This window comes from Devosia sp. CN2-171 (assembly GCF_049354815.1).
In the GTDB taxonomy this organism is placed as follows: domain Bacteria; phylum Pseudomonadota; class Alphaproteobacteria; order Rhizobiales; family Devosiaceae; genus Devosia_A.
The window spans coordinates 4,457,698-4,512,730 of sequence record NZ_CP186479.1 but is presented as its reverse complement, the minus strand read 5'-3'; the positions used below and the strand labels follow the sequence as shown (position 1 = coordinate 4,512,730).

The 55,033-nt window shown below is 64.8% G+C and carries 56 protein-coding genes (1 of these 56 cut by a window edge); 30 read left to right on the top strand and 26 right to left on the bottom strand.

The annotated features are described in order from the left end of the window. Positions 1–135 precede the first annotated feature (135 nt). Together ACOYW5_RS22255 and ACOYW5_RS22250 are read right to left on the bottom strand one after the other, a co-directional pair. A complete protein-coding gene (locus tag ACOYW5_RS22255; RefSeq protein ID WP_423067063.1) occupies positions 136–1,293 on the bottom strand; it encodes an ABC transporter substrate-binding protein in 1,158 nt (385 codons plus the stop codon). 528 nt (positions 1,294–1,821) lie between these two features. Beyond that, positions 1,822–2,745: a LysR substrate-binding domain-containing protein gene (locus tag ACOYW5_RS22250; RefSeq protein ID WP_423067062.1), complete on the bottom strand. Its 924-nt coding sequence runs from the start codon at positions 2,743–2,745 to the stop codon at positions 1,822–1,824. Positions 2,746–2,808: 63 nt separating this feature from the next. Here ACOYW5_RS22250 and ACOYW5_RS22245 point away from each other — a divergent pair, with 63 nt between their 5' ends. Continuing rightward, positions 2,809–3,078 carry a hypothetical protein gene (locus tag ACOYW5_RS22245; protein ID WP_423067061.1) on the top strand — a complete coding sequence of 90 codons (270 nt, stop codon included), beginning with the start codon at positions 2,809–2,811 and terminating at the stop codon, positions 3,076–3,078. Here the strand turns inward: ACOYW5_RS22245 and ACOYW5_RS22240 are convergent. After that, entirely contained in the window at positions 3,075–3,596 is a 522-nt protein-coding gene (locus ACOYW5_RS22240; RefSeq protein WP_423067060.1) for a hypothetical protein, read from the bottom strand. The two genes, ACOYW5_RS22245 and ACOYW5_RS22240, sit on opposite strands and share 4 nt — an antisense overlap. 101 nt (positions 3,597–3,697) lie before the next feature. On the opposite strand from ACOYW5_RS22240, the gene ACOYW5_RS22235 reads away from it, so the two are divergent. The 8 genes from ACOYW5_RS22235 (at position 3,698) to ACOYW5_RS22200 (ending at position 12,261) form a co-directional block, all read left to right on the top strand. Then, positions 3,698–7,036 (top strand): DUF2126 domain-containing protein, encoded by a 3,339-nt coding sequence (locus ACOYW5_RS22235; protein WP_423067059.1) that lies wholly within the window; start codon positions 3,698–3,700, stop codon positions 7,034–7,036. A gap of 86 nt (positions 7,037–7,122) precedes the next feature. Then, positions 7,123–9,531 carry a circularly permuted type 2 ATP-grasp protein gene (locus ACOYW5_RS22230; RefSeq protein ID WP_423067058.1) on the top strand — a complete coding sequence of 803 codons (2,409 nt, stop codon included), beginning with the start codon at positions 7,123–7,125 and terminating at the stop codon, positions 9,529–9,531. 11 nt (positions 9,532–9,542) lie between these two features. Continuing rightward, a complete protein-coding gene (locus ACOYW5_RS22225) occupies positions 9,543–10,421 on the top strand; it encodes a transglutaminase family protein (protein WP_423067057.1) in 879 nt (292 codons plus the stop codon). A gap of 109 nt (positions 10,422–10,530) precedes the next feature. Further along, positions 10,531–10,698 (top strand): hypothetical protein, encoded by a 168-nt coding sequence (locus ACOYW5_RS22220; protein WP_423067056.1) that lies wholly within the window; start codon positions 10,531–10,533, stop codon positions 10,696–10,698. Positions 10,699–10,710: 12 nt separating this feature from the next. Next, positions 10,711–10,869: a DUF3309 family protein gene (locus ACOYW5_RS22215; RefSeq protein WP_082434138.1), complete on the top strand. Its 159-nt coding sequence runs from the start codon at positions 10,711–10,713 to the stop codon at positions 10,867–10,869. Positions 10,870–11,051: 182 nt separating this feature from the next. Beyond that, positions 11,052–11,459, top strand: a complete 408-nt coding sequence (locus tag ACOYW5_RS22210; RefSeq protein WP_423067055.1) for a DUF883 family protein — start codon at positions 11,052–11,054, stop codon at positions 11,457–11,459. Between the two features lie 4 nt (positions 11,460–11,463). Next, a complete protein-coding gene (locus ACOYW5_RS22205) occupies positions 11,464–11,928 on the top strand; it encodes a hypothetical protein (RefSeq protein WP_423067054.1) in 465 nt (154 codons plus the stop codon). A 99-nt stretch (positions 11,929–12,027) separates the two neighbouring features. After that, the gene (locus ACOYW5_RS22200; RefSeq protein WP_423067053.1) at positions 12,028–12,261 is read left to right on the top strand and encodes a hypothetical protein; all 234 of its coding nucleotides are present in this window, start codon (positions 12,028–12,030) and stop codon (positions 12,259–12,261) included. Between the two features lie 51 nt (positions 12,262–12,312). On the opposite strand, the gene ACOYW5_RS22195 is transcribed toward ACOYW5_RS22200, so the two are convergent. Both ACOYW5_RS22195 and ACOYW5_RS22190 read right to left on the bottom strand, forming a co-directional pair. Beyond that, positions 12,313–13,254 (bottom strand): diacylglycerol/lipid kinase family protein, encoded by a 942-nt coding sequence (locus ACOYW5_RS22195; RefSeq protein ID WP_423067052.1) that lies wholly within the window; start codon positions 13,252–13,254, stop codon positions 12,313–12,315. Between the two features lie 61 nt (positions 13,255–13,315). Then, a complete protein-coding gene (locus ACOYW5_RS22190; protein WP_423069530.1) occupies positions 13,316–14,062 on the bottom strand; it encodes a Crp/Fnr family transcriptional regulator in 747 nt (248 codons plus the stop codon). Between the two features lie 158 nt (positions 14,063–14,220). Here ACOYW5_RS22190 and ACOYW5_RS22185 point away from each other — a divergent pair, with 158 nt between their 5' ends. Continuing rightward, entirely contained in the window at positions 14,221–14,583 is a 363-nt protein-coding gene (locus ACOYW5_RS22185) for a hypothetical protein (protein WP_423067051.1), read from the top strand. On the opposite strand, the gene ACOYW5_RS22180 is transcribed toward ACOYW5_RS22185, so the two are convergent. Together ACOYW5_RS22180 and ACOYW5_RS22175 are read right to left on the bottom strand one after the other, a co-directional pair. After that, entirely contained in the window at positions 14,574–15,128 is a 555-nt protein-coding gene (locus tag ACOYW5_RS22180; RefSeq protein ID WP_423067050.1) for an RNA polymerase sigma factor, read from the bottom strand. The two genes, ACOYW5_RS22185 and ACOYW5_RS22180, sit on opposite strands and share 10 nt — an antisense overlap. Before the next feature lie 4 nt (positions 15,129–15,132). Then, the gene (locus ACOYW5_RS22175) at positions 15,133–15,318 is read right to left on the bottom strand and encodes a NepR family anti-sigma factor (RefSeq protein ID WP_423067049.1); all 186 of its coding nucleotides are present in this window, start codon (positions 15,316–15,318) and stop codon (positions 15,133–15,135) included. A 180-nt stretch (positions 15,319–15,498) separates the two neighbouring features. On the opposite strand from ACOYW5_RS22175, the gene ACOYW5_RS22170 reads away from it, so the two are divergent. Beyond that, positions 15,499–16,293, top strand: a complete 795-nt coding sequence (locus ACOYW5_RS22170) for a response regulator (protein ID WP_423067048.1) — start codon at positions 15,499–15,501, stop codon at positions 16,291–16,293. A 119-nt stretch (positions 16,294–16,412) separates the two neighbouring features. Further along, positions 16,413–16,580: a DUF1328 domain-containing protein gene (locus tag ACOYW5_RS22165; RefSeq protein WP_423067047.1), complete on the top strand. Its 168-nt coding sequence runs from the start codon at positions 16,413–16,415 to the stop codon at positions 16,578–16,580. 146 nt (positions 16,581–16,726) lie between these two features. Here ACOYW5_RS22165 and ACOYW5_RS22160 read toward each other — a convergent pair whose 3' ends face one another. Continuing rightward, positions 16,727–16,927: a CsbD family protein gene (locus ACOYW5_RS22160; RefSeq protein ID WP_423067046.1), complete on the bottom strand. Its 201-nt coding sequence runs from the start codon at positions 16,925–16,927 to the stop codon at positions 16,727–16,729. A gap of 130 nt (positions 16,928–17,057) precedes the next feature. Between ACOYW5_RS22160 and ACOYW5_RS22155 the strand changes: the two genes are divergently transcribed. The 5 genes from ACOYW5_RS22155 (at position 17,058) to ACOYW5_RS22135 (ending at position 21,566) form a co-directional block, all read left to right on the top strand. After that, positions 17,058–17,840, top strand: coding sequence for an ABC transporter ATP-binding protein (locus ACOYW5_RS22155; RefSeq protein ID WP_423067045.1), 783 nt, complete (start codon positions 17,058–17,060; stop codon positions 17,838–17,840). Between the two features lie 172 nt (positions 17,841–18,012). Then, the gene (locus ACOYW5_RS22150) at positions 18,013–18,774 is read left to right on the top strand and encodes a transporter substrate-binding domain-containing protein (RefSeq protein WP_423067044.1); all 762 of its coding nucleotides are present in this window, start codon (positions 18,013–18,015) and stop codon (positions 18,772–18,774) included. A gap of 57 nt (positions 18,775–18,831) precedes the next feature. Further along, entirely contained in the window at positions 18,832–19,674 is an 843-nt protein-coding gene (locus tag ACOYW5_RS22145; protein ID WP_423067043.1) for an ABC transporter permease subunit, read from the top strand. Next, positions 19,674–20,420, top strand: a complete 747-nt coding sequence (locus tag ACOYW5_RS22140) for an ABC transporter permease subunit (protein ID WP_423067042.1) — start codon at positions 19,674–19,676, stop codon at positions 20,418–20,420. The genes ACOYW5_RS22145 and ACOYW5_RS22140 overlap by 1 nt, the downstream gene beginning before the upstream one ends. Before the next feature lie 3 nt (positions 20,421–20,423). Further along, the gene (locus ACOYW5_RS22135) at positions 20,424–21,566 is read left to right on the top strand and encodes a succinylglutamate desuccinylase/aspartoacylase family protein (protein WP_423067041.1); all 1,143 of its coding nucleotides are present in this window, start codon (positions 20,424–20,426) and stop codon (positions 21,564–21,566) included. Positions 21,567–21,607: 41 nt separating this feature from the next. Here the strand turns inward: ACOYW5_RS22135 and uxuA are convergent, their stop codons facing one another. Continuing rightward, entirely contained in the window at positions 21,608–22,822 is a 1,215-nt protein-coding gene (uxuA, locus tag ACOYW5_RS22130) for a mannonate dehydratase (RefSeq protein ID WP_423067040.1), read from the bottom strand. A gap of 70 nt (positions 22,823–22,892) precedes the next feature. On the opposite strand from uxuA, the gene ACOYW5_RS22125 reads away from it, so the two are divergent. Further along, positions 22,893–23,600 carry a GntR family transcriptional regulator gene (locus ACOYW5_RS22125; protein WP_423067039.1) on the top strand — a complete coding sequence of 236 codons (708 nt, stop codon included), beginning with the start codon at positions 22,893–22,895 and terminating at the stop codon, positions 23,598–23,600. A 42-nt stretch (positions 23,601–23,642) separates the two neighbouring features. On the opposite strand, the gene ACOYW5_RS22120 is transcribed toward ACOYW5_RS22125, so the two are convergent. The 4 genes from ACOYW5_RS22120 to ACOYW5_RS22105 are packed head-to-tail and all read right to left on the bottom strand — an operon-like array spanning position 23,643 to position 26,292. Continuing rightward, positions 23,643–24,770: an iron-containing alcohol dehydrogenase gene (locus ACOYW5_RS22120; protein WP_423067038.1), complete on the bottom strand. Its 1,128-nt coding sequence runs from the start codon at positions 24,768–24,770 to the stop codon at positions 23,643–23,645. A 3-nt stretch (positions 24,771–24,773) separates the two neighbouring features. Continuing rightward, the gene (locus ACOYW5_RS22115) at positions 24,774–25,151 is read right to left on the bottom strand and encodes a DUF4326 domain-containing protein (RefSeq protein WP_423067037.1); all 378 of its coding nucleotides are present in this window, start codon (positions 25,149–25,151) and stop codon (positions 24,774–24,776) included. Continuing rightward, positions 25,151–25,768: a trimeric intracellular cation channel family protein gene (locus tag ACOYW5_RS22110; RefSeq protein ID WP_423067036.1), complete on the bottom strand. Its 618-nt coding sequence runs from the start codon at positions 25,766–25,768 to the stop codon at positions 25,151–25,153. Before ACOYW5_RS22110 ends, ACOYW5_RS22115 begins: the two co-directional genes overlap by 1 nt. Positions 25,769–25,824: 56 nt before the next feature. Beyond that, positions 25,825–26,292, bottom strand: a complete 468-nt coding sequence (locus ACOYW5_RS22105) for a hypothetical protein (RefSeq protein ID WP_423067035.1) — start codon at positions 26,290–26,292, stop codon at positions 25,825–25,827. Positions 26,293–26,373: 81 nt separating this feature from the next. On the opposite strand from ACOYW5_RS22105, the gene ACOYW5_RS22100 reads away from it, so the two are divergent. The 3 genes from ACOYW5_RS22100 (at position 26,374) to ACOYW5_RS22090 (ending at position 28,455) form a co-directional block, all read left to right on the top strand. Continuing rightward, entirely contained in the window at positions 26,374–27,009 is a 636-nt protein-coding gene (locus ACOYW5_RS22100) for a hypothetical protein (protein ID WP_423067034.1), read from the top strand. A 51-nt stretch (positions 27,010–27,060) separates the two neighbouring features. After that, positions 27,061–27,972 (top strand): acetamidase/formamidase family protein, encoded by a 912-nt coding sequence (locus tag ACOYW5_RS22095; RefSeq protein ID WP_423067033.1) that lies wholly within the window; start codon positions 27,061–27,063, stop codon positions 27,970–27,972. 165 nt (positions 27,973–28,137) lie between these two features. Then, positions 28,138–28,455: a hypothetical protein gene (locus tag ACOYW5_RS22090; protein ID WP_423067032.1), complete on the top strand. Its 318-nt coding sequence runs from the start codon at positions 28,138–28,140 to the stop codon at positions 28,453–28,455. 9 nt (positions 28,456–28,464) lie between these two features. Here ACOYW5_RS22090 and denD read toward each other — a convergent pair whose 3' ends face one another. The 4 genes from denD to ACOYW5_RS22070 form a co-directional block, all read right to left on the bottom strand. Beyond that, positions 28,465–29,451: a D-erythronate dehydrogenase gene (gene denD, locus ACOYW5_RS22085; protein WP_423067031.1), complete on the bottom strand. Its 987-nt coding sequence runs from the start codon at positions 29,449–29,451 to the stop codon at positions 28,465–28,467. 81 nt (positions 29,452–29,532) lie between these two features. Further along, entirely contained in the window at positions 29,533–30,357 is an 825-nt protein-coding gene (locus ACOYW5_RS22080) for a sugar phosphate isomerase/epimerase family protein (RefSeq protein WP_423067030.1), read from the bottom strand. 141 nt (positions 30,358–30,498) lie between these two features. Then, positions 30,499–31,662, bottom strand: a complete 1,164-nt coding sequence (locus tag ACOYW5_RS22075) for a dihydrodipicolinate synthase family protein (protein ID WP_423067029.1) — start codon at positions 31,660–31,662, stop codon at positions 30,499–30,501. Between the two features lies 1 nt (position 31,663). Further along, on the bottom strand, positions 31,664–32,818 hold the full coding sequence (locus ACOYW5_RS22070; protein WP_423067028.1) for a Gfo/Idh/MocA family protein: 1,155 nt from the start codon (positions 32,816–32,818) through the stop codon (positions 31,664–31,666). A 198-nt stretch (positions 32,819–33,016) separates the two neighbouring features. Between ACOYW5_RS22070 and ACOYW5_RS22065 the strand changes: the two genes are divergently transcribed. From ACOYW5_RS22065 to ACOYW5_RS22030, 8 genes are all read left to right on the top strand, one after another. Continuing rightward, positions 33,017–33,709 (top strand): TetR/AcrR family transcriptional regulator, encoded by a 693-nt coding sequence (locus ACOYW5_RS22065; protein ID WP_423067027.1) that lies wholly within the window; start codon positions 33,017–33,019, stop codon positions 33,707–33,709. 280 nt (positions 33,710–33,989) lie between these two features. Beyond that, a complete protein-coding gene (locus ACOYW5_RS22060) occupies positions 33,990–35,282 on the top strand; it encodes an ABC transporter substrate-binding protein (RefSeq protein ID WP_423067026.1) in 1,293 nt (430 codons plus the stop codon). Positions 35,283–35,292: 10 nt separating this feature from the next. After that, entirely contained in the window at positions 35,293–36,237 is a 945-nt protein-coding gene (locus ACOYW5_RS22055) for a carbohydrate ABC transporter permease (RefSeq protein ID WP_423067025.1), read from the top strand. A gap of 183 nt (positions 36,238–36,420) precedes the next feature. After that, a complete protein-coding gene (locus ACOYW5_RS22050) occupies positions 36,421–37,194 on the top strand; it encodes a carbohydrate ABC transporter permease (RefSeq protein WP_423069529.1) in 774 nt (257 codons plus the stop codon). Between the two features lie 184 nt (positions 37,195–37,378). Continuing rightward, positions 37,379–37,810, top strand: a complete 432-nt coding sequence (locus tag ACOYW5_RS22045; protein WP_423067024.1) for an endonuclease domain-containing protein — start codon at positions 37,379–37,381, stop codon at positions 37,808–37,810. Continuing rightward, the gene (locus tag ACOYW5_RS22040; RefSeq protein WP_423067023.1) at positions 37,811–38,830 is read left to right on the top strand and encodes a Gfo/Idh/MocA family protein; all 1,020 of its coding nucleotides are present in this window, start codon (positions 37,811–37,813) and stop codon (positions 38,828–38,830) included. Then, complete coding sequence (locus ACOYW5_RS22035; protein WP_423067022.1) at positions 38,827–39,906, top strand: Gfo/Idh/MocA family protein; 1,080 nt, start codon at positions 38,827–38,829, stop codon at positions 39,904–39,906. The genes ACOYW5_RS22040 and ACOYW5_RS22035 overlap by 4 nt, the downstream gene beginning before the upstream one ends. Beyond that, on the top strand, positions 39,906–40,979 hold the full coding sequence (locus ACOYW5_RS22030; RefSeq protein ID WP_423067021.1) for an ABC transporter ATP-binding protein: 1,074 nt from the start codon (positions 39,906–39,908) through the stop codon (positions 40,977–40,979). Before ACOYW5_RS22035 ends, ACOYW5_RS22030 begins: the two co-directional genes overlap by 1 nt. Positions 40,980–41,106: 127 nt before the next feature. On the opposite strand, the gene putA is transcribed toward ACOYW5_RS22030, so the two are convergent. The 5 genes from putA to ACOYW5_RS22005 all read right to left on the bottom strand — a co-directional run bounded on the left by putA (position 41,107) and on the right by ACOYW5_RS22005 (position 50,080). After that, entirely contained in the window at positions 41,107–44,655 is a 3,549-nt protein-coding gene (putA, locus tag ACOYW5_RS22025; protein WP_423067020.1) for a bifunctional proline dehydrogenase/L-glutamate gamma-semialdehyde dehydrogenase PutA, read from the bottom strand. Between the two features lie 159 nt (positions 44,656–44,814). After that, positions 44,815–45,231: an OsmC family protein gene (locus tag ACOYW5_RS22020; RefSeq protein ID WP_423067019.1), complete on the bottom strand. Its 417-nt coding sequence runs from the start codon at positions 45,229–45,231 to the stop codon at positions 44,815–44,817. Between the two features lie 124 nt (positions 45,232–45,355). Next, positions 45,356–46,195 (bottom strand): aldo/keto reductase, encoded by an 840-nt coding sequence (locus tag ACOYW5_RS22015; protein ID WP_423067018.1) that lies wholly within the window; start codon positions 46,193–46,195, stop codon positions 45,356–45,358. A 130-nt stretch (positions 46,196–46,325) separates the two neighbouring features. Then, positions 46,326–48,233, bottom strand: coding sequence for an ABC transporter ATP-binding protein (locus ACOYW5_RS22010; protein WP_423067017.1), 1,908 nt, complete (start codon positions 48,231–48,233; stop codon positions 46,326–46,328). Then, entirely contained in the window at positions 48,230–50,080 is a 1,851-nt protein-coding gene (locus tag ACOYW5_RS22005) for an ABC transporter ATP-binding protein (RefSeq protein WP_423067016.1), read from the bottom strand. The genes ACOYW5_RS22010 and ACOYW5_RS22005 overlap by 4 nt, the downstream gene beginning before the upstream one ends. A 235-nt stretch (positions 50,081–50,315) precedes the next feature. Here ACOYW5_RS22005 and ACOYW5_RS22000 point away from each other — a divergent pair, with 235 nt between their 5' ends. Then, a complete protein-coding gene (locus ACOYW5_RS22000; protein ID WP_423067015.1) occupies positions 50,316–50,510 on the top strand; it encodes a DUF2934 domain-containing protein in 195 nt (64 codons plus the stop codon). A 43-nt stretch (positions 50,511–50,553) separates the two neighbouring features. On the opposite strand, the gene ACOYW5_RS21995 is transcribed toward ACOYW5_RS22000, so the two are convergent. The 4 genes from ACOYW5_RS21995 to ACOYW5_RS21980 form a co-directional block, all read right to left on the bottom strand. Continuing rightward, positions 50,554–50,922 (bottom strand): VanZ family protein, encoded by a 369-nt coding sequence (locus tag ACOYW5_RS21995; RefSeq protein WP_423067014.1) that lies wholly within the window; start codon positions 50,920–50,922, stop codon positions 50,554–50,556. Positions 50,923–50,936: 14 nt separating this feature from the next. Further along, positions 50,937–52,394 carry an exopolysaccharide biosynthesis polyprenyl glycosylphosphotransferase gene (locus tag ACOYW5_RS21990; RefSeq protein ID WP_423067013.1) on the bottom strand — a complete coding sequence of 486 codons (1,458 nt, stop codon included), beginning with the start codon at positions 52,392–52,394 and terminating at the stop codon, positions 50,937–50,939. A 139-nt stretch (positions 52,395–52,533) separates the two neighbouring features. Continuing rightward, the gene (locus ACOYW5_RS21985; RefSeq protein ID WP_423067012.1) at positions 52,534–53,646 is read right to left on the bottom strand and encodes a glycosyltransferase; all 1,113 of its coding nucleotides are present in this window, start codon (positions 53,644–53,646) and stop codon (positions 52,534–52,536) included. 10 nt (positions 53,647–53,656) lie between these two features. Next, on the bottom strand, positions 53,657–55,033 hold the 3' portion of the coding sequence (locus ACOYW5_RS21980; RefSeq protein WP_423067011.1) for a GumC family protein. Its footprint extends 171 nt past the window's final position; 1,377 of the gene's 1,548 nt are visible here — the last part of the coding sequence; the start codon falls outside the window, past its right edge; the stop codon is at positions 53,657–53,659.

Genomic DNA, 55,033 nt, shown 5'->3' with positions numbered 1-55,033 from the left:
TGCTGTATGTCCACGGGCACCCCCGCGAAGCTGCGGCGAGTCATCCGAGCCCACCACGTGCGTAGCCTCCGCGCTTCGCGGGAGTGACACCGGGGACGGAAGCGGGACAGGCCAAGCCGCCCCGCCCCTTTCGCATCAGCGTCCGCCGATCACTCCGACATAGTCGGAGACCCAGCGATAATAGGGCACGCATTCGCCCGCCTCGCACTTGGCCGTCGGGGTACGCCAGAACCGGATCTTGTCGAAGTTGTCGTAGCCATTGGCCGAGCAGCCTTCGTCGGTCAGCAACTCATTGCCCTTGCAGGCCGCGGGAACGGATGGAACCGTGCCGAACCAGGCCGACACATCGCCCTGCACCTTGGGTGAGAGCGAGTGCTCCATCCACATATAGGCGCAGTTCGGATGCGCGCTCTCGGCATGCAGCATGGTCGTATCGGCCCAGCCGGTGATGCCTTCCTCGGGGAAGGTGGACTCCACTTTCGCGCCTTCGGCCTTCAAGACGTTGACCATGAACGGCCAGGACGAAGAGGCGACGACGCCCTCGTTCTTGAAATCGTCCATCTGGATGAAGGCGTCATGCCAGTAGCGGCCGACCAGCGTGCGCTGCACGCGGAGCAGATCGAGCGCCGCCTTGTACTGATCCTCGTTGAGCGCATAGGGGTCGGTGATCCCCAGCTCGGGCTTGTGCGCCATCAGGTAGAGGGCGGCGTCGGCCACGTAGATCGGGCCGTCATAGGCCTGGACGCGCCCCTTGTTGGACTTGCCGTCGGGGAGAGTCGTCTCCTCGAACACCACGTTCCAGCTGGTCGGCGGCTTATCGCCAAACACGTCGGTGTTGTACATCAGGACGTTGGCGCCCCAGACGTACGGCGTGCCGTAGTGGTTGCCGTCGACCGTGTGCCAGGCGGCATTTTGCAGCCGCTCGTCGATGGTCGACCATGACGGGATCAGCGCCGTGTTGATCGGTTGAACGCGCTTGCCGGCAATGAGGCGGAGCGAGGCGTCGCCCGAGGCGGTGACGAGGTCGAAGCCGCCTTCGTTCATCAGCGCCACCATTTCGTCCGAGGTGTTGGCGGTCTTGACGGTGACCTTGCAGCCGCTGTCGGCTTCGAACTTGGTCACCCAGTCATAGGCCGGATCGGTCTCGCCGCGTTCGATATAGCCTGCCCAGGCGACGATCGAGACTTCGCCCTCACCGGCGCCAAGTGTCTGCAGCATTTCCTGTGCAGCCACCTGACCCGTGAAGGTCGCAACCATGGTCAAGGCCGTGCATGTCTTGAGGATGGATTTCATCGGATTCTCCCTGATCAGGCCGCGCTCCCAAATGCGCATCCGGCCCTTGCATGGGACGTTATCGAACGGGGTAACATTCGCAAATTCATTCGACCGTGGGGAGATATCGGAGTTTCCGATACCATAGTGTCGCAGAGTGACAAGTTCGGTATCGCTCGATCGATCGCGAACTAGAAATCTTATCCCCGCACGTTCCAACCGGCTATATCGTCAACCCGTCCTCGCACTGGGCGGCGTTCGCGACGAACGAACGGTGCGCGGGTATCGGAAGTCACGACAGTCGTGTCGTGACGGGTTTGTGGGACCGACAACCAACCACCCATTCAGGCTCCGACACAGTAATGTGGACGAGAGGAGAGATGGGGGCATGCTCCTTGGATCCCCCAGATCTAACGCATTTCCGATCCAGACCGGCGCGGCGACGGCCGTTTCATTTGCGGACTAACCGCGTGGCCTGAAACCGCGCCGGTCACCGTCCTGCTCTTTGACATCCTCCGAGGCCCGTGGCCGCCGGATGCATCAGTGTGCTCACCGTTCCGCCGGAGCACGTGTGCGCGAAAGATGCTGCTGTTGCGCCAGCCCGATGAAGTCGCGGGCCGCCTGCGTCAGCTGGCTGCCGCGACGCCAGACCATGCCCACCTGCACCACCGGTAGGGCGCCGGACACATCACGGCTCTCGATCCGGTCGCCTTCGAGCGACCACGGCCGGTACACGAGGTCGGGCAATAGCGAAATGCCGGCGCCTGTGGCGACGAGACTGCGGACGGCCTCGACCGAACGGGTGCGAAAGGCCACATGCGGCCGGACGCTGAAGGCGGCGAGCAGTTTCCCGGTATTCTCCTCCGTCTCGTCGACCGTGAGCATGATCAGCGGCTCGGTCACGATATCGGAGACGGCGATGATGTCGGCGCTGGCGAGGCGATGCCCGAGTGGCAGCCACAACCGGTAGGGCGAGGTCTCGAAAATCTCCGCCTGCAGCGCAACGCGGTCGCGGAGGTTCGAGATCACCATCACCGCGACGTCCAGTTCGCCGCCAATCAGCAGGTGCTCGAGATAGTCGCCATTATCCTCGATGGCCGAGACGTTGACGTGCGGATAGGCGCGGCGGTAGCGGGCGAGGAGGTCCGACAGCACATAGCCGGCAACGAGCGAGGTCACGCCAAGCTGGAGCTTCCCCTGTTCCGGCTCATCGTCCTGCGCAAAGGTCCGCCGCGCATCGGAGACCCCAGCGAGGATGCGGGTGGCGTGGCGGTAGAACTGGTGGCCCTTGTGGGTGATGGTCAGCCCGCGCCGGTGCCGCTCGAACAGAGTGACGCCGAGATCGCTCTCGAGATCCTTGATCGCATCGGTCACGGCTGATTGGCTGATCGACAGCGACTGTGCCGCCCCGGAGACCGTTCCCTCCTCGGCAACCGAAATGAAATACTGCAGCTGCCGCAAGGTGAACGCCATGGCGCACTTAAGCATTGGCAGCGGGCCTGCTCAATCGCTATGGGAGGATGAAAGGAGCCCATCATGTCGAGCCGCGCACATACCCTCGCTGCCATGGAACGCCGCGTCCGCCGGCTGGGCCGCCCCTTCGGCGTGAGCCTGCTGGTGGCGCAGAAGCGCAACCCCAAGATCGAGGCGCATGGCGGCTACATGGTCCGCGACGACGAGACATCCGCGATCGTCTTCGGCAACGCCGGCTATGACTTCTCGGCATCCCTCGAGGAGGTCGAGGCCTTCCTCGAGGAATCACGCGAGGCGATGCACGCCGAGCGGAAGAAGAAGAAAAAGGGCTAGCGGGCCAACACGCGCCGGAACCACGCGCGCAAGCCACGCGCCCATTGCGATGCAGAGCGCCACGCCGCCGTTGCCTTCACCATCTCGATCGCGCGGTCACGAATGGCGAACAGCCAGCCAAGCAGCTTGGCGAACCATTCGATCCGCATCAGCGGTTGATACACGGCATGAAAGATGCGCTCGACCACCAGCAGCGACAGAATGTGCGCCATCAGAAGGGCGATGGTGCCAGAAATGATATGCCCCGTCCCTGCCCACCAGATGGCGACGACCTTCATAGGTTCGATGATGACGAACGGGATGCCCAGCGCCACCAGCGCGGCATAGGACGGCAGGCGGCCCAGCCATTCGCCGATGCGCTGGAACAGGCGCAGTCCTGTGAGCCAACGGATCAGCGGGTGGAACAGCGGGAACAGCAACTCGTCGAGCACGGTGTAGCCGACGACCGCGACGGCCACGATGAACCGCCCGACCACCCGGATTGCGCGCGTGAACAGGGCTTTGACTCGTCCGCTCATAGCTGCCCCTCACCCGATCCACGATGGCTAGCGGCACGACGCGTATGCCGCTATCGTCGCTTCGGGAAGTTTCTGTGCCTCAGTAGCGAGCGTCTGACCGTATGTCGATCAAAGCCGCGATCTATCACCTGACGCACTACAAATACGATCGCCCCGTCGTCCTCCAGCCCCAGATCATCCGCCTGCAGCCGGCGCCGCAGAGCAAGACCAAGGTGCTGAGCCATTCCCTGCGGGTCACGCCCGCCAAGCACTTCGTCAACCTGCAGCAGGACCCATACGGCAACTACCTGAGCCGCCACGTCTTCCCGGACCCGGTGACCGAGCTGAAGATCGAAGTCGATCTCGTCGCCGACATGACGGTCTACAACCCGTTCGATTTCTTCGTCGAGGAGAGTGCGGAAACCTGGCCGTTCGAATACCCGGCCGATCTCAAGGAAGACCTCTCGATCTACATGAAGCCGCAGCCGGTCGGCCCGATGCTGCAGCAATTTATGGACACCATCGATCGCACGCCGATGAACACGGTGAACTTCATCACCGCGCTCAACGCCCACGTGCAGCAGCGCATCGGCTACATCGTCCGGCTCGAGACCGGAGTGTTCGAGCCCGACGAGACGCTGACGCGCGGCCAGGGCTCGTGCCGCGACTCGAGCTGGCTGCTGGTGCAGGTGCTACGCAACCTCGGTTTCGCCGCGCGCTTCGTCTCGGGCTACCTGATCCAGCTGAAACCCGACCTTATCTCGCTCGATGGACCGCCCGGCACCGATCATGATTTTACCGACCTGCACGCCTGGTGCGAAGTCTACCTGCCCGGCGCCGGGTGGGTCGGCCTCGATCCGACTTCAGGCCTCCTGACCGGCGAGAGCCACATTCCGCTGGCCGCCACCCCGCACTATCGCAACGCGGCGCCGATCTCGGGCTACACCAGCTTCGCCAATGTCGAATTCGCCTTCGACATGAGGGTGAACCGCGTCGCCGAGCACCCGCGCATCACCAAGCCGTTCTCCGACGAGAGCTGGGATCGGCTGAATGCGCTGGGCCGCAAGGTCGACGAGGAGCTGGTCAAGCACGATGTGCGCCTCACCATGGGCGGCGAGCCAACCTTCGTTTCGATCGACGACTTCGAGGCCGGCGAGTGGAACGCCGATGCGGTCGGACCGACCAAGCGGGCCAAAGCCGATGACCTGATCCGGCGACTGCGCCAGCGCTTCGCTCCCGGAGGGCTGCTGCATTACGGCCAGGGCAAGTGGTATCCCGGCGAAACCCTGCCGCGCTGGACCTTCTCGCTCTACTGGCGCCGCGACGGCAAGCCGGTGTGGCAGAACGAGAAGTATTTCGCCCATGAGGGCGTGCCCACCGATGCCGAGGCCGGCGATGACCAGCGCCTCCTCACCGAAATCGCGGCCAATCTCGGTATCGGGACCGAGACTATCGACGCTGCTTACGAGGATCCGGGCGATTGGCTGGTGAAGGAAGCCCGGCTGCCCGAGAATGTCGATCCGGCCAACCCCGAGCTTGCCGACCCCGAAGCCCGGGCCCGCATGGCCAAGGTGTTCGACCACGGCCTGAACAACGCCACTGGCTACGTGCTGCCGGTGCAGCGCTGGAACGCACAGGCCACCGGGCAGCGCTGGATCACCGAGAAGTGGAAGACGCGGCGCGGCAAGCTATTCCTCGCGGCGGGCGACTCTCCGGTGGGTTACCGGCTACCGCTTAGCTCGCTGAAGCACGTGTCGCCCACGGCCTACCCCCACGTCGTACCGCGCGATCCGCTGATCGCCGTATCGGACCTTCCCGAGGTCGAGGAACTGCTGCAGCAGAAGGTCGAGGTCCGCGTCGGCCACCACGCCCAGCCATCAACCTTCACCGCCGACCCAACCGCGAACCAGCAGATCAACGAGCAGGTGCTGGACGAGATCGACAGCGTCGTCCGCACCGCCATCACGGTGGAACTGCGCGAAGGCCGGCTCTGTGTGTTCCTGCCGCCGGTTTCGACGGTGGAGGACTATCTCGAGCTGATCGCGGCGGCCGAGAAAGCGGCAGAGACCATCGACCTGCCCATCCATGTCGAAGGCTATGCCCCGCCCTATGATCCGCGGCTCAACGTCATTCGCGTCGCGCCCGATCCTGGCGTGATCGAGGTCAACATCCACCCCGCTTCGAGCTGGGAGGAATGCGTCGCGACGACGACGGCGGTCTATGAGGAGGCGCGCGCCTCCCGGCTTGGTGCCGACAAGTTCATGATCGACGGCAAGCATACCGGTACCGGCGGTGGTAACCACGTCGTCGTCGGCGGCTCGACTCCGTCGGACTCGCCGTTCCTCCGTCGGCCCGACCTGCTCAAGAGCCTGATCCTCCAGTGGCAGCAGCATCCGTCGCTGAGCTACCTGTTTTCGGGGCTGTTCATCGGACCGACCTCGCAGGCGCCGCGCTTCGACGAGGCGCGCCATGACAGCCTCTACGAACTCGAGATCGCCATGAAGCAGGTGCCGCCGCCCGGCGAGGGCGAAGCACCCCTGCCCTGGCTGGTCGACCGGCTGTTCCGCAACCTCCTCGTCGACGTCACCGGCAATACGCACCGCTCGGAAATCTGCATCGACAAGCTCTACTCGCCGGACGGCCCGACCGGCCGGCTGGGTCTTGTCGAGTTCCGTGGCTTCGAGATGCCGCCCAACGCGCGGATGAACCTCGCCCAGCAACTGCTGGTGCGGGCGCTGATTGCCCGATTCTGGAAGTCGCCCAAGCAGGGCAAGCTCGTCCGCTGGGGCACGACGCTGCACGATCGGTTCATGCTGCCGCAATATGTCTGGGCCGACTTCCTCGACGTGCTCAGCGATCTCAGGGAAAACGGCTTCGACCTCGATCCGGAGTGGTTCGCGGCGCAACTCGAATTCCGCTTCCCGTTCTGCGGCGAGGTCGAGGTCGAGGGCATGAAGCTTACCCTCAACCAGGCGCTCGAGCCCTGGCACGTGATGGGCGAAACCGGCGCCATTGGCGGTACTGTGCGGTTCGTTGATTCATCGGTTGAACGACTTCAAGTGAAACTTGAGGGGCTCAATCCCGGCCGCTACGCCGTGACCTGCAACGGGCGGCTGGCACCGCTGACTGCAACCGGTGAGGGCGGCGTTGCTGTTGCCGGCGTGCGCTACAAGGCGTGGCAGCCCGCCTCGGGCATGCACCCCAAACTGCCGGTCAACGCGCCGCTCCATTTCGATATCTACGACACCTGGTCGGGGCGCTCGATTGGCGGCTGCACCTACCACACCGCCCACCCGGGCGGACGCAACTACGAGACCTTCCCGGTCAACGGCAACGAGGCCGAAGCGCGCCGGCTGTCCCGGTTCGAGCCGCGCGGCCACACGCCAGGTGCCTTCGTGCCGCCAACCGAGGAGCGCTCGGCCGAATTCCCGCTGACGCTGGACCTGCGTGTGCCGCTATAGTCGCCGAATGGCCTTTGCAGCGGCATTTTTGACCAGCCGGTCGGAATCTCCTTGCGATTCCGGCCGCTTCGGCTAGCGATTTTGTCATGAAGACACGGAATCAACGGCAGGCGAGCAAGCGCGGGGCATCACGCCTCGTGACGGGCTACAGCTCCCTGCCCGGCGTTCCGGACGAAATGCTCGACGCCGCCGGCAACCTGCGGCCCGGCTGGGCCCAACTGATCGGCGCACTCGACGATCTCGGCCCTACCGAGCTTGCCTCGCGTTTCGAGCGTGCGGACCAGTATTTGCGCGATTCCGGCGTCTACTACCGCAAGTACGACGGCGCCGACAGCAAGGAACGCGGCTGGCCGCTGGCGCATGTGCCGCTGCTGATCGACGAGGCCGAGTGGGCGACCATCACCCGCGGCCTGACCCAGCGCGCCGAACTGCTCGAGACCATCGTCGCCGATATTTATGGCGACAACGAACTCGTGCAGCGCGGCCTGCTCCCGGCGGAGCTGGTTGCGCGGAACAGCGAATTCCTGCGCCCGATGGTCGGGATCCGGCCGGCGAGCGGACACTTCCTCCACTTCTGCGCCTTCGAGCTCGGACGTGGGCCGGACGGAAACTGGTGGGTGCTCGGCGACCGCACGCAGGCCCCTTCGGGCGCTGGCTTCGCGCTCGAAAACCGCGTCGCAACCACCCGCGCGCTGTCCGACATCTACGGCAAGATGCACGTCCACCGACTGGCGGGCTTCTTCCGCGGCTTCCGGGATGAGCTAAACAGCATCGCCGGCGATAGCGACGGCCGCGTCGGTATCCTGACGCCGGGGCAGCACAACGAGACCTATTTCGAACACGCATATATCGCCCGCTACCTGGGTTTCGCCCTGCTCGAAGGCGAGGATCTGGTGGTGGACCGCGGCCGGGTGATGGTGCGGACCGTCTCGGGGCTGAAGCCGATCAGCGTACTGTGGCGCCGCATGGATGCGAGCTTCGCCGATCCGCTCGAGCTCCGTTACGACAGCCATATCGGCACCCCCGGCCTGACCGAGGCCGTGCGGCAGGGGACCATCTCCATGGTCAACGCGCTCGGCTCGGGTATCCTCGAGACGCGCGCATTCGCCGCCTTCATGCCAAATCTCTGTCGCGCCCTGACCGGCAGCGAACTCGAACTGCCGACGATTGCCACCTGGTGGTGCGGCGGCGACACCGAGCGGCGGCACGTCATCGACAATATCGATACCATGATGGTCGGCTCAGCCTTCGCCACGGGCCTTGCCATCGAGGACACCAAGGGCACGGTCGTCGCCGGCAGCCTTGATGCCGAGGAGCGGGCGGCGCTGCTGTCGCGTCTCGAAGCCGAGGGTGGCGCTTTCGTCGGCCAGGAGCAGGTGCACCTCTCGACCGCGCCGCTTTACGAGGGCGGCAAGCTCGAACCGCGGCCGATGACGCTGCGCGTCTATGCTGCACGTACGCGCGACGGCTGGACGATCATGCCCGGCGGCTTTGCCCGCATCGGTTCCACGGCGGACTCCTCGGCCATCGCCATGCAGCGCGGCGGCCAGGCGGCAGACGTCTGGGTGGTGAGCAGTCAGCCGGTCGAGCGCGTCACGCTGCTGCCGCGAGATGACGAAAAGCTGGTGCGCGTTTCGGCCGGCAGTCTGCCGAGCCGCGCCGCCGACAATCTCATCTGGCTGGGCCGCTACGCCGAGCGCTGCGAGGCGACTATCCGTATCCTCCGCGCCTACAACGCCCGGCTGGCCGAGAGCTCCAACCCGAGTCTGCCGATCCTCAAGGATACCCGCGCCTATCTCGATGGGCTCGGCGTCGACGCATCCAAGCCCCTGCCGGCCGGCCTGCTCGCGGCGATCGACAGTGCGGTGCACAGCGCCAGCCAGATCCGCGACCGCTTCTCGCCCGATGGTTGGCTCGCCCTGGCAGACCTGCGCAAGACCGCCCGTGCCTTCGCCACCCGCGTACAGCCCGGCGATGACGCGACCCGCGCCATGACGGTGCTGCTGCGCAAGCTCGCCGGCTTCTCGGGTCTCGTGCACGAAAACATGTACCGCTTCGCCGGCTGGCGCTTCCTCGAGATCGGTCGTCGCCTCGAACGCGGCATCCAGATTTCAGGCGCCGTCGCCTGGCTGACGCGCAAGGGGGCGCCGGAGGGGGCACTCGACCTCCTGCTCGAGGCCGGCGACAGCGTGATGACGCATCGCCGCCGCTATGCCGTAAGCGCTGGCGTCAACTCCTACATCGACCTCCTGGTTCTCGATCCGCTCAACCCGCGCTCGGTGCGCTTCCAGATCGCCGAGCTCCACAAGCAGCTGGAGCGGCTCCCCGGTGGTGTCGAGGATGGGCATTTGTCGATGGCGGCAAAGGCGGCCCTGTCGCTCGATACTGACCTGCGGGTGAGCGAACCCGAGGACCTGACGACCCCGAGACTCAACCGGCTTGGCATCGATATCGGCAATCTCGCCGGCCTCATCGCCGACGCGTATTTCGTCTGAGGGAGCGGGCCGTGCTTTACGACGTCCGGCTCGAACTGCACTACGACTATAAGGCCTCGGTCCATGGCGACCGGCACCTTGTGCGCGTAAGCCCGGTCTCGATCCCCCGGGTGCAGCGCGTCATTGCTGCGTCGCTGTCGTTCGAGCCGCGCCCTGAGCAGGAAACATCCTTCACTGACTACTTTGGCAATCTCGTCACCACGATCGCCTATTCCGGCTACCACGATCATCTCGACGTGCGGCTCTCGGCGCGGGTGCAGGTCGAGGATTTCATCGGCCCGGCCGATCTGTCGCCCAGCGTTGCCGGGCTGAAAGACGAGCTGCGGGCGCTGTGGTCGGTCGCCCCGGATTCGCCGCAGCACTTCCTCGCCGCTTCGCCCCGCGTGCCGCTCGACCCGGCGATTGCCGCCTATGCGCAGGTCTCTATCGCCGACACGCCCTCGGTGCGCGCCGCGGCTATGGACCTTGCGCTGAGGATTCACCGGGATTTCAGCTACGACAAGGAAGCCACCAAGGTCGACACCGGACCGGTCGAGGCCTTCGCGCTGAAGCGTGGTGTGTGCCAGGACTTCGCCCATGTGATGATCGCCGGGCTGCGTGGCGCCGGCATCCCCGCCGCCTATGTCTCGGGGTTCCTGCGCACGATTCCGCCCAAGGGCCAGCCGCGGCTCGAAGGCTCGGATGCGATGCATGCCTGGGTGCGCGTCTGGTGCGGCCAGCATGCCGGCTGGGTCGAGTTCGACCCGACCAATGCCATGATGGCCGGCCCCGACCACATCACCATCGGGCACGGTCGGGACTATTCGGACGTGTCGCCGATCGTCGGCGTGCTCCGCACTAGCGGCGGGCACTCGGCCAAGCAGTCAGTCGACGTAGTTCGCGTCGAATAGACTGAAAATCCTCGCTGTCGCCGGAACCAAATAAGGCAGCCTCCGTTGTTGTGCCAAACGCGCTTACGCGTGTCCCACCGGTCCCCTGGTCGAACGACAGGAGCAAGCGATGACGTCGAGCGAAATCGCCAGCCTCGAAAATGCCAGCCGCTCGGCCCTCGCCTGGGTCCCGGAAGGTTATCACGGCAGCAACAATTTCGGCGTGCTGTTGGCCGCAGTTGTGCCGGCCGTCAGTATTCTTGCAGTAGCAGCGACGCTCCTGCTGTCCATCATCTAGGAGCGCCCGACCATGACCTTAAGCACGATCATCATCATTCTGCTGATCCTGCTGTTGATCGGCGCCATACCGGCCTGGCCCTACTCCCGCTCCTGGGGAGCTTACCCCTCCGGTATTCTCGGCGTCGTGCTCGTCATCGTCATCATCCTCGTGTTGATGCGCGTATTCTGACGAGCACCCCAGCGAGCCAAGGTCGCCCCCCTTTCGGCTCGCATTAGGCACCCCGGTTCGCGCCCGAACCGGGGTGCACTTCATTTGACTTAGCGCAAGCGGCCAGTCTTTCGGCGGCGCTACGCTGGAACCCAACACCTGCCGGACGCGTTGCAATTCCATACTTACGAGGAGACTGGAACATGGCTTCCACGACCGATATGGCTCCCACTCGGAGCACGACCGCGACCCCTGCCCGCCGCGCCGCCAATGGCCCGCGCCGCGCTGCGGCTCGCACTACTGCCGCGGCTCGCGCCGCAGCCTCCCGCGAGGATGATCTTTCTGCCCAGGTGCAGCAGCTGCAGGACGACCTGAAGTCCATCGCATCGACGCTCGCGAGCCTTGCCGAAGGCAAGGTCAACGATGCCCAGTCGATGGCCAAGCGCGAGGTCAAAAACGTCGCCAAGGCCGGCCAGCATGTGCTGGAAGACGCCCAGGACGAGTTCGGCCAGCTCGAAAAGCAGATCAAGGACACCATCCGCGAGAAGCCGCTGACGGCCGTCGCCGGCGCCATCGCGCTGGGCTTCGTGCTCGCGGTCGTCTCGAGGTAGGCCGATGCATCTGCTCGCTCTCGCCGCCTCGGTCCTCGGGATCGAGGTCGACGAACTCCTCGAGCACTTCAAGCGAAACGCCATGGCTTGGTCGGCCGTGGCGTTGTTCGCGCTTGTCGGCGTGGCATTCCTTCTCGTGGCGCTGAATGCCTGGCTTACTTTGCTATGGGGGCCGATCGTCGCCCCGCTCGTGATCGGTGCGGCAGCCACGATGATTGCCATCGCCATCTGGGCGGCTGTCACGATCTCCGACAATATCGCCCGCCGGCAGGCCGCCCAACGACGGAACAGCGCCGAGAAGACCGCGCTCGTCACGACTGCGGCGCTCACGGCGCTGCCATTGGTGCTGAAGTCGGACCTCATGCGGAAAGTGGGCATTCCGATCGGTGGTGCATTGGCCGCCGCTTACCTGCTCGCCAAACCCACCGGCTCGCACGATCGGCGCGCGAACGGTCACGATACCGATTGATTTAAGGGAACCGCGGGAGCGGCCTTGCGTTACCTAGAGCACCGCCACCATGAGGAGGCGGAGAGGCCAAGGAACGAAGAATTTCCAGGAGTGTGAGCTATGACCCACATCAAGCGGAAGATCGTTACCATACTGACCAACGAGCACATTCCCGATGGTGAGAAGATCACCATGCTTCGCGAACTCGAAGCCGACTCCTTGTCAAAGGAGCGTAGCGCCACCGAGGGGATGACCCCGGTGGACGGTGACGACGGCGAAGACCTCAAGACCATCGAGAACGCCCTGCGCAAGCTCGGCCAGGAACCAGTAGAGGCGGGCGCCGCCAGCCTTTAGTCTCGGCCCATGAGTTCAGAGCCCCGCCCGGCGTAACGCGGCGGGGCTTTTCTATGCCGCTTCGGTCGCCGGATCAGCCGTCGGCTCGATCTTGGGGGATCCCGGCAGCACGACCTTCAACCCCCGAGCATGGACGCGCAGATCGACATGGCGCTCAAGCGGGATCAGCTCACCATCGATCACCGCCTGGGCCGACGCCTTGCGGCGGGGGAAGTTCAGGGTCACCTGGGCTACCTCCCTCTCCGACACCAGCGGATGCGCTTTCCAGTTGCCGAAAACCAGCGATAGCGCAAGGCGGGCTAGCTCGTGGGCCGGCATCGGCTTGACCACATAGATCCCGAGCACGCCGCGATCGACCACCTCGGCATAAGGCACATGCCCTTCACCCAGCACGTTGTTGGAGACCACGATGGCGGTGGCCTTGCGGCGCACCGTGCCGCGCCCCGTTGTGATATCGGCGTCGAACACCAGCGGACGCGACAGCGCCAGGGCAACCGCCCTGAGGCTTGCGAGCATCTTGCCCCAACGGCTGCTGTAGGTGAGGCCGTTGCGGATCCTAACCAACCGGGAGTGCATGCCCACCGAGAACTGATGCACGAAAGGGCGCCTGTTGGCCGTAGCGATGTCCACCGCGCCGACTTCGCCGCTGGCGATGGCCTCGACCGCAGCGTCGAGCTGAAGCGGCACGCCGAGCGAGCGGGCAAACAGGTTCATCGTGCCGGCAGGTAGCACTGCAAGCGCCATCCTGTGCCTGAAGCAAATTCCTGCGGCCGCCGATATGGTCCCATCCCCACCCCCGGCCAACAGCGCGTCCGAGGCTGGATCCTGCGCGGCACGCTCGAGCTCGCCTTCGAGCTCGTCCGCTCCGACGATCCGGCATTCAAGACTGTGCCCCCGCGCCGCGAAAGTCGCTTCCGCCGCCGCGGCGAAGGCTGCCATGTCCATGGTGCGGAACGTGCCGCCATCCTTGTTCAGAACGCCGATGAAGTGCATCCCGGCCCCCCGGTCGTGTTTCCCCGGCGACGTTGCACTCGACCGATGGCAGTAGTGCGGCTCAAATCAGTGGCCGCCGGCTCTCACCGAGACCCTCCCAGCCGGACAGCTCGGTGAGACCTTCCGGATCGAGCACCTCGCAGGCGCGGTCGTGCCAGCGGATCAGGCCACGATCGGCGAGCTTGCGTAGCGTCTTGTTGGTGTGAACGATCGACAGCCCCAGCGTGTCGGCGACATGCTGCTGGGAGATCGGGATCAAGGGCCGTTTGGCCATGCCGACCTTCTCAGCCCGCTGATAGAGGAAGGCGATGAGATAGGCAGCGCGCTCCAGGGCGCTGCGGCGGCCGACACTGAGCAGGTTTTCATCGAGCATCCGCTCTTCGCGCGAGGCGAGCCAAGTGATGTCGAACGCAAGCGACGGGTATTGCTCGAACAGCGTCGGCAGGCTGTCGCGTTGAAACACGCACAACACGACCGGCGACAGCGACTCCACCGAATGCTCCATCTTGCCAATGATGGACCCCTGCAGCCCGACGAGATCGCCCGGTAGCAGGAAGTTGAGGATCTGGCGCCGGCCATCCTCAAGCATCTTGTAGCGGAAAGCCCAGCCCGACAGCAGCGTGAACAACTGGGCGCTGTGCGAGCCTTCAGCGAGGATCATCGAGCCGGGCTCCTGCACCAGCTCGCCGCGTTTGAATCCACTGACGAACTTCAGCTCGCCCGGTGTGAAATCGCGGAAATAGGCATTGGCGCGGAGCGGACACTGTTCGCAGGGAACACGGCGGGCGGGCGTATTGGTAAGGGACATGCTGAGGACCTGGCTTGCCGCCATCATGCCCCCTGCCCGCGAGACGGCAACCGCGACAGGCGCATAACGCGCGCCGAACACGTGTCATTGTTAAATGACCGCGCGATCGCTTCCACACACCATGCGGCCGCTTTCCACCGCGTCATGGAATCGACCGCATGATTGGCCTGACTGTCCTCGTCGTCGAGGAGGAATACCTTGTTGCCGCAGAAATCGAAGCGACCCTCTTGGCGAGGGGAGCGTCGCAGGTGCTGATGGCACGCAATGTGCACGACCTCGCAACGCCCGCCCCGCCGATCGACCTGGCGATTATCGAGGCCCAGCTTGGCGCACCGGCCTCGATTGCCTTTGCCACGTCCCTGCGGGAGGCCGGCGTCGCGGTGGTGGTCACCTCTGCCGATCTCGCCGCGGCATCGCTTTTCACTGGCTCTGTCCCCTTGGCCAAGCCCTTCGACGACGCTGCCTTGCTGGCCGCATGCGAGGCGGCCCGCCGCATGGGCAAGGCGCCTGCTCAGGTGTAGCGCGGCGTAGTCGTGACCTGGGCCGAAACGGCGTCCGGTCCGTAGTCGGACTCGCCGGCGACCTTCAGCACTTCCTGCAGCTTGGTGCGGGCACGGCTGACGCGGCTCTTCATTGTGCCGACCGCGCATTTGCAGATCTCGGCCGCCTCTTCATAGGAGAAGCCCGACGCGCCGATGAGGATAATGGCCTCGCGCTGATCGTCCGGCAGTTTGTCGAGCGCCGCCTTGAAGTCGGCGAGGTCCATCGCGCCGTACTGAGATGGATGCACGGCCAGCCGTTCGGTGAACGCGCCGTCGCTATCCTGCACTTCGCGGCCGCGCTTGCGCATCTGGCTGTAGAATTCATTGCGGAGGATGGTAAAGAGCCATGCCTTGATGTTGGTGCCCATCTCGAAGCTGTCCTGCTTCGCCCAGGCCTTCATCACAGTGTCCTGCACCAGATCGTCGGCCTTGTCATGCCGCCCAGACAGCGACACCGCGAAGGCGCGCAGACTCGGCAGAGTAGACAGCAATTCGCGCTTGAAGCTTGGAGCCTCGTCCGTCATGAGGTCACTCGCCCTTTGCGGATTTGGACTTGGCTTCGACGACGTCCAACTGCTCCAGAAGGTCGAGAAGCTTCGACGGCACCTCTTCCTGCTGCACCGCGCCGTAGAGCGCGCGCAGCTTATTGCCGATGTCGGAGTTCGGACCGAGCCCGTCGTCTCGCCTCCGCGCTAGCATACCCAGTTCATTCATTGTCGTTTTGTCTCGCATAAACCCTTAGCCCCACAGCAGGATTTTGACGCCCACTTTTCCAGCCGTAGGCCCTCAATGCGCCCCGGCCCGAAAAGTTCCAAATATATCCGGGAACCATTCCCCTGATCATTCTGTTTAAGGCATGGTAAGCTCAAGAAGCGTCACGGGAGTAGTGAATCCATGTCTCTATCCACGCGGATCGCCCCGCATCTTCCCTATCTGCGCCGGTTTTCGCGCGCGGTCACCGGCTCGCAGACCTCGGGCGACGCCTATGTAGCGGCGACCCTCGAAGCGCTGATCGCCGATCTTTCGATCTTTCCCAATGCGTCGAACGATCGCATCGCGCTCTACAAGCTCTATTCCGGCCTGTTCTCGAGTTCGGCTGTCTCAGTACCTCCGCCCACCTCGAACTTCGCCTGGGAGGCGCGCGCCGCCGCCAACCTCGCAAACCTGTCTCCCAAACCGCGCCAGGCGTTCCTCCTCGTTTCGGTGGAGGGCTTCAGCCACGACGAAGCGGCCGAAGTGCTCAGTGTGAGCCCGGGCCAGTTCGCCGAACTGCTCCAGCAGGCCTCGACCGAGATCTCGAAGCAAGTGGCGACCGACATCCTTATCATCGAGGATGAGCCGCTTATCGCCATGGATATCGAGCAGATGGTCGAGGGCCTCGGCCATCGGGTGGTCGGCATTGCCCGCACGCACAAGGAAGCGGTGGCGCTCTATCACAAGACCCAGCCGCGCATGATCCTCGCCGATATCCAGTTGGCCGACGGGTCTTCCGGCATCGATGCGGTCAACGACATCCTCCATACCCATCCGATCCCGGTGATCTTCATCACCGCGTTCCCCGAGCGGCTGCTTACGGGTGAGCGTCCGGAGCCGACTTTCCTCGTCACCAAGCCGTTCAACCCGGACATGGTGCGGGCGCTGATCAGCCAGGCGCTGTTCTTCGACGAAGGATCCCGCGCTGCGGCCTAAACGCCTGCAGTGCAACTGTTTTCGAGAGCCGGGTCCTGCCCGGCTCTCGCCTTTTTGGGAACCCGGCCGGGCAGCTGCACGTTTAGGAACTATCGAGGCGTCCAACGGAGAATGGCAAAATGCTGCGATACGCTCTCATCTTCCTCGTCGTCGCGATTATCGCCGGCGTGCTCGGGTTCGGTGGTATCGCCGGAGCAGCATCCGGTATCGCGCAGATCCTGTTCTTCCTGTTCCTGGCCTTCCTGGTCATCTCGCTGATCGTCGGCCTTTTCAGGCGCGCCTCCTAAGCGCCCCGCAAAACTCGGACCGTCCCTGCCGGGTCCGCGGTTCGAGGTGGCAGCGGCCTCATCCGAGTGGATGGGGCCGTTTGCTTGTGAACGGCGCGCAAAAAGAAAGGCCCCGGATGGGGCCTTTCTCCTGTGTTGTCAGGGGTCTAGTGCAGCCGGTTGAACCATTCGTCGACATCGCGCTCGGCCTCTTCCTGGGCCTTGCCGTAGCGCTCCTGGATCTTGCCGGCGAGCTGCTTGCGGCTGCCCTTGATGATGTCGAGATCGTTGTCGGTCAGCTTGCCCCACTGGGTCTGCACCTTGCCTTTGAACTGCTCCCAGTTGCCTTCCACCTGATTCCAATTCATCGCAAATCTCCTCTCTCATGGTTGGGAAAGGAGCCGCCACATAGGTTGGCTCCGGTTGGAAAACGTCTGGGCCGGTGCGCAGTTCCGTAAATCCCTTGCCACGCGCTTGCGCTTTGGCTTTTGTGCGCCGATGAACGCTGTTGCCGCCAAGCCCGTGGTCGAGCTCATCGACCTGCACAAGTCCTATGGCCCGCTTGAAGTGCTGAAGGGCATCGACATGACCGCCCGCGAGGGCGACGTGGTCGCTCTGATCGGCTCGTCGGGGTCCGGCAAGTCGACCCTGCTTCGATGCATCAACATGCTCGAGGTGCCCGAGCAAGGCGATGTTCTTATCGCCGGCGAGCAGATCGAACTCACGCCTGAGGGACCGCAGCGCCGTCCCGGCAGCGAGCGGCAGATCCGCCGCATCCGCTCCGAGCTCGGCATGGTGTTCCAATCGTTCAACCTGTGGAGCCACATGACGGTGCTCGACAACGTCATGGAGGCACCGCTGCACGTACAGAAGCGCAACAAGGCCGAGGTACACGCCGAAGCGCTGGAGATGCTGGCCAAGGTCGGCATCCGCGACAAGGCGCAGAGCTATCCGAGCCAGCTCTCCGGCGGCCAGCAGCAACGCGCCGCGATCGCCCGGGCGCTCTGCGTCAATCCCAAGGTGATGCTGTTCGACGAGCCGACCTCGGCGCTCGACCCCGAACTCGAAGTCGAGGTGCTGCGCGTGATCAAGCTGCTCGCCGACGAGGGGCGGACGATGATCCTCGTTACCCACGACATGCAGTTCGCCAAGACCATCGCCAGCAAGGTGATCTTCCTGCACCAGGGGCGGATCGAGGAGGAGGGCACGGTCGCCGAGGTGTTCGGCAACACCCGCTCGCCCCGTCTCAGGCAGTTCCTGAGCGCCGCGGGTCACGGCTGACCGCGATCGGCCTCTCCCCTGCAACAATTCTCTAACGATTGACCGTCCGGTAAAAAAATCGTTAGCGTGGCGTCAATGTTCCTTCTGGCGGGAGGGAGCGGACCCACGGCCGGAATTGCCCCGGCCCAAGCCCAAGAAATTCGGCCCAAGGCCGATACAGGAGACGACCCACATGTCCAAGATCGTACTGGCGGCTGCTGCGGCACTCGCCATGTTCGCCTCGGTTGCGACCGCTGCCCCGGTTCGCATCGCCACCGAGGGCGCCTATGCCCCGTGGAACTTCCTCGATGACAGCGGCAAGCCCGCCGGCTTCGAGATCGACCTCGGCAACGAGATCTGCAAGCGCGCCGCGCTCGAATGCACCTGGCAGGTCAACGAATGGGACTCGATCATCCCGAACCTCGTCGCCGGCAACTACGACGTGATCATGGCCGGCATGTCGATCACCGACGAGCGCAAGCAGACCATCGACTTCTCGACCAACTACTTCCCGCCCGATCCGTCCAACTACATGGTCCGTACCGGCACCACGCTCGATTTCGCCGCCCTCTCGGGCAAGAACATTGGCGTCCAGGGCGGCACGATCCAGGCCGGCTATGCTGAGACCACCTTCGGTGCCACCAACACCATCAAGTCGTTCGAAACCGCCGACCAGGCGCTGGCCGACCTCAATGCCGGCAATGTCGACGTCGTCCTCGCCGACGGTTCGTACATCTCGGAAATCGTCGCCGGCTCCTCGGGCGCCATCGAAGTGATCGGCCCGGAAGTGATGTTGGGCGGCGGCGTCGGTGCCGGCCTCCGCCAGTCCGATACCGAGTTGCGCGACAAGCTGACCGGCGTCATCGACGAGATGAAGAAGGACGGCTCGCTCGACGCGCTGATCATCAAGTGGTTCCCGGACAAGGCGCCGGGCCCGATCTTCGCCGGCGGCTGAGCCTCGATATGATTGCGGGGGCGGGCACAACCCGCCCCTCTGCTTTACAGGACCCCAATGGTCGACCTTCTGCCCCAATGGCTCCGGGACATCCTCGGCCAGGACGTACTGTTCTGGCTGGGCTACTTCACCAACGGCAAGCACCTGAGCTGGTATGCGAGCGTGCAGTACACGCTGGCCGCAGGCGTGATCGGCGCGGTCGTGGCGCTGACGCTGGGCGTCCTCTCCGCCGCCGGCCGCAACTCGCGCTTCCGCCTCGCCCGGTTTGTCGGCAAGGCCTACACCAACGCCCTGCCCGGCATTCCCGACGTGCTGTTCTTCCTGTTCTTCCCCCTCGCCTTCGAGCAGGCGGTGGAATGGATCCGCGCCCAGGCCGTCTGCACTGCCGCCGAGAAGGCGGCGGGCGGCTGGCCAATCTGCCCTGATGCCAACCTGATTTTCGGCAGCGCCGAGTACCTGATCCTCGCCGGCGTCTCGCTCGGCATCGTCTATGGTGCCTTTGCCGGCAACGTCATCTCGGGTGCCCTCAACAGCGTGCCGCGCGGCCAGCTGGAAGCGGCCCGCGCCTTCGGTCTGAGCTCGATGCAGGTCCTGGTGCGCATCCATATCCGGCAGATGTGGGCCTACGCCCTGCCCGGTCTCTCCAACGTCTGGATGCTGCTGATCAAGGCGACCTCGCTGCTCTCACTGCTGCAGATTGCCGACATCGTGCTGTGGGCCGACCGGCTCGGGTCGCCGAACTTCACGCGCTCGGCCGGGCTCGTCCACCCCGACTGGCGCTGGGGCTACTACCTCGTGCTGCTGATCTTCTACATCCTACTCACCTTCCTCTCCGAAAAGCTGTTCGCGGCGTTGCAGCGCTGGGCTAGCCGCGGCATGGCCATAGCGGGGACAACGTGATGGAGCTGCCGACCGCCATCGCGACGGACCTCGCGATCCTCGCCAAGCCCGCGCTGTTCAACCTCTACTTCGCCGGAGCATCGATCCCGATCGGCTTCGTGCTCGCGATCTTCGTGGCGCTGGGCAAGGCCTCGCGCAGCCGGCTGATCTCAAGCCTCAGCCGCGGCTTCATCTATGCCTTCCGCGGCTCACCCTTCTTCATCCAGCTCTTCATGTTCTATTCGCTGGCGCTGGCCTTCAACCTGAGCCTGTGGAAGCCGCTCGGCATCGACTGGATCGTGCTCAACCCGCTGGTCCTCGGCCCGGCCGTGCTGGTGCTCAATACAACGGCCTACACCGCCAACATCCTTCATGGCGCGCTGATGAATGTGCCCAAGGGCGAGATCGAAGCGGCGCGCGCCTTCGGTATGAGCCGCTGGCAGATGTTTCGCGCCGTGACCTGGCCCAACGTCATCCGCCTCGCCTGGCCGGCCTACACCAACGAGGTGGTGGTGCTGTTCCACACCACGGCGCTGGTCTACTTCACCCTGCCGGTGATCAACGACGAGAAAGATCTGATGAACAAGGCGGGCGAGTTGTTCGAGAAGGACTACAATGCCTTCCTCCACTTCCCGGTCGCCGGGCTCTACTTCCTCGGCATCTCGATGCTGGTTTTCTTCATTTTCGGACGCATCTACCGCCATCTCATGCGACACCTGCCGCAGGCGCCGGCGATCCGATTCTCGCCGCGCTGGATCCGGGGGTAGGAGATGGCATTCGAGAGGAAGGTGGTTCCGCTCAAAGGCGATACGCCCGGCGCAGTGACCGAGTTCGTCTACTACGTGATAGGCCCCAAGGACGCGCCCGAGAAGGTACACCTGCAGGCCGCGCTCCATGCCGACGAGCACCCCGGCACGATGGTGCTGCACCACCTGCTGCCCATGCTGCGGCAAGCTGACGATCAAGGCCTGCTCCGCGCCCGCTTCACCGTGATGCCGCTGGTCAATCCGCTCGGCATGGCGACCTTCTCGCTGCGCCGGCATATCGGCCGCTACGACGCCAATACCGGCATCAATTTCAATCGGCGCTGGCCCGACCTCTTTCAGGCCGTGCGGCAGCAACTGAACGGCCGGCTGAGCGACGACGAGCGCTTCAACGTCAACCTGATCCGCAAGACCGTCGCCACCTGGATCGACAACCAGCAGCCGCGAAGCGCTAACGAGCAGCTGCGCCTCCTGGTGCTGAAGGAAGCGCACGACGCCGAGTTCGTCCTCGATCTCCACTGCGACGACGACTCGCTGATCCACATCTTTACTTCTCCCGAACTGATGCCCGAGCTGCAGGATCTCGCCGACTGGATGGGCGCGGCCGCGACGCTGACGGCGGCGGATTCCGGTGGCGGCTCATTCGACGAGGTGCTGCCGCAGCTCTATCGCAAGGTGGCGCAGGCCAATCCGGGCAAGCCCGTCCCGATGGCGAGTGCCACGGCGACGCTCGAGTATCGTGGGCAGGCCGATGTGTTCGACGAACTGGGTGCCGACGATGCACGGCGGCTCTGGGGGTTCCTCTGCGAGCGCAACCTCATCGACGCCGACCCGGGCGAGCGCCCGGCCCCGCTGTCTCTGGCGACGCCGTTCGAGGCGACCGAGATCATCCGCGCCGAGCGGCCGGGGCTGGTCGCCTATCGGGTGTCGCTAGGCGAACGCGTGACCAAGGGCCAGCCGGTGGCCGACTTGATCGCGCTCGACGGGCCGGAGGCCTTCATGGCTCGCACGCCGATCTTCGCCGGCACGGACGGGCTGGTGTTGGCTCGCGCCATGGCGAAATACGCCCCGCGCGGCGCCGGGATCATGAAGATCGTCGGCACCACGTTACTGTCGGGACGCAAGGGCGCGTATTTGCTGGAGGACTGAGGGTTTGGTCTCCCCGCTTCGCAGGGGAGGATAAGTCCGCCCTACCTCAACCCAAACTCCGCGTGGCTCAGCGCCGTCATCACCCCACGCAACTCCGCCAGCCCCTTCAGCCGGCCGATGGTCGGATAGCCCGGCTGGGCGCGGCGGTTGAGGTCGTCGAGGATGTCCTGGCCGTGGTCGGGGCGCATCGGGATCTGCGCGTCCTCGCGGCCTTCCGTCTTCCGTCGCGTTTCCTCGCGGAGGATCGCCGCGATCAGGGGCACCATGTCCGTGCTGCCGGCGAGGTGCTCGTCCTCATAGAACGAGCCGACCACGGCATCAGTCTCGCGGCGGACATTGCGCAGGTGGAGGAAATGCACCTTGGGCCCGAACTCGTCCATGATATCCGGCAGGTCATTGTCGGGCCGGGCGCCGAGAGAGCCCGAGCAGAGCGTCATGCCGTTGGCCGGGCTGTCGACCGCACCGAGAATGTGCCGGTAGTCCGCGGCAGTGGACATGATGCGCGGCAGGCCGAGCAGCGGGAACGGCGGATCGTCCGGATGGCAGCAAAGGCGGACGCCGACTTCCTCGGCGACGGGCACGACTTCCGACAGGAAATCGACGAAGTGCTCGCGCAGCCGATCAGGCGAGATACCGGCGTATTCGCTCAGATGCGCCCGCACGTCCTCAAGGGTCATGCTCTCTGTCGAGCCCGGGAGCCCCATCGTCACGTTGCGAGAGAGCTGCTGCTGGGCCGCATTGTCCATGCCTGCGAAGCGGCGGGCGGCTTCAGCGACAACCTCGGGCGCAAAACTCTCGGCAGCGCCGGCGCGCTTCAGGATGTGGATTTCGAACACGGCGAAGTCGTTGATGTCGAACCGCATGCAGGTGCCGCCATGCGCCACGGTGTAACGCAGGTCAGTTCGCGTCCAGTCGAGTACCGGCATGAAGTTGTAGCAGACGACGCGCAGCCCGGCGGCCGCAACGTGGCGCAGGCTCTGCTTGTAGTTCTCGATATGCTGGCGCCAGTCGCCCTTCTGTTTCTTGATATCCTCGGAAACCGGCAGGCTTTCGATCACATCCCAGCTGATTCCAGAGGAAGAACCGTCCCTGCGCGTCCGAACCTGCTGCTGGCGCTTGCCGATCTCCTCCGCGCTCCATACAACCCCGTTGGGCACGTGGTGGAGCGCCGTGACAACGCCTTCGGCGCCTGCCTGGACGATGTCGTCGATGCTCGCAAGATCGGCTGGTCCGAACCAGCGCCAAGTCTGCCTCATGTGGCTCCCCCTTCCGGGCTCTTCAAATGGCTATCTTCGGTGCTAGTATGGTAGCGTTGGGGGAGTCAACATGACCATTGAACTGGAGCTGGCAAACCAGCCCGTCATCGCCGGAACGCGCCAGACCTCGATCAGCCTCAGGGTGTACGAGACGGTTCGTAATGCCATCGTGCAACTGCAGCTGAGGCCGGGACACCTGCTGTCCGAGGCCGAACTGGCCCGGCAGATGGGGGTTTCGCGCCAGCCGGTGCGCGAAGCCTTCATCAAGCTCGCGGAAGCGGGACTGGTCGAAGTGCGGCCGCAGCGCGGTACCTTCGTCAAGCTGATCTCGATCCGCGAGGTCCAGAACTCGCGCTTCATTCGCGAATCGATTGAACTGGCCGTGGTACGTAAGGCCGCCGTCGAGATCGACGCGGCCGGGGTTGCCGACCTGCGAGAGCTGATCGCGGCCCAGCAGGTTGCGCTTTCCGGTAAACTCGGTGATTTCTTGCGGCTCGACGACGATTTCCACTGCGCCATCGCTTCCCATGCCGGCGTCGAGCACGCCTGGCGCCACATCGTCAGCCTCAAGGCCCAGCTCGACCGCGTGCGCTATCTCGGCTTCCCGGCAGCGACGCCGCGTCCGGTAGTGGTGGCACAGCATACGCTGGTGGTCGATGCGCTCGAGCGCAACGATCCGGAAGGTGCCGTCACCATGATGCACCGCCACCTCAACGAACTCGCCCCCTCCCTGCCCAAGCTGGCAGAGGAGTACGCCGAGCTGTTTGCCGACGAGTAAGATGCGAGCGCCGGTCCGCCCTCCCGACCTGGGGAGGCGTGATCAGTCCATCGCCGCTTCGAGCAGCGCTTGGTAGTCCGCAGCGCTGGGTACGCGCGGATTGGTGCCGTGGCTATGGTCGGCCTGTGCCCGCTCGACTACCCAGTCGAAGTGGTCCTCGCGCACGCCGAGCCCACGCAGCCCCTGCGGGATGCTGAGCCGACGGTTGAGGGCATCGAGCTCGAACGCAAGATCAGCGGCCGGCGGAAAGCCCATCGCCGCCTTGAGCCGCCCGAGCTTCTCGCCGATCTCCGGCTGGTTGAAGCGCAGCACCGGCGGCATCAGGATGGCGTTGAGCGTGCCGTGGTGCAGCGACACGTCCTTGAGCCCGCCCAGCGCGTGGCTGAGCGCATGCACGGCGCCCAGCCCTTTCTGGAAGGCGAGGCCACCCATCAGCGCGCCCATCATCATTTCGGAGCGCGCCGCATGGTCGGTGCCGCGCTTGGCGGCCGTCTCGATGTTGCGCCAGATGCGCCCCGCCCCGTCGAGCGCGATGGCATCGGCAGGCGGATTGATACGGGGGGAAGAGAAGGTCTCGATGCAGTGGCTGAGCGCGTCGAGGCCGGTGGCCGCCGTCAGACCGGGCGGCAAGCCATGGGTGAGTTCCGGATCGCAGATGGCCCGGCGCGGGATCAGGTGCGGCGAGATGAAGCCGAGCTTGCGCCCGTCCTCGAGCGTCAGCAGTGCGGCGCGGCCGACTTCGGCGCCAGTGCCGGCGGTTGTCGGCACCGCGATGACGGGCGCGACTCGCGCACTGATACGGTCGAGCCCGCCATAGATCATTGCATACTGCTCGAGCGGCCCCGGGTGCGTTGCGAGCAGCGCCACGCCCTTGGCGAGATCGATCGGCGAACCGCCGCCTAGCGCGATGATGCCGTCGCACTCCTCGGCCCGATAAAGCTCGAGTGCGGCAAGGACCGCACCTTCGGTCGGGTTGGGCGGCGTATCGAGAAAGACCGGCAGGTCGGGCGGCAGGTGCGCCATGGCTCGCGCCAGCAGGCCCGCGGCCTGCACACCCTTGTCGGCGACCAGCAGCGGGCGGGTGATCTCCAGCTCCCTGAGCGCGTCGGCGAGTGTGGCGATCGCCCCTGCCCCGAATTCGATACCGGTTAGATAGTTGATGCGTGCCATGGGTTACCCGTTTGCCAGTTCGATCAAGACATCCGCATGACAAGGCGTCCCAGCCTTGCACCAGCAGGCGAGATTATGCCCTGCAAGCTCGGCCCGGATCACCTCTCGCGAAGGTGCCGCTCCGGGCGACAGGGCCACATCGATGTTGCCCCGCAACCACTGCCCACAGAGGTCGACGGCCTTGGCTTGCGCGGCATCGTGGTCGAGACCATAGCGCGTGGCTGTATCGTCGATGGTGAAGGGATTGCCCCACTTGCCCGGCCGCGTGATGAGCTTTGCCGGCAGACCGTTGAGCGCGAGCGACGCTTCCTGCAGGTTGAATCCGCCGCGCCGCGACAACTGCATGCGCTGTGGCTTGGGCCCGTGTGCCAGCCCGGGCATTAGCGCAGCTCCTTGTCGTAGATGAACTTGGGCATCTGAAGCTTGAACACTATGGCCAGGACACGGAGCGCGAAACCGACTATGATGACCCCGATGATCACCATGTCGTGGTTGAGGTTAGAGATGTGCCCGAAATAGTATAGCACGCCCGAAACGATCGCGACGGTGGCATAGAGTTCGGACGAGAACACCAGCGGCACGTCGTTGCACAGCACATCGCGCAGGATGCCACCGACGATGCCGGTGAGAAGCCCGGCGACCACGACCATGATCGGCTGCTGCCCCATCTCGAGCGCGACGTTGCAGCCAATGATGGTGAAGGTGACCAGACCGATCGCATCGAGCAGCAGGAATGGCCAGCGCAGCGCCGCCATGTAGCGGGCGAACGCGATGGTGATGAAGGCCGCAACGCAGCAGAGCACCAGCAGGTACGGGTTCTCGACCCAGATCAGTGGGTAGTGCCCGAGGACGAGGTCGCGGGCCGTGCCGCCGCCGAGTGCGGTGACGCAGGCGAGCACGCAGACGCCGAACCAGTCCATGCTGCGGCGCCCGGCCGCCAGGGCCGCCGTCATCGCCTCGGCGGTGATGGCGACATAGAAGATGATCTGCAGCAGCATCGCGTCCCCCGGGGAATTCCCTCGGGGTGATTAGAGCAGACGAATCGCCTGCCGGGCTAGTTGGCCGTAGGCTGGATATTGTCCGTCGATTGGATAGTGATGATCTTCACGTCGAACTCGGCGCAGGTGTCATCCTTGCAGATGCCGTTGAGCCAGACCTGGCCGTTGCCGAACATCACGCCCTGGTAGTTCGCAAACAGGTTTGCCCAGGCCTGGTCGTTGATAGCGGTTTTGATCTCGTCGGTGAGGATGTTGTCGTAGTGCTCGACAAACTGCGCCGCTTCGGAGATCGACATCTCTTCGCCGTCGGCGGTGACGGTGATGGGATAGCTGACCCACTCGGCAAACCCGGCTTTGTCATCGTCCGCGACCGCCTTCTGGATCGCATCGAACGCTGCGCGATAAAGCGTGTGGTCGCCCAGGTTGCTGTCGATGGCCGCATCGGTATCGGCGTCGGTCTGTGCGAGCGCTGGAGCGATCGATAGGCAGAGGGCAAGCATCAGGCCGGCAATGATCTTCAGCATTTTCAACTCCTCGTTGGAAACGGGTGGTCCGCCAAGCCATTGATAGCGCAGACTATGTGTCGACAAGAAGGGCACCGGGCCATGCGCAAGCCGCAGAGCATGAAGGCACTGGAGGAACTCGGCCGCGTTCGGCTCAGCGAGAATTTCGTCATGCGCGACTTCCTTCACTCCGAGATCGCGGCCTTCTACGGCATCCCCAACATTCCCGACGATCCGGACCTCGCGATCGAGGCGGGTCGTCGCCTCTGCGAGGAGTGCCTCGAACCACTGCGCGCCCGCTTTGGCCGCATCTCCATCCGCTCGGCCTTCCGCTCAGTTGCGGTCAACCAATTCGGCAATGAGCACGACCTCAATTGCGGGCGCAACGAGACCAACTTCGCCGGCCACATCTGGGATCGCCGCGACGCCGATGGCGGCATCGGCGCCACCGCCTGTGTCATCGTCCACGCGCTGATCCCCTACTACGAGACCACCGGGCGCTGGGAGGCGCTGGCATGGTGGATCCACGACCACCTGCCCTATGACGAGCTCGAGTTCTTCCCCCGCTTCGCCGCGGTCAACATCAACTGGCGCGAACATCGCCGCGGCCGCATCACCTCCTTCATCCCGCCCCGGCGCGGGCTGCTGACCAAGCGCGGAATGGCGAATTTCGAGGGGACGCACGAGGCGGAATATGCAGAGTGGCTGGCGGGACTCCGAACCCCGCCTTCCGTCTGACGTGACAACCCCTGCTCTCCCCGTTACCCCTTGTGGCAGCAGGAGGAACCTATGACCACGCATCGCTTTGTCGCCACCGAGTGGCACAATGTGCTAGGCACGCTGCCGCCGGCGTTTACCGTCGCTTCGGGCGACACCGTGATCACCGAGACACTGGATGCCTGGGGCATCGACAAGGACGGCGAGAAGCGCAAGCCCGGCCCGAACCCGATGAACGGGCCGATCTTCGTCGAGGGCGCCGAACCCGGCGATGCGCTGAAGGTCGAAATCGTCCGAATGACACCGAACCGCGCCACCGGCTGGACCCGCTCCTCACTCGCCGGCAACGTCGTCGACCCCGAATCCGTGCGCGACCTGCCGCCGCGCGACCCGGTCACCTGGGCCATCGACCGGCAGGCCGGCACGGCGCAGCTGCAGACGCCGCTGGCCGGCCTCGAGCACTTTATCCTGCCGCTCGAGCCGATGATCGGCTGCTTCGGCGTCGCCCCGGCCGGCGGCCAAGCCTTCTCCACTGCGACCAGCGCCGAGAACGGCGGCAACATGGACTACCGCGGCTTCGGTCCTGGCGCGACCGTGTGGTTCCCCATCGCCGTCGAGGGCGCGCTGTTTTTCCTCGGTGACTGCCACGCCATCCAGGGCGATGGCGAGATCGTCGGCACCGGCATCGAGACCAGCTACGAGGTCGAGGTGCGGCTAACGGTCGAGAAGGGCAAGAACCTCGTGTGGCCGCGCGGCGAGAGCGCCGACGAGATTTACTCGGTCGGCAACGCCCGTCCGCTCGACCAGGCGCTACAGCACGCCACCAACGACATGTTCAACTGGCTCTGCACCGATTATGGGCTGTCCAAGACCGCTGCCAGCCACCTGATGGGCCAGGTGGTGCGCTACGAAGTCGGCAACGTCTACGACCCGGCCTACACGATGGTCTGCAAAATACCCAAGAAGTGGCTGCCTAAGCACTAGTACTGATGCGCCCCCTTCACGTAGCGTCGTTTACTACGGACCAAGGTCGCCGTTGAGTTAACGCTTTGGTAACGGCTATTATGCCGGCGCGGCGGGAGGACTTGACTCAAGAGTAGCCGCTATGGGGCTCGATTTGTTATTTTTGGTGGGCGGGGAGTGCGCAGCATGACCCCGTGGGACGTGTGTATTGCTGACGACGGGCGGCACACTGCCGGGGCGGATGCCTCGATTGCGGTGTTGTCGCCGCAATCGTTCAGCTTCGAACTCGACGACGACCTGGTGAAGGTCGTCACTGTGTGGACGACGGGGCACACCTGCCACGTCAATATCCGCTACGGCCGTGAGGTTCTGCTGCACGAGGAGGAGCACGCCTTCGACGTGGCCTCTCCGATTGAAATCGAAGAGACCCGCTATGGCGTGATCGTCCGCGCGACGCGTCACGGCATCTCCTGGCTTGGCCGCAAACTGGTCCGGAAGTTCTGACGGCAGCGCTCAGCCGCCGATCTTGCCGCCCAGTTCATCCTCGATATGAATACGGATGATCTCGTCGAAGCTCTTTTCGGCCTTGAACCCGAGCGCCTCGGCGCGCTTGGCCGTGAAGTTTTTCGGCCAGCCGTCGACCATGCCGATGATTCGCTGATCCGGCACGTCGCGGATGAGCTTGACCGCCTTGTCCCCGGCAACGCGGCGTAGCGCCTCGATCTCCTCGCCCACGGTGGCCGACAGCCCCGGCACCGAGAGAGTGCGGCGCCAGCCGAGCTTGGCGGTATCGAGTTCGGCCGCATGGGTGAGGAAGCCCACCGCGGCGCGCGGGCTGGCGAACCAGTGCCGCGCATCTGTGGGGACCGGCAGCACCGCCTCCAGACCCACAAGCGGCTCTCGCAGGATGCTGGAGAAGAAGCTCGAGCCGGCGGCGTTTGGCTTGCCCGGCCGAATCACGATGGTCGGTAGGCGGATACCGATGCCATCGACGAAACCCTTACGCGAGTAGTCATTGAGCAGAAGCTCGCAGATGGCCTTCTGCGTGCCGTAGCTGGTCAGCGGCGTGTTGAAGAACTCGTCACCGATGGCTTCGGGGAACGGTGCGCCAAATACGGCGATGGACGACGTGAAAACCAGCCGCGGCTTGTAGGGCGCCTTGAGGCCTTCCAGCCGAATGGCCTCGAGCAAGAACCGTGTGCCGTCGAGATTGATCCGGTAGCCCTTTTCGAAATCGGCTTCGGCTTCGCCAGAAACGATGGCGGCGAGATGGAAAATCAGATTCGGCCGGCCGTCGATCAGCCCGGTCGCGGCACCGGGCGCCGAGAGGTCGGAAGCAATGGTCTCGACCGAGCCATCGAAGGCAACCTTGGCCGGCTCGATGACGTCGGCCAGCGTCAGTTTCTCAATCGCTTTGCCGCCCACCTGGCCAGCGGAAATGAGGCTGGACGTGAGCTTGCGGCCGACCATTCCGGCCGCACCGATAATCAGGATATGCATGAAGTCTCCTCGCGTTTGGCGGGGAGATTAGCGGCTGGAGTATCGGGTGCAAGCCCGACGAACGGTGCGCTTGGCGGGCCGTCAGCACACGGTTTCGAAGCGCTCCACGCATGCACGGACGACTTCGTCGCCCCCCCGCTTCCACCAGTTATCGCGGGAAAAGATCTCGACTTCCTGCGGGCCGTGATAGCCGGCGGCCTCGATCATGGCGCGGATGGCCTTAAGGTCGATGACGCCGTCGCCCATCATGCCGCGATCGAGCAGCATGTCGGCGGTGGGGACCAACCAGTCGCAGATGTGGTGAGCGTAGATGCGGTTCTCGCGCCCCGCGCGGGCGATGGCGGCGGCAAGGTTCGGGTCCCACCAGACGTGGTAGACGTCAATGGCGACGCCCACGCCGTCGCCGAGTTGCCCGGCGATATCAAGCGCCTGATCGATGGAGTTCACGCAGGCGCGGTCGGCCGCATACATCGGATGCAGCGGCTCGATGGCGAGAGGAACACCGGATGCCCGGGCGTGCGGGAGCATGGCTGCGATGCCGTCGGCGACCATTCGGCGCGCGCCCGCTATGTCCTTGGAAGTACCGGGTAATCCGCCGACGACGAGGACAAGGCAATCGGCACCGAGCTCGGCGGCTTCATCGATAGCACGCAGGTTGTCGTCGATATTGGCATGGCGGCCGGCGGTGGTCTCTGCCGGGAACATGCCGCCACGGCAGAGGCCGGTGACGCGGAGATTGTTGGTGCGGACGATACGCGCTGCTTCCGCGAGGCCGATGGCTGCAACCTGGTCGCGCCAGGGGGAGATGGCGGTGACGCCATGTCGGAGGCAGTCGTCGATCATCTGCGGGAAGCTGGAACCGTTGCGCAGGGTGGCGAGGTTCATCGAGAGCTGGCCGGAAGACATTAGCGGTGCCAGACCGATAGAGACGGCCCCCTCCCGGCCTCCCCCACAAGGGGGGAGGTGAAGAGTCGAGGCTGGGGCTCGATTGTGCCAAAGGCATCGGCGGGGGAGGATGGGAGGGGGGCGTCTGCTTCGGTCAGCACCTCAAACCACCCCATTCACAGCCAACACCCGCTTCATCCGCTCGACCGCCAGCGCCGGATCAGCCATGACACGCGCCCTGTCCGCCAGCCGGAACAGCTCGCTAAGATGCTGCAGTGATCTCGTGCTTTGCTGGCCGCCGATCATGGCGAAATGGTCCTGTAACCCATTGAGATAGGCCAGAAAAACCACGCCCGTCTTGTAGAAGCGGGTCGGCGCCGCGAAGATGTGGCGGCTGAGCGGCACGGTGGGCTCGAGCAGTTCGAAGAACTCGTTGTCGCTACCGCGGCCGAGCGCGGCGAGCGCAGCCGAGGCGGCCGGGGCGATGGCGTCGAAAATGCCGAGCAGCGCGTCGGAATGGCCTTGCTCGTCGCCGGCGATCAGCTCGGCATAGTTGAAATCGTCGCCCGTATACATCCGCACGCTGGCCGGGAGACGGCGGCGCATGGCGATCTCTTTCTCCTTGCTCAGCAAGGAGATTTTGATGCCGTCGACTTTGTCGGCATGGGCCGCGATGACGTCGAGGCAGACACCCATCGCCTCGTCATGCGTGGCCTTGCCCCAGTAGCCCTCCAGTGCCGGATCGAACATTTCGCCCAGCCAGTGAAGGATCACCGGCTGCTTCACCTGCCTTAGCACATGGGCATACACGCGGGCATAATCGTCCGGTGATTTTGCCGCGACGACGAGGGCGCGCGAGGCCATCAGGATGACGCGGCCGCCCTGCCCTTCGACGAAGCCGACCTGCTCCTCATAGGCTCGGATGACATCGTCGATGGTGACATTCGGACCGGGCGCGAGATGGTCCGTGCCGGCGCCGTAGGCGATGAGCGAGTCCGAGCGGGTGCGGGCTTCGGCCTGGGCGCGACGGATCAGTTCCTGCGCGTCGCTCCAGGTGAGGCCCATGCCGCGCTGCGCGGTATCCATGGCTTCGGCGACACCGAGACCGAGGTCCCACAGGCGGTGGCGGAACTTCAGCGTGGTGTCCCAGTCGATCGCCGGGGTGAGCCAGGGATCGTTGCTGGCGAGCGGGTCGGCGACGACGTGGGCAGCCGCATAGGCGATACGCGGAAAGTCGCTAGCGCTATGTTTTACAAAGGGGATCGGCGCGCCGGTCAAGCGGTAGGCGGTAATGCTGCGGTCGGCATTGGGGAGCTGGATTTCCATCTCAGATCCCCAGCGCCGGCACATCCAGCCAACGCCGTTCCTTCCAGCTCTGCAGCCCGAGCGTCGCGAGCTGGACGCCCTTGGCGCCGGCCTCGAGGCCGTAGGGCCATGGCGCGTCCTCAGCGACGTGCTTCAAAAACATCTCCCACTGCGCCTTGAAGCCGTTCTGCGAGGGGTAGTTCTCGGGCACTTCTTCCCATTGGTCGAAGAAGTTGAACTTCGACGGCTCGTCCGGATTCCATACTGGCTTGGGCGTGTTGACGCGGTGCTGGGTAAAGCACTTGTGGAGGCCGGCGACGGCCGAGCCATGGGTGCCGTCCACCTGGAAAGTCACGAGATCATCGCGGCGGACGCGCACGTCCCAGCTCGAATTGATGTGCGCCACGGCACCGCCTTCGAGCTGGAAGGTGGCATAGGCCGCGTCGTCGGCGTCCGCGGTGTAGGTGTTGCCCTTCTCGTCGACGCGGGTGGGAATATGCGTGGCGCCAAGGCAGCTTACCGCTTGGACCTCCCCGAAGAGGTTATCGAGCACGTAGCGCCAGTGGCAGAGCATATCGAGGATGATGCCGCCGCCGTCGGCCTTGCGGTAATTCCAGCTCGGGCGCTGCGCCGGCTGGCCCCAATCGCCTTCGAACACCCAGTAGCCGAACTCGCCGCGGACCGAGAGAATGCGGCCGAAGAAGCCGGAATCGCGGAGCAGCTTGAGCTTCAGCAGCCCCGGCAGGAACAGCTTGTCCTGTACCACGCCGTGCTTGATGCCGGCCGATTTTGCCTTCTTTGCCAGGGCGATAGCCGAGTGCAGGTCGTCCGAGACCGGCTTCTCGCAATAAACGTGCTTGCCCGCATCGATGGCGCGGCCGAGAAGTGTGGCCCGCATCTGCGTGGTGCCGGCATCGAAGAACACGGTATCGTCCGGATTGGCCAGCGCCGCCTCGAGGTCGGTGGTCCAGCGCGCGATGTTGTGCTTTGCCGCAAGCCGTTGAATCTTATCGCCATCTCGCCCGACAATGATGGGATCGACCATCAGCCGGTCGCCGTTCGACAGCACCACTCCACCCTGATCGCGGATGGCGAGAATGGAGCGGACCAGATGCTGGTTGTAGCCCATCCGGCCGGTCACGCCGTGCATGATCAGCCCCAGCCTGCGCTCGGCCATCGAACCCTCCCTCGTCCTGCATCTTTGTAACTGCTTGGTTACTTGGATACACAAGGCTAGGATAGAGCGTCAAGTGTGGCGCCCGGCTACTGAACGAAAGAACGATTTTCGTTCGCTTCGTAGCTTGCTGCCGCTGATGTCCGGTGCCAATTGCGACACACTGGGGCATTGTAACCGCAACGGTGCGGGAGGGGATTGATGGACGGCGAGGCGACGGCGGTAAGGGCGAAGCGGAGCGCGGCGAGGGTCGCGCCGGACGCCGTTCCCGTACGCCCGCGCGATGCCGAGAAGACCAAGGCCTCGATCCTCAGGGCAGCCCGCGACGAGTTCTGCGAGGAAGGCTTCAACGGCGCCCGGGTCGATGCGATCGCCGACCGCGCCAAGGCCAACAAGCGGCTGCTCTATCACTATTTCGGGAATAAGGAGGCCCTGTACCAGGCCGTTCTGCTTGATGCCTACCAGGAAATCCGGCGCGGCGAGCGCGAGTTGCACATCAGCCAGTATGATCCGATCGAGGCGGTAGACCGGATCATCCGGTTTACATTCCGGCACTTCCTGGCCAACCCTTGGTTCCCCCGCCTCTTGTCTGTGGAAAACCTGCAAAATGCCAGGTTCGTCAAGCAGATAAAGGATCTCGACGCGATCCGTTCACCCATCGTCGCCGAGCTGCATGAGATCGTGAAGCGCGGCCATGCGGAGGGAACTTTCCGCACCGACGTCGATCCGATGCAGCTCTACATCTCGATCATTTCGCTCTGCTACTTCTACGTCTCGAACATGCAGACGCTGAGCGTGGTTTTCGGCAAGGATCTCAGCCAGTTCGCCCTGATCCAGGACCGCGAGGCGCAGGCCGTACAGATGGTCGTCGACTACCTCCGCACCCGCCGGTGATTGTGGCTTGCGGCAGCGCCGCTGTCATATCGCCACCCCCAGTTTGCCCCTAAGATGAACGCATTCTGAACGCTGGATCGGGCTGAAACTCAGGGCTCTCGACCGGCAGAAGTCCGCGATCGGACCGCCCGCAGGCCATGAACTTCTGCCGGTACGTGGCCGCTTGACAGCCCGGTCGCCCCGGACCATGGTTGTAACCAATTAGTTATTTAGCGCCGAAAAGAGCGCAAACGAGTTCGGGACGGCGAAGCCGCCCGGAGGATCAACGGGAGGAACCTTCATGACTATTGCACTCGATCGCCGTCGATTCCTGATGGGAACGACCGCCCTGCTCGGCGCCGCCGCATTGTCGCCGGCCGCCGCGCTGGCACAGGAAAACCGCCTGCGCCTGCTGTTCTGGGGTGGCCAGGCCCGCGCCGACCGCACCTATGCCGCCAGTGACCTCTACACCAAGGCCAATCCGGGCACCGTCTTCGACGGCGAGTTCATGGCCTTCGGCGATTACTGGACCAAGCTCGGCACGCAGGTCGCCGGCGGCAACGCGCCCGACATCCTGCAGATGGATTACCGCTACATCGTCGAATACGCCAAGCGTAACGCCATCGCGCCGCTCGACGAGTTCGTCGGCAACGGCCTCGACCTCGCCGACTTCGACCAGGACCAGCTCGACGGCGGCAAGGTCGACGGCAAGCTCTACGGCATCAGCCTCGGCGCCAACTCGGTGGCGACCATGGTCAACACCGCTGCACTCGAGGAAGCGGGCGTCGAACTGCCCGGCCCCGAACTCTCCTATGCCGATCTGCCGGCGCTGGCCGAAAAGTTCAACTCGGGCAACAAGCGCGCCGGGATGAAGCTCTGGTCGGATAATTCCGGCGTCGAGCCGGCGCTCGATAACTGGCTGCGCTCGAAGGGCAAGGGCCTCTACGGCGCCGACGGCAAACCGCTGTTCGACGAGACCGACCTCGTCGAGTGGTTCCAGCTCTGGGCCGACCTGCGCGCCGCCGGCGTGACGGTTTCGCCCGACGACCAGGCGCTCGACGCGACCGACGCGATCGAAAACACCATGGTGACGCTCGGCAAAGCGGCGACCACCGCCGCGAACTCGAACCAGCTGGTGGCATTCCAGGCGGTCAACAAGGACCCGCTGACGATGATCCACTACCCGCGCTACAAGCCGGGTGCGACGGGTGGCCACTATCGCAAGCCCTCGATGTTCTTCTCGCTCGGTGCAACCAGCCAGAAGCTCGCCGACGGCGCCAAGTTCATCAACTTCTTCATCTCCGATCCGGAAGCGACCAAGGCGCTGGGCGTCGAACGTGGCATTCCGTGCAAGAGCTCGACCCGCGACAACATCGCCCCGACTCTCGACGCACAGAGCCAGATCGCGCTCAACTTCGTGTCGAACCTGGGCGACCTGCTCGGGCCGCTCCCGCCCTCTCCCCCGGCCAATGCCGGTGAGGTGAACAAGGCGCTGAAGACCAAGAGCCAGGAAGTGGCTTTCGGTGGTCAATCGCCCCAGGACGCCGGTCCGGCCTTCTTCAAGGAAGTGACCGAAATCCTCGCTCGTACCTAAAGGTCTGACGATGACCGCGCGCTCTGCTGCCGACTACCGCGACGCGGAGCGCGCGGTTACGCCTTCTGTCTGGTCCCGGATCTGGAGCCAGAACGCCCCGGGCTACCTGTTCCTGTTGCCTTGGTTCATCGGATTCTTCGGCCTGACGCTCGGGCCGATGGTGTCTTCGCTCTATTTGAGCTTCACCGATTTCGATCTTCTGACCTCGCCCGAATGGGTGGGTGCCGCGAACTATGTCCGCATCTTCACAGCGGACCCGAAGTTCGCCAAGTCGATGCAGGTCACCTTCTTCTTCGTCATCTTCTCTGTGCCGCTGAAGCTCGCCTTCGCGCTCGGCGTGGCGCTGTTGCTCAACCGCGGCATGCGCGGCCTGCCGCTCTATCGCGCCGTGTTCTACCTGCCCTCGCTGCTCGGCGCCTCGGTGGCGATCGCGGTGCTGTGGCGCACATTGTTCGCAGGCGACGGGCTGGTGAACGATTTCCTGCTCAATTTCGGCATCCAGGGGCCGAGCTGGATTTCCAACCCGCGCTTCTCGCTATGGACGCTGGTGATCCTCGCCGTGTGGCAGTTCGGCTCGCCGATGATCATCTTCCTCGCCGGGCTGCGCTCGATCCCGCAGGACATGTACGAGGCGGCGAGCCTCGAGGGCGCCGGCAAGTGGCGCGTGTTCTGGAAGATCACCCTGCCGATGCTGACCCCGGTGGTGTTCTTCAACGCCATCATCCAGACCATCGAGGGTTTCAAGAGCTTCACGCCGGCCTTCATCATTTCGGGCGGCACCGGCAATCCGATCAACTCGACGCTGTTCTATACGCTCTACCTCTACCAGGAGGCGTTCGAGTTCTTCCGCATGGGCTACGCCTCGGCACTGGCATGGATCCTGCTGATCATCGTCGCGCTATTCACCGGGTTCTCGTTCCTGACGAGCAAGTATTGGGTGCATTATGATGATTGATCAACTCGTCCGGCGCGTGGGGCACCGAGCATTGGGCACGGCCAGCGACGGAGCCCACCAATGACCGTCACCGCCGCCCCCCGCCTGACCGTCGTCACCGGCGACAAAACCCCCGCGCAGAAGCTGCTGCGGCGTATCGGCTCGATCCTCGCGCATGTGGTGCTGATCGGCGCTTCGATCATCATGCTCTATCCGCTGCTGTGGATGCTCTCGGCGAGCTTCCGGCCGGAGAACGAAATCTTCTCCGGCAGCGGCCTGTGGCCGAGCGCGATCAGCTTCGACGCCTATTTCCGTGGTTGGCACGGCCTCCGCATCGGGTTCGACACGTTCTTTCTGAACTCGCTGATCATCTCGACGCTCTCGATCATCGGCAACCTGATCACCTGCTCGCTGGCGGCGTTCGCCTTTGCGCGGCTTGAGTTCAAGGGCAAGCGCATCTGGTTCGCGCTGATGCTGGGCACGCTCATGCTGCCCTATCAGGTGACACTGATCCCGCAGTATGTGCTGTTCCACCAGCTCAACTGGATCAACACCTTCCTGCCGCTGGTGGTGCCGAAGTTCCTCGCGGCCGATGCGTTCTTCATCTTCCTGATGGTGCAGTTCTTCCGCGGCATCCCCAAGGAGCTCGACGAAGCAGCAGCGATGGACGGCTGCTCGCCCTGGCGCATCTACTACAAGATCCTGCTGCCGCTATCGATGCCGGTGCTGGCCACGGCCGCCATCTTCACCTTCATCTGGACCTGGGACGACTTCTTCGGGCCGCTGATCTACCTGTCGGACATCCGGACGTACACGGTGCAGCTGGGGCTGCGGACGTTCGTGGATTCGTCGGCGGAGAGCGATTGGGGCGGCTTGTTTGCGATGAGCATCCTGACGCTGGTGCCGGTGTTTTTGTTCTTCCTGTTCTTCCAGAAGCTGCTGATCGAGGGGATTGCGACTACGGGGATGAAGCGGTGAGGGGTTTGCTGCTTGTTCCGATTGAATTGGTGCTGACTGAGAGAGACGGCCGCCTCCCGGCCTCCCCCATGAGGGGGGAGGTGAGGAGGACTTTGTGGCTTGATCGCGCCCGACACTCGGTGCGGCACCTCCCCCTTCATGGGGGAGGATGGGAGGGGGTCGTCTGCTTCGGCTCTTTCGCCTCATGAGCACGCACCGGGCGAAGGAACTGCGCGCGAACTCCACCGCGCCTGAGAGGCGGATGTGGCGGTTGCTGCATCCCATCCGCGCGGCCGGATATCACTTTCGGCGGCAGGAACAGATCGGGCCATATTACCTTGACTTTGCCTGCCACTCGGCACGGCTGATCATCGAGATCGACGGCGAGACGCATCGGTTTGGCGATGAAGCAGACGCGCTGCGCGACGAATTCCTGCGCCACGAAGCCTACCGCGTTCTCCGCTTGACCAATGACGACGTGCTGACCAACCCCGATGGTGTGTTCGCCGCCGTGAGTTCGGCGCTTGAGGGAAGCGTGCCTACCCGAAGCAGACGTCCCCGTCCCGGCCTCCCCCATGAAGGGGGAGGTGAAGAAGCGGCTTCGCCGTCGTCCCTGTCCACCAGTAGAGCCTTGTAGATGCCCATCAAATTCGCGGCCATTGGCCTCAACCATTCCCATATTTATGGCCAGGTGAACTGCCTCCTCCGCGAGGGCGCGGAGTTGGTGGCGTTTCATTCGCCCGAGGATGATCTCGCGGCTCAGTTCGAAGAAAAGTATCCGCAGGCGAAGCGCGTCTCCGACAAGCGCGCCATCCTCGAGGACCAATCCATCGCCCTCGTTCTCACCGCCGCCATCCTCAATGAGCGGGCCGCGATCTCGATCGAGGCGATGCGCCACGGCAAGGATGTGATGTCGGACAAGCCGGGGATGACGACCCTGCAGCAGCTTGCCGAGGTGAAGCGGGTACAGGCCGAGACCGGGCGGATCTACTCGGTCTGCTATTCCGAGCATTTCGAGACGCGTTCCACCGTGAAGGCCGGGGAACTGGTGGCGGCGGGCGCGATCGGCAACGTCGTGCATACGGTCGGCCTTGGCCCGCATGCGATCCGCAACAACCAGCGGCCGGACTGGTTCTTCGACCGGCCGCGCTATGGCGGCATTCTCTGCGATATCGGCAGCCATCAGTGCGAACAGTTCCTGTTCTTTTCGGGCACCGACACCGACGCCGAGGTGATCTCGGCGACCGTGAACAACCGCGCCAACCCGACGCATCCAGGGCTGCAGGATGTCGGCGACATGCACCTTCGGACGCCAACGACCACCGGCTATGTGCGGGTCGACTGGCACACGCCGGATGGACTCGGCACCTGGGGCGACGGGCGGCTGACCATCCTCGGGACCGAAGGGTACATCGAGCTCAGGAAATACATCGACATCGCCGGGCAGCCGGGAGGCGACCACCTGTTCCTCGTCGATAAGAAGGGTACGCACCGGATCGATTGCTCGAAAGGGGACCTGCCCTACGCGCGGCAGCTGATTGCGGACGTCTTGAACCGCACCGAGACGGCCATGCCGCAGGTGCGCGCCTTCAAGGCGATGGAACTGGCGCTGACGGCGCAGAAAATGGCTGAAGTCGGGACGGTTTGGCAGCAATGAGCAGGATCTACACGGTCGCCGTCGTCGGTGGCGGCATCGGGCGCAGCCACATCATCGAGGGCTACGAGCCCAACAAGGACAAGTTTCGGGTGATCGCCATCTGCGACCTCGATGAGGGGCGGCGGAACGCGTTGGCCGATGAGTTCACGATCGAGCGCAAGGTGGCGAATTTCGACGACCTGCTGGCGATGGACGATCTCGACATCATCGATATCTGCACGCCGCCCATGGTGCATCTGCCCATGGTGATGGCGGCGCTGAGGGCCGGCAAGCACGTGATCTGCGAGAAGCCGCTGGTTGGCTCGCTCGCCGAGGTCGACGAGGTGATGGCCGAGGAGAAGCGATCCAAGGGCAAGCTGATGCCGGTGTTTCAGTACCGCTTCGGCAACGGCATTCAGCAGGCCAAGGCCATCATCGATGCGGGGCTGGCGGGGAAGCCCTATGTGGGCACGGTGGAGACGCTGTGGCGGCGCGGGCCGGACTATTACGACGTACCGTGGCGCGGCAAGTGGAAGACCGAGCTCGGGGGCGTGCTGATGACCCATGCCATCCACCCGCACGACATTTTCACCTACCTGATGGGCGAGCCGAAATCGCTGTTTGGCAGGGTGGCAACGCGGGTCAACGACATCGAGGTCGAGGACTGCATCTCGGCCTCGCTAGAGATGGAATCGGGCGCACTCGCGAGCTTTACCGCGACGCTGGGGTCGGCCGATGAGATCAGCCGCATCCGGCTGGCCTTCGAGAATGTGACCATCGAGAGCGACCACGAGGCCTATAATCCGGGGAAGGCCATCTGGAAGATCCTGCCGCGCAATGACGCGACCAAGGCGGCGATCGAGAAGCTGCTGGCGGGCTGGAAGGATGTGCCGAGCCGGTTCACCACGCAGATGCGCCTGTTCTGGGATGCGCTCGAGGGGATCGGCCCGATGCCGGTGACGTCGAGCGATTCGCGGCGGGCGCTGGAGATCGTGACGGCGTTCTACCACTCGAGCGACACGCATCAGGAGGTGCAGTTCCCGCTGGGTGCGGCGCATCCGAAATACCGCAGCTGGCTGCCGGAGGAGTTCAGGTAATGTCGACAAGCGTCGTTCTGCAGAAGGTGGTGAAGCGCTATGGCGATGTCGAGGTGATCCACGGCATCGACCTCAACATCGACCCGGGCGAGTTCACCGTGTTCGTCGGGCCATCGGGCTGCGGCAAGTCCACGCTGCTGCGCATGATCGCGGGGCTCGAGCCGATTTCGGGCGGCGACATGCTGATCGACGGCGTGCGGATGAACGAGGTGCCGGCGGCCAAGCGCGGCATCGCCATGGTGTTCCAGAGCTACGCGCTCTACCCGCATATGTCGGTGTACCAGAACCTGGCGTTCGGGCTGGAGACGGCGCGCGTGCCCAAGCCCGAAGTGCAGCAGCGGGTGCAGAAGGCGGCGGAGATTTTGCGGATCGAGCCGCTGCTGAAGCGCAAGCCGAAGCAGCTCTCTGGCGGTCAGCGCCAGCGTGTCGCCATCGGCCGGGCCATCGTGCGCGAGCCCCGGATCTTCCTCTTCGACGAGCCGCTGTCGAACCTCGATGCCGAGCTGCGCGTGCAGATGCGGGTGGAGATCGCAAAACTCCATCAGGACCTCGGCAACACCATGATCTACGTGACGCACGACCAGGTCGAAGCCATGACCATGGCCGACAAGATCGTGGTGCTGCAGGCGGGGATCATCGAGCAGGTCGGCGCGCCGCTCGAGCTCTACAACAACCCCAGGAACCGGTTCGTCGCGGGCTTCATCGGCTCGCCGAAGATGAACTTCCTCGATGGCCGGGTCGAGAGCGCCGACGGGGCAAGCGCCAAGCTGACGGCGGGTGGCAGCTCAATCGTCGTCAACCGCAAGGTCACCGCGGGCGATGCGATCACGTTCGGCGTGCGGCCGGAGCATATCGGCATCACCGAGGGCTCGGGCGTACCGCTGGCGCAGGTGAAGGTCGACCTCGTCGAACAGCTGGGCGGGCAGACGATGGTCTACGCCACGACCGGCGATGGGCAGGCGATGACGATCGCGGTGGACGGGCAGCGGGCCCTGGAGGTGGGCTCGGCGCTGACGGCTTATGTCGATCCGGCGCGGTACCATGTGTTCGCGCAGGATGGGCGGGCGATTTAGTGCTCGACCGATAGAGACGGCCCCCTCCCATCCTCCCCCAAAGGGGGAGGTGAAGAGAAGAGGCTCTAACGCACCGGCAGGCACCTCCCCCTTTGTGGGGGAGGATGGAGGGGGCCGTCTGTCTCGGCTAAATCCCCGCCAGCAGCTCCGCATTGCCGCCGCTGGCCGTGGTGTCGATGCATACATGCCGCTCGCGGATCAGGTGCTCCGCATCCGATGGCCTTGTGATCAGCGGGATAAGCGGCCCGTCGCGGCGGGCCAATGCCTGCCGCCAGGGTTTGAGGTCCGCCTCCGTGCCGAAATGCATGACGGCGTCGACGAAGAGGCCGGCTTCGATGGCGGCGGGGGCGAGTTTCTTGTCGAGGCCGCCGATGGGTTCGCCGTTGCTGCCCAGTTCCTCGGCAATGCGGGTGGCACCCGGCGCGCAGACGAGGACGCCGTTGCCCTGGTCGAGCGCAAGTTCGGCCTGGAGGCGTGCGCTCGCGGTATCCGGGCCGAGGCAGAGGACGACGCCGCGGGGCCAGGTGTAGAGCGTGTTGCGCTCGCCGGTCGGACCCGGCAGCAGTTCAGCGGCCGGCTCGATGCCGACGCGCTCGATGCCGATCTTGACCTGGTCGACGGCGGCGATGGCGAAGCCGATGGAGAGGCCGGAGAGCGGGTTGACGCCGGTCGAGGGCTCGAAGCGTTCGGCCGGGCGCCAGAAGCGCTTGAGATAGTTCGGACCGCCGGCCTTGGGACCGGTGCCCGACAGGGCTTCGCCGCCGAAGGGCTGCGAGCCGACCACGGCGCCGATCTGGTTGCGGTTGACGTAGATGTTACCCGCACGGATGCGCTCGGATACGTCTTCGACACGCCCGTCGATGCGGGTGTGGAGGCCGAAGGTGAGGCCGTAATGCGAGGCATTGATCGCGGCGATCACGGCATCGAGTTCCTCGGCCTTGAAGGTCGCAACGTGGAGGACGGGGCCAAAGATCTCTTCCTTCATCTCGGCGATACCGGAGACTTTCAGGACGACCGGGGCGACGAAGGTCCCCTGCTCCGGCGTTGCCAGCCGGTGCAGCACGGCGTCGCGGGCGGCGAACTCGTCGATATAGGCTTCGAACTTGGCTTTCGCCTTGCTGTCGATGACCGGGCCGACATCGGTCGAGAGATCCCAGGGGTCGCCGAGCTGCAGCTCGTCCATGGCGCCCTTCAGCATCTCGAGCGTGCGTTCGGCCGCATCGGCCTGGACATAGAGGATGCGGAGCGCCGAGCAACGCTGGCCGGCGGACTGGAAGGCGGAAGCGAGGATGTCGCGCACCGCCTGCTCGGGCAGCGCGGTGGAATCGACGATCATGGCGTTGAGCCCGCCGGTCTCGGCGATGAACGGAGCACCGGGCGCGAGGTGATCGGCCATCTTCTGGTCGATGAGCTTGGCGGTGGCGAGCGAGCCGGTGAACACCACGCCATCGATGCGCGGATCGGAGGTGAGCGCCGTGCCGACGACGGCGCCGGAGCCCGGCACGAGCTGCACGACCTCCTCGGGAATGCCGGCCTGATGCATGAGGCGGACGGCGAGCGCGGCGATCAGCGGCGTGGCTTCTGCGGGCTTGGCCAGCACGGCATTGCCGGCGACCAGCGCCGCGGCGACCTGGCCGGTGAAGATGGCGAGCGGGAAGTTCCAGGGCGAGATGCAGGCGAAGACGCCGAGCGGCTGGCGCGGTTCGGAACGCTCCGCTTCGGCGGCGTAATAGCGCAGGAAATCAACGGCCTCGCGCAGTTCGCTCACTGAATCTGCGAGCGTCTTGCCGGCCTCGCGGGCGCAAAGGGCATAGAACTCGGCGCTGTTGGTCTCGTAGAGATCGGCCACCTGCCGCAAGAGGATGGCACGTTCAGCGACAGGCCGCGCCGCCCAGTCGGACGCGGCGTCGCGAGCGGTGGAAATGGCGAGTTCGAGCGTCTCGGGGCTTGAGCCGATGGCGTCGCCGACCGTCTCGCCATTGGCCGGATTGGCGATCGAGAACTGTTCCGCCTCGCTGCCGGCAACGAGCGAGCCCGGCACGGCGTGCCAGCGCTTCTCCGAGGCGCGGAAGCGGTTGCGATCGGCGAGGATGTACTCGACTTCGAGCGGATCGGTGAGGTCGCGGCCCGCGGAATTCTCGCGCTTCGGCTGGAACAGGTTTGCCGGAGCAACAACTTTGGCGCGCGCAGTGGCGATGGCGTCGAACGGGTCGCGCACCACCTCGGCGGCGGGCACGTCGCGATCGGCGATCATGTTGACGAAGGAGCCGTTGGCGCCGTTTTCGAGCAGGCGCCGGACGAGATAGGCGAGGAGATCGGAGTGGCGGCCGACCGGCGCATAGATGCGGGTGCGCGTCTGGTGCTCGGTGTGGAGAATGTGGTGCAGCCGTTCGCCCATGCCATGCAGGCGCTGGAACTCGAAAGTGTCATTGCCGACGCCCAGCGATTTCGCCAGCTGCAGGACGGCCGAGACGGTGTGAGCGTTGTGCGTGGCGAACTGCGGATAGATGCGCGCGGTCTTCGACAGCAGCCGCTTGGCGTTGGCGACATAACTGATGTCGGTGGCCGCCTTGCGCGTGAAGACCGGGAAGCCCTTGAGACCGAGCACCTGGGCGCGCTTGATCTCGCTGTCCCAATAGGCGCCCTTGACCAGCCGGACCATGATGCGGCGATCGAGCTGCGTCGCCAGTGCTTCGAGCCAGTCGATGACCTGGCTGGCGCGCTGGCCATAGGCCTGCACCACGACGCCGAACCCGTCCCAGCCGGCAAGGCGCTCGTCGGCGAGGACAGCAGCGATGACGTCGAGGCTGAGGTCGAGCCGGTCGGCCTCCTCGGCATCGATGTTAAAGCCCATATTGGCGCCGCGCGCCATCATGGCGAGGGCGAGCGTACGCTCGACCAACTCGTCCATCACTCTCGTGCGTTTCATGAATTCGTAGCGCGGGTGGAGGGCGGAGAGTTTGACCGAGACGCCCGGGTTGTCGCGCACCGAACCGGCGGTGGAGCGGGTGGCGAGCACGGCGATCGCCTCGGCATAGGCGGCGCGATAGCGCTTGGCGTCGGCCTCGGTGCGGGCCGCTTCGCCGAGCATGTCGTAGGAATAGGTGAAGCCGTCCTTCTCGGCGCGGCGGGCGATCTTGGTCGCCTCCTCGATATCGCGGCCGAGCACGAACTGCGATCCGAGGATCTTCATCGCCTGCATCACGGCGGAGCGGATCACCGGCTCGCCGATGCGCTGCACGAACCCCTGGATCATGCCGGCAATGCCCTCGCGATCGCGCAGCACCTGGCCGGTGAGGGTGAGCGCCAGGGTCGAGACGTTGACCAGCGGCGAGTTGGCCCGATCGAGATGCTCGTGCCAGTGCGACGGCGCAATCTTGTCCTCGATCAGGTCGTCGATGGTGGCCGTGTCGGGCACGCGCAGCAGCGCCTCAGCAAGGCACATGAGCGCGATGCCCTCGTGGGTCGAGAGCGAATACTCGGCGAGGAAGGATTCCAGCATGCCGGCCGACTGGGCGGAGCGAACCTTCTCGACAAAGGCCGCCGCCTGGCCGCCGATGGCGGCACGCTCCGCGTCCGAAAGCGCGGCATCGGCAGTGAGCCGCGCGATGGTCTCGGCCTCATCGGCCAGAATGGCGCCCCGGATGCGGCCGCGGATATCGTCAAGTTCAGCCATTACTGCCCCCGTGCCAAGACTGTGGCACGGGTCGCTGATTTGTGTGGGGAAAATGTGATGCTGTCTGGACGGAATTTTAGCACACCTAAAATTCTGCGCGGGTAGCGCGAACTCCCGGAACGCCTCGTGAGTGCGTGGTCGCCGTGGTACTGGCAGCTGTTAGTTCTCTTGCTGGCCCATGCGCCCGATGGTGCCCGTCAGCGACACCGAGGCGGCAAGGGTGTTTGAAATTGTGCCGTACTTGATGACATTGACATGCAGCAGTTCGAGGCGACGATCCGGTTCGTCGGTATCGATCGAGAGTTCGTAATCGATCGAAACGAGCTTGGGCGGGGCATCCTGGCGCACGGCGTGCAGCCTCACCTTCGCGGACCGGAACTGAAATTTCAGCATCGGTGCGGCGCGCTCGACGCCCTTGAGCATGCAGGCGGCAAGCGCCGCCAGTAGCAGCTCCACGGGGTTGAACGCATCCGTGCGCCCGGCAAGCGTGGTGTCGAGTTCGACGCTGGCCCCATGCGAAACGGCCGTGCTGCCGTCACCGGCCGGACGAGTGGCGTCGATCCTGTATTCAAGCATGTTTCACCTCTCCTGATTGCTCTTAGGCCGAGGTGGAGGTGGTGGGCTTGACCAGGATCAACCGCGTCGGCCAGCGACGTCGGCATGGGTAGGGCGCCCCCACAAAAAAAAGCGGACCGTCCGCTCAGAACTCCTCGTGCGTGCGTGGGTCGCCGTCGAACAGGCGGCCGGCCGAGCGCGACAGCCGGCCGATCGAGGCCATGTCCTCGGCATCGAGCTCAAAGCCAGAGATGTCGAGGTTTTCGGCGCGGCGGGCGGCGTTGGCGGATTTCGGGATGGGCATGACGCCGAGCTGGGTGTGCCAGCGGAGGACGACCTGAGCCGGGGTGCGGCCGTGCTTCTTGGCGATATCGGTGATGCCGGGTTCGGCGAGGAGCGCGGTGCCCTTGCCGATCGGAGTCCAGGCCTGGGTGAGGATGCCACGCTCTTTGTCGGCGGCGCGCTGCTCGGGCTGGTTGAAATAGGGATGGAGCTCGATCTGGTTGACGCTCGGGGTGACGCCGGTCTTGGCGATCAGCTGGTCGAGATGCTCGGGCAGGAAGTTCGAGACGCCGAGGGAGCGGACGAGGCCGCGTTCGCGGGCTTCGATCATGCCTTCCCAGGCTTCGACGAAGAGCTGCTGGCTCGGGTTGGGCCAGTGGATCAGGTAAAGATCGAGATAATCGAGGCCGGAGCGCAAGAGCGACTCCTCGATGGCCCAAGTGACGTTCGGCTTCTTATGGTGCCGGCCCGGGAGCTTCGAGGCGACGCGGATCTGTTCGCGCGGGATGCCGGACATGCGGACGGCTTTGCCGGTGGCGCCTTCGTTCTCGTAGTTCACGGCGGAATCGAGCAGGCGATAGCCCTGGCGCAGGGCGTCGGCCATCGCTTCGGCGCCGGGGATGCCGCGCAGCGCGTAAGTGCCGAGGCCGATGGCGGGGAGCGTGGTGCCGTCGTTGAGGGTATGGTCGGGAAGATTGGGCATGCGGGTTTCCTTGTTGGGCTGCCCGATGCGGGCTTGTTGGTGATCACAGTGAGATCGCGGCCCCCTCCACCAGCTTCGCTGGTCCACCTCCCCCGCCCCGCGAGGGAGGATAAGAGCGGGGACGCCGGTTCTACGTCGCCTTGCCTACGGCGGTGGCAGCCATGTCCTCGGCGTTTTCGGGGAGGTCGTCGAAGCTCGAGTAGTTCATGGTGTAGAGGCGCGAGTAGAGGCCCTGCTTTTCCATGAGTTGGTCGTGGTTGCCCGATTCCAGTAGTTCGCCGTTCTGTAAGACGATGATGCGGTCGGCGCCGCGGATAGTGGCGAGGCGGTGGGCGATGACAAGGCCGGTGCGGCCTTCGAGGAGTTTTCGCAACGCCTTCTGGATCAGCATCTCGGTATAGCTGTCGATGTTCGCCGTGGCCTCGTCGAGGACGAGTATCTTGGCATCGGCCACCAACGCGCGGGCGAAGCTGATCAGCTGGCGCTGGCCGAGGGACAGGTTGCCGCCGCGCTGCTCGAGCTTGGTATCGTAGCCATTGGCGAGCGACACGATGAAATCGTGCGCGCCCACGGCCTTGGCCGCGTCGATCACCTGCTCGCGGGTGGCGGATTCCTTGTTGTAGCGGATGTTCTCGATGACGGTGCCGGTGAAGAGGAACGGCTCCTGCAGCACCATGGCGACCTGCTCGCCCAGTGAATCCTGCGTGACATCGCGCACGTCGTGGCCGCCGACCGTCACCGAGCCGTCCCACACGTCGTAGAAGCGGTGGACCAGCGACATGCAGCTCGATTTGCCCGAGCCGGTGGGGCCGACAATGGCGACGGTTTCGCCCGGGTTGACGCGGAAGCTGACGTTCTTCAGCACCGGCTGGTTCTTGCGGTAACCGAAGGTGACGTCCTTGAACTCGACCGAGCCATCCATGTCGCGGGTCAGCGGGAAGGCATCGGGCTTGTCCTCGATGCTGACGGGGACATCGAGCACTTCGGTGATGCGCTGGCCGGACGACATGGCGCGCTGGAACACCGAGTACTGCATGGTGAGCGAGCGGATCGGATCGAAGAAGCGCTGGATGTAGAACAGGAACGCCACCATGACGCCGACGTCGAGCTCGCGTCCTAGCACCATCTGGCCACCGACGACGATGACGGTCGCCATCGAGATGCCGGTGAGCGTGTCGACGATCGGCACCATGACCTGGGCGAACTTGGCGGCGCGCAGATGGGCCCGAAGGTTGGCGCGGGCCTTTTCCTCGTAGAGGTCGAAGTTGACCTGCTGCCGATCGAGGCTCTGCACGGTGCGCACGCCGTTGATGCCTTCAGCCAGCGCACCGTTGGCTGAGGAATTGGTGTGGTGCGCGGCCATGAAGCTGACCTTGGCCGGCGGCAGCCAGAACAGGCGCACGATGAAAAGGATCGGCATCGTGGCCATGGTGATGGCCCCTAGCATCGGATCGAGCCAGAGCAGCACCCCGACGATACCGAACAGCAGCACGATGTCGCCGACCGACAGCACCGAAGTCTCGAGGAACTCCTGCATGGAGTTCACATCGCCCATCAGGCGGGACATGAGACGGCCGACTTCGGTCTTGTCCATCCAGCTGAGCGACACGCGCTGCAGGTGCGCGAACATGGCGCGGCGCATGTCGAACAGCACGTTCTCGGCCGCCTTGCCGACCACCGTCTCCTGAATCCAGGAGGCGACGAAGTTGATGAGGATCAGCCCGGCGAACCCGACGATGCACCAGAGCAGGACGGCGCGCCCGCCGCCGCCCTGCGCCATGCCGTTGTCGATGGCGTAACGGATGACCAGCGGGAAAGCGAGCGAGGTGAGGGTGAACACCAGGACGGCGGCCACCGACAGGTATATCTGGCTGCGATAGGGTTTCACGAAAGCCCAGATGCGACGCACGATCCTGGGGTCGTAGACCTTGCCGAAAACCTCTTCCTCGCGATCGAGGCTCGAGCCGACGACGGCGCGCGGCGGGCGGCGATTGCGATCCTCGCTGTCGTGTTCGGTGTTGAGCGTTGCCTCGGTCATTCGGCGGCCTCCAGCTGGTCGTCGCCAGGCTTCACCTGGAGGTCGTAAAGCGCCCGGTAGCGGCCGCCGAGCGCCAGCAGTTCCTCATGCGTGCCGCGCTCGACGATCTTGCCTTCGTCGATGAAGAGGATCTGGTCGGCATGCATGAGCGAGGAGAGCCGGTGCGAGATGATGAGGGTGACGCGGTCCTTGGCGAAGCGCTTCATCGCCGTGCGGATGCGCTGCTCGGTGCCGGCATCGACGGCGGCGGTCGAGTCATCGAACACCATCACCGCCGGTCGCAGCATCAGCGACCGCGCGATGTTGAGGCGCTGGCGCTGGCCGCCCGAGAGCGACACGCCGCGTTCGCCCACGATGGTCTCGTACCCGGTGGGGAGGCCGATGATGTAGTTGTGCAGCTGCGCGAACTCGGAGGCCCGGGCAATGCGCGCTTCCTTGGCCCACGGGTCGCCATAGGCGATGTTGTTCTCGATATTGGTGGTGAAGAGGAAACTGTCCTGCTGCACCACGGCCACGGCCTGGCGGAGGCTGGCGAGCGTCAGCGCCCGGACGTCCTGCCCGTCGATGGTCACGCGCCCGCCCGTCACGTCATAAAAGCGCGGGATCAGGTGGGCGATGGTCGACTTGCCTGAGCCGGGCTTGCCGACGATGCCGATCGTCTCACCGCGCTTGCCCTCGAACGACACGCCGGACAGCACCGGGCGGAACGGTGCGCTCGGGTAGGCGAAATCGACATTCTCGAACTTCAGGACGCCATCGCCGAGCTTTAGCGGCTTGGCGCCAGGCTCGTCCTTGATCTCGATATCGAGATCGAGGAAGGCAAAGAGGCGGTTACCGCAGGTGGAGGCGCGGGCGAAGGAATTGACCAAGAGGCCAAGCTGGCGCACCGGCATCTGCAGGATCGTCATGAAAGTGAGGAAAGCCGCCAGCGTGCCGACGGTCATCTCGCCCGAGATGACGCGCTCGCCGCCGTACCAGAGAACGAGCCCCATGGAGACGAAGAAGCTGATGTTCATCAGCGAGGTCGAGTTGACGCGGATGTTGACGCGCTCATGGGCCATCTCGAGCGCCGCATCGGAGGCTTCGTTGTACTTCTTCATCTCATGGTCGGCGCCGGCGAAGGCCCGGACCACGCGGATGCCGCCGAGGTTCTCTTCCATGACGCGGCTGAGATCCTGCAGCCGCTCCTGCAAAGTGAGCCAGGTGGCGCGCAGCCTGAGCTGGGTGAACGACGAGTTCACCCCGACGAAGGGCGCGAAGCTCAGCGCCAGGAGGCCGAGAATCCAGTCGGTCGAGATCAGCATGTACGCGCCGACGCCGATCAGCGTGCCGAGCAGGATCACACGCAGCAGGCCCGTGGCAAAGAACATGCGCACGCCCTCGAGATCGAGCATGCCCACGGTGATGAGGTCGCCGGTATGAACCTTGTCGTGATAGGAAAAGCTGAGGCGCTGGATCTTCTCGTAGACCGCGAGGCGCAGCTCATAGGCCGTGTGGTGACCGACCGCCTCGCCGAAATAGTTCATCGACATCGTGAACAGGCCGCGAAGCACCGATACCGCGAGGAGGATCAAGGCGATCGTCCACAGCGCATCCGCGGCGCCGACGCCGCCATCGAGCACGCCCTCGGCGCGGTCGACGGCCTGGCCCAGAAGGATGGGCGTCCACAGCTGGAGCGCCGACGCGATGAAGCAGGAGAGGATGGTGATGACCACCTGCCAGGGGTGGCGCCAGGTCAGCACCATGATGCGCCACAGGGTGGTGAGCCCCTTGCCCTGCTGTGCCGCTATGACATGTGACATGGCATCGCCAGGCGAATAGGCGCCGCGGGGAGCACTCGAGCTCAATTTGTGGGTCCAGACATATCAATTGGGCCTGCCCTCGCCATTACTGGCGTGCAGACTCGGCCCTAAAGAACCAGAGGAATAATCATCTATTCGCGCTGATTTGCGTTCGGTTCAAGGCAGATATGCCGGCGCAGGGGTCGCCTTTCGTCGTACCATACCAGACTTACGTCATCTTGTTGCAGGAATGCAACCGCACCATCGCGACCGCGTTGCGAATAGGCACCGCGAGGACCTGATGGCTGGAGACGAACCCAGAGATAATGTTGAGGACGAGGCCTTCCTGGAGGCCGTCCGCAAGACTGCGTATTTCCTTTGGGAACAGGACGGCCGGCCCGATGGCCGCCACGACGAATACTACCTCCGGGCGCTGGACCAGCATCGCCGCGAACGGCGGTTCGACGAGTGGTTGAAGGATGGGCCGGAGGGGTGAGGTTGGTGATCCTCCCCCTCTTCGCAGGGGAGGATGAAGAGGACTACTGCCCAGCCTGGGCGCGCTGTGCGGTGATCCGGGTCCACGCGCTGTGGAGCATCATTCCCCCCATCACCCCCACCCCGCCGCCGAGCAGCTTGGCGGCGAGGTCGATTATCCGGCCGTGGCGGCCGCTGATCACCAGTTGCAGGGCTTCGAGGCCTACCGCCGCTCCGAGCACCAGGGCCAGCACAAGCCAGATGTGGCGCGGATAGGCGAGCGCGAAGGCAAGGCCTACAGCGGCGAAGGCGAAGAGCCGTTCGTAGTTGGGAGACAGGCCGCTGTTGGGCCTAAGCCCGATCGGCGAAAGGGTGACGAAGGCGATGGCGGCAAGCAGCGACCAGGCGAGGATACGGAGGAGGCGGAGGGACAAGGATGGGAACTCGGTCAGACGGCGTTTCGGCGGGTCTTGGCCGAGAAAACGGTCAGAACGATGATCCAGCAATCGAGGAAGATCGACCAGTTGTCGATATAGTAAAGATCGTGGCTGGTGCGGCCCTCGATCTGCTCGAAGGTCGAGGTTTCGCCGCGATAGCCGTTGACCTGGGCCCAGCCGGTGATACCCGGCTTGATGCGCTGGCGATGAGCGTAGCTGGCGAGCTGTTCGCCCAGCTCGTCATCGTGAATGAGGGCGTGCGGACGCGGGCCGACAAGGCTCATCTCGCCGCGGATGACGTTGATCAGCTGCGGCAGCTCGTCGATCGAAGTGCGACGGATGAAGGCGCCGATCCTCGTGATGCGGCTGTCGCTGGTGCCACGCACCTGCGTCATCTTCCGGCCGCTCTCGGTGACGCGCATCGAGCGGAACTTCCAGATGTGGAAGGTCTCGCCGTTGAAGCCGCGCCGCTCCTGGCGGAAGAACACCGGGCCCGGCGTTTCGAGCTTGATCAGCAGGCCGACGACCGCGAACAGCGGCGACAGCAGCACGAGGCCGATGGCGGCACCGACGAGATCGAACACGCGCTTGAGCAGCACGGCGCCGTCGCTCATCGGCTTGCGCAGGAAGCGCACGGCGTTGTTCGGCCCGATCGGCACGACATCGAGGAACTTGAAGCTGATATTGTCGGTGGCGGGCACGCAGACGACGTTGATGGCGTAGCGCTTGAGTTCGTTGGCGATACGCTCGAGCGCGTCGATGTCGCCGATATCGCCGACGATGACGATGAACTCGGCCCCCTTGCCCACCCATTCCTGGGCGAATTCGATGATAGCGGGGCGATCGACGCGGCCATCGCCATCGAGGAGATCGTCAACATAGAGCGTGCCGGAAAGCCGGTAGCCGGCCTTCCACAGGTTGCCGTTGAGGAGGAAGCGCACGGTGTCGCCGCGCGAGCCGACCACCGCCACTTTCTGGAACTGGAGCTGGCCGGCCCGGATGCGCAGGGTCACCAGCGCATAGGCCGCGCCACGCGCAAACAGCAGGACCGGAAGCCCGGCGAAATAGCCTGTTATCAGCGAGACGCGCGACAGGTCGCCGGCCACGCCGAGGAGGAACGCGACGAACAGGCCGATAGCAAACGCCGCCGTCCAGCCGAGGAGGCTCTCGGTCAGGATCAGATGGGTCTGGCGCTCGCGCTCGAGGAAGCGGCCGGCCGAGAAGGCCGAGAAGCTGCCATAGAGCAGGCCGATGAAACCGGCATAGGCGGCGTAGAGCGCGAACGGAATTTCCGTGGGATCGAGGTGCATCACGAGGAAGTGGTAGACGAGCGCCGGAGCGAGCATCAGAAGCGCTGCCAGCAGCCCCTCGCCCAGCGCGAAGGCGGCACAGAGCACGATATGATTGGCCACCACGCGCCGCGACTGCCGCCGCTCGATACCGGTGAAGATGACTTCGTCCTGCGACACTGCGACTGGCTCTCGATAAGCGGTGGGCGGCGTACCTTTGTAGGCACAAGTCGTTACCCGCAACCTTCGCTTAGCACGTCCCCCATCGGCTCCGAAGCGGCTGGTTAAGCTGGGGTTAACGGCCCCTCTGGCAGCGGCCTCAATCCGCCAGCAGCGCTTCGTATCTGTCCCCGATCCGCTCGATGGCAAAGTCGGCGGCGCGGGATCTGAGCGTGGCGGCGGCCGGTGGATGGTCCAGCGCCTGCTCCATCGCCTGCCCCAATCCCTCGGCGTCGCCGACGGCGACGAGCGGGCCGTAGGTGCCGCCGGCAAGGATCTCGCGCGGGCCGTGCGGCGCATCGGTTGATACGACCGGCACACCTGCGGCCATCGCTTCGATCAGCACGTTGCCAAAGCCCTCGGTCAGCGAGGTCAGGGCGAAGAGGTCGGCGACGGCGTAGCAGGCGGCCGGGTCGTTGACGTAACCGGCGAACAGAACGCGCGAAGCGATTCCGAGCGCTTCGCTTTCCGCCCGCAACGCACCAAGCAGCGGCCCCTCGCCAAAGATCACGAGCCGCGCCGGACGGCGCGCCAGCAGCTCGGCAAAGGCGCGCAGCAGCGTCTTGTGATCCTTGACCGGAACGAGCCGGCCAGCGGTGACGATGACCGGACCATCACCCATCGCCTCGATGTCGGCCTGCCAAGGGTAGTGTCCCGCCGGATGGGTGATGGCGGGAGGCAGCGGGTTGTGGATGACAACCGCCTTTCTCGCCGGAATGCCGCGCGCCACGATGTCGCCTTTCACGCCCTCGGACACGGCTATCGCGCGCGTGGCGCGGGCACCGACGACGCCGGCCAGGAGGACCGCAAGGCGCGAACCCGTGCCGTCCGAACCGATGGCGGCAGCGGCATGAAAGCTTGGGAAGAACAGCGCCGGGCTGAGCCCCAGATTAAGGGCGAGCGCCGTGACGAGGTTGGCGAACTCGGGACCGCTGAACACGGCGTCAGGGCGGAGCCGGGCGTAGATGGAGGCGCTGCGGATCAAGCCACGGATCGTGGCAGGCTTGCCGAAACCTTCGCCGCGGATCGGTATCCCCAGGTCGATCAGCTTGACCGCCTCGTCGCGCAGGGCGGCGTTGGGTCCCTCGGCGTTCCAGGTGAACAGCGTGACGTCGTGGCCGCGCCGCGCCATCTCGTTGGCCATGAGCACGAAGACCCGCTCTGCGCCGCCGCCCCGCATCGAGGGGACGTGGAAGATGAGACGCTTGCCCATCCCGGTCTGATCAGGCGATGGCGGCAGCGACGCGGCGCGGCGGGTGGCGCAGGTCGCGCAGCACGCCGACGATCACCGCGAAGCCCAATCCGGCGAGGAGGCCGCCGATGGCGCCGAGCCCGAGCATCACCACCGTGCGCGGCGGCCACGACCGGGCTGGCGGCGGCACGGCGGTCGAGATGACGCGCACATTGGTCGTATCGAGCTGCTCGCGCTCGGTGACCTGCCGGGCCCGCGACAGGAAGGACTCGTAGATTGCCGCCTTGGAGGTCGCATCGCGCTCGAGTTCGCGCAGCGTCACCATGGCCGCATTGTCGGAAAAGATCGACGAACGCATGGCGTCGGCCTTGGCCGTGAGGCCCGCGAGGTTGGCATTGGCCTCATCGAGACTGACCTTGGCGGCGGAGGCGACACGGCCAACTTCGGTGGCGATCTGCGCGTTGACCGCGGCGAGTTCGGTGTTCAGCTTGACGATCGAGGGGTGGCGCGCGCCGTAGACGGTCGACTGCGCGTCGAGCTGCTGGCGCAGGCTCCCCGCCGCGGCGCGGAGCGAAGCGATAGTCGAAGAGGCCTGCGTGTCGGCAGTGGTGGCGTTGGGGCCGGCGGAAACCAGCTCGTTGTAGCTCGTCTGCAGGGCGATGACGCGCGCCTGCGCTTCGACTACCTGCTGGTTGAGCTGGGTCATGATCTGCGTCGACACCAGTTCGCCGGATACGGCGGCGAGATTGTTCTCGCGCTTGTAGGTCTCGACGGCTTCCTCGGCGGTCTTGACCTCGGCCTTGAGCTCGTCGAGACGGTTGTTGAGGGCAGTCGCGGTGCGCCCTGCCCCATCGGCTTCCGCGGTCGCCAGTTCGGCCTTGAACGCATCGACCATGGCATCGGAAATGCGGATGGCCTTGTCGGTATTCTCCGACGAGACGAAGAGGCTCGCGACGAACGAAGTCTCGTCGGCGCGGGTGCTCACCTTCTTGGAAAGACTTGCGAGGGCAGCGAGGCGCGGGTCGGACTCGGTGGCATCGGCGCCGCCACCCGGCAGCAGCGAGCTCAGCGAGAAACCGCTCGGCTCGGGATCGTAGAATTCCTTGTCCTTGGTCAGCTCGAGTGCATCGACGACGCGCAGCAGCACATTGCCCGAGGTCAGGACGCGCAGCTTGCTGCCGGCATTGAGCACGGCGCTATCGGTCTGGCCCGGCTGCTGGAAGAGATCGTCCGTCACCACCTGGAGGTTCGCGGGGTCGATCAGGATGTCGGTCGACACTGTGTAGCGCGGCGGGCTGAACACCGCATAGGCACCACCGGCAATGGCGCCGAGCACGGCGAGGCCAAGAGCGAACCACAGGCCCTGCCGGAGCCAGGTGAAGAGGCGCCCGAAATCGAGTTCGAGGAA

Excerpts from the sequence above, each read along its gene's own strand:
- ACOYW5_RS22210 (WP_423067055.1), top strand. The coding sequence starts at position 11,052 with ATGGCTTCCACGACCGATATGGCTCCCACTCGGAGCACGACCGCGACC.
- ACOYW5_RS22065 (WP_423067027.1), top strand. The coding sequence starts at position 33,017 with ATGGACGGCGAGGCGACGGCGGTAAGGGCGAAGCGGAGCGCGGCGAGG.
- ACOYW5_RS22170 (WP_423067048.1), top strand. The coding sequence starts at position 15,499 with ATGTCTCTATCCACGCGGATCGCCCCGCATCTTCCCTATCTGCGCCGG.
- ACOYW5_RS22110 (WP_423067036.1), bottom strand. The coding sequence starts at position 25,768 with ATGCTGCTGCAGATCATCTTCTATGTCGCCATCACCGCCGAGGCGATG.
- ACOYW5_RS22215 (WP_082434138.1), top strand. The coding sequence starts at position 10,711 with ATGACCTTAAGCACGATCATCATCATTCTGCTGATCCTGCTGTTGATC.
- ACOYW5_RS22235 (WP_423067059.1), top strand. The coding sequence starts at position 3,698 with ATGTCGATCAAAGCCGCGATCTATCACCTGACGCACTACAAATACGAT.
- ACOYW5_RS22095 (WP_423067033.1), top strand. The coding sequence starts at position 27,061 with ATGACCACGCATCGCTTTGTCGCCACCGAGTGGCACAATGTGCTAGGC.
- ACOYW5_RS22105 (WP_423067035.1), bottom strand. The coding sequence starts at position 26,292 with ATGCTGAAGATCATTGCCGGCCTGATGCTTGCCCTCTGCCTATCGATC.
- ACOYW5_RS22060 (WP_423067026.1), top strand. The coding sequence starts at position 33,990 with ATGACTATTGCACTCGATCGCCGTCGATTCCTGATGGGAACGACCGCC.
- ACOYW5_RS22230 (WP_423067058.1), top strand. The coding sequence starts at position 7,123 with ATGAAGACACGGAATCAACGGCAGGCGAGCAAGCGCGGGGCATCACGC.
- ACOYW5_RS22185 (WP_423067051.1), top strand. The coding sequence starts at position 14,221 with ATGATTGGCCTGACTGTCCTCGTCGTCGAGGAGGAATACCTTGTTGCC.
- ACOYW5_RS22175 (WP_423067049.1), bottom strand. The coding sequence starts at position 15,318 with ATGAATGAACTGGGTATGCTAGCGCGGAGGCGAGACGACGGGCTCGGT.
- ACOYW5_RS22010 (WP_423067017.1), bottom strand. The coding sequence starts at position 48,233 with ATGACCGAGGCAACGCTCAACACCGAACACGACAGCGAGGATCGCAAT.
- ACOYW5_RS22030 (WP_423067021.1), top strand. The coding sequence starts at position 39,906 with ATGTCGACAAGCGTCGTTCTGCAGAAGGTGGTGAAGCGCTATGGCGAT.
- ACOYW5_RS22180 (WP_423067050.1), bottom strand. The coding sequence starts at position 15,128 with ATGACGGACGAGGCTCCAAGCTTCAAGCGCGAATTGCTGTCTACTCTG.
- ACOYW5_RS22045 (WP_423067024.1), top strand. The coding sequence starts at position 37,379 with ATGAGCACGCACCGGGCGAAGGAACTGCGCGCGAACTCCACCGCGCCT.
- ACOYW5_RS22040 (WP_423067023.1), top strand. The coding sequence starts at position 37,811 with ATGCCCATCAAATTCGCGGCCATTGGCCTCAACCATTCCCATATTTAT.
- ACOYW5_RS22195 (WP_423067052.1), bottom strand. The coding sequence starts at position 13,254 with ATGCACTTCATCGGCGTTCTGAACAAGGATGGCGGCACGTTCCGCACC.
- ACOYW5_RS22090 (WP_423067032.1), top strand. The coding sequence starts at position 28,138 with ATGACCCCGTGGGACGTGTGTATTGCTGACGACGGGCGGCACACTGCC.
- ACOYW5_RS22190 (WP_423069530.1), bottom strand. The coding sequence starts at position 14,062 with ATGTCCCTTACCAATACGCCCGCCCGCCGTGTTCCCTGCGAACAGTGT.
- ACOYW5_RS22120 (WP_423067038.1), bottom strand. The coding sequence starts at position 24,770 with ATGGCACGCATCAACTATCTAACCGGTATCGAATTCGGGGCAGGGGCG.
- ACOYW5_RS22070 (WP_423067028.1), bottom strand. The coding sequence starts at position 32,818 with ATGGCCGAGCGCAGGCTGGGGCTGATCATGCACGGCGTGACCGGCCGG.
- ACOYW5_RS22250 (WP_423067062.1), bottom strand. The coding sequence starts at position 2,745 with ATGGCGTTCACCTTGCGGCAGCTGCAGTATTTCATTTCGGTTGCCGAG.
- ACOYW5_RS22140 (WP_423067042.1), top strand. The coding sequence starts at position 19,674 with ATGGAGCTGCCGACCGCCATCGCGACGGACCTCGCGATCCTCGCCAAG.
- ACOYW5_RS22050 (WP_423069529.1), top strand. The coding sequence starts at position 36,421 with ATGCTCTATCCGCTGCTGTGGATGCTCTCGGCGAGCTTCCGGCCGGAG.
- ACOYW5_RS22135 (WP_423067041.1), top strand. The coding sequence starts at position 20,424 with ATGGCATTCGAGAGGAAGGTGGTTCCGCTCAAAGGCGATACGCCCGGC.
- ACOYW5_RS22080 (WP_423067030.1), bottom strand. The coding sequence starts at position 30,357 with ATGTCTTCCGGCCAGCTCTCGATGAACCTCGCCACCCTGCGCAACGGT.
- ACOYW5_RS22100 (WP_423067034.1), top strand. The coding sequence starts at position 26,374 with ATGCGCAAGCCGCAGAGCATGAAGGCACTGGAGGAACTCGGCCGCGTT.
- ACOYW5_RS22145 (WP_423067043.1), top strand. The coding sequence starts at position 18,832 with ATGGTCGACCTTCTGCCCCAATGGCTCCGGGACATCCTCGGCCAGGAC.
- ACOYW5_RS22205 (WP_423067054.1), top strand. The coding sequence starts at position 11,464 with ATGCATCTGCTCGCTCTCGCCGCCTCGGTCCTCGGGATCGAGGTCGAC.
- ACOYW5_RS22115 (WP_423067037.1), bottom strand. The coding sequence starts at position 25,151 with ATGCCCGGGCTGGCACACGGGCCCAAGCCACAGCGCATGCAGTTGTCG.
- ACOYW5_RS22240 (WP_423067060.1), bottom strand. The coding sequence starts at position 3,596 with ATGAGCGGACGAGTCAAAGCCCTGTTCACGCGCGCAATCCGGGTGGTC.
- ACOYW5_RS22245 (WP_423067061.1), top strand. The coding sequence starts at position 2,809 with ATGTCGAGCCGCGCACATACCCTCGCTGCCATGGAACGCCGCGTCCGC.
- ACOYW5_RS22000 (WP_423067015.1), top strand. The coding sequence starts at position 50,316 with ATGGCTGGAGACGAACCCAGAGATAATGTTGAGGACGAGGCCTTCCTG.
- ACOYW5_RS22165 (WP_423067047.1), top strand. The coding sequence starts at position 16,413 with ATGCTGCGATACGCTCTCATCTTCCTCGTCGTCGCGATTATCGCCGGC.
- denD (WP_423067031.1), bottom strand. The coding sequence starts at position 29,451 with ATGCATATCCTGATTATCGGTGCGGCCGGAATGGTCGGCCGCAAGCTC.
- ACOYW5_RS22160 (WP_423067046.1), bottom strand. The coding sequence starts at position 16,927 with ATGAATTGGAATCAGGTGGAAGGCAACTGGGAGCAGTTCAAAGGCAAG.
- ACOYW5_RS21985 (WP_423067012.1), bottom strand. The coding sequence starts at position 53,646 with ATGGGCAAGCGTCTCATCTTCCACGTCCCCTCGATGCGGGGCGGCGGC.
- ACOYW5_RS22220 (WP_423067056.1), top strand. The coding sequence starts at position 10,531 with ATGACGTCGAGCGAAATCGCCAGCCTCGAAAATGCCAGCCGCTCGGCC.
- ACOYW5_RS22150 (WP_423067044.1), top strand. The coding sequence starts at position 18,013 with ATGTCCAAGATCGTACTGGCGGCTGCTGCGGCACTCGCCATGTTCGCC.
- ACOYW5_RS22015 (WP_423067018.1), bottom strand. The coding sequence starts at position 46,195 with ATGCCCAATCTTCCCGACCATACCCTCAACGACGGCACCACGCTCCCC.
- uxuA (WP_423067040.1), bottom strand. The coding sequence starts at position 22,822 with ATGAGGCAGACTTGGCGCTGGTTCGGACCAGCCGATCTTGCGAGCATC.
- ACOYW5_RS22035 (WP_423067022.1), top strand. The coding sequence starts at position 38,827 with ATGAGCAGGATCTACACGGTCGCCGTCGTCGGTGGCGGCATCGGGCGC.
- ACOYW5_RS22075 (WP_423067029.1), bottom strand. The coding sequence starts at position 31,662 with ATGGAAATCCAGCTCCCCAATGCCGACCGCAGCATTACCGCCTACCGC.
- ACOYW5_RS22255 (WP_423067063.1), bottom strand. The coding sequence starts at position 1,293 with ATGAAATCCATCCTCAAGACATGCACGGCCTTGACCATGGTTGCGACC.
- ACOYW5_RS22200 (WP_423067053.1), top strand. The coding sequence starts at position 12,028 with ATGACCCACATCAAGCGGAAGATCGTTACCATACTGACCAACGAGCAC.
- ACOYW5_RS22055 (WP_423067025.1), top strand. The coding sequence starts at position 35,293 with ATGACCGCGCGCTCTGCTGCCGACTACCGCGACGCGGAGCGCGCGGTT.
- ACOYW5_RS22020 (WP_423067019.1), bottom strand. The coding sequence starts at position 45,231 with ATGCTTGAATACAGGATCGACGCCACTCGTCCGGCCGGTGACGGCAGC.
- ACOYW5_RS22155 (WP_423067045.1), top strand. The coding sequence starts at position 17,058 with ATGAACGCTGTTGCCGCCAAGCCCGTGGTCGAGCTCATCGACCTGCAC.
- ACOYW5_RS22125 (WP_423067039.1), top strand. The coding sequence starts at position 22,893 with ATGACCATTGAACTGGAGCTGGCAAACCAGCCCGTCATCGCCGGAACG.
- putA (WP_423067020.1), bottom strand. The coding sequence starts at position 44,655 with ATGGCTGAACTTGACGATATCCGCGGCCGCATCCGGGGCGCCATTCTG.